Genomic DNA, 56,823 nt, shown 5'->3' with positions numbered 1-56,823 from the left:
GTCCCAGTCGTCACCGACGGTGGTGAAGACCTCGTCACTGGCGTCGCCGCCGTCCAGTGCGTCCAGTGCCGCCAGCACCGGGGCGACGCCGAGAACCTCGGCCACCGTGAGTTCCGGGGTGTAGGGCAAGTCCTGGGAAAGATAAGCGGTCACGCCGCGCACCGACACCCTGCCGCGGTCCGGTAAATGGCGACCGGCGATCAGCTTGAGCAGCGTAGTCTTTCCCGCACCGTTGGGTGCGACGAGACCGGTGCGGCCGTGGTCGAAAGCGAACGAGACGTCCTGGAAAACGGTGGTGCCATCCGGCCACCAGAACGACAGATTCGAACACGAAACAGACATGGACGGGTCCTCAGGCGCGGAAGGAATGTGACGACAAAATGCGAGCCGAAGCTCACGCTGAGATGTCGTTGCTCCCGTCCATGCCTGCATTCCTAACGACTCTGGCCCACGGCATGCAAACGATTTTCTGGTCCGTGGCATCCCCGCTGCTCTTGTCGCTGACGCTGGTCGCGTGCACTGATCCACACCCCGGGTCCAGCCCCAAGGGGGGTTCCTCTACCACCACAACCTCGGTCGTCAAGGCCGGTAGCAGCCAGAACGTGCTGGACACCGCCGTCAAAGCCGACGGGCCGGGTTGCTCGGCCGCGGTCGGCGTCGAGGGAAAGGTTGCCTGGACCGGAGTGGCGGGACTGTCCGACATCAACAACGGCGCGAAGATCACCGCGGAAACGGTGTTCGACATCGCCTCGGTATCCAAGCAATTCACGGCTACCGCCGTCCTGTTGCTGGCTGCCGCGGGAAAGCTGACGGTCGAGGATTCACTCGCCCAGTACCTGCCGGAGATGCCCCCGTGGGCCGCCAATGTCACTCTCGCGCAGCTGATGCACCACACCAGCGGAATCCCCGACTACGTCGGCCTGCTGCAGGAGCAGGGTTTCAGCTACGCCGACCGCACCACCGAGGCCCAGGCCCTGCAGGCCCTGGCGGGCGCGCCGGAGTTGGTGTTCAAGCCCGGCGCCCGCTTCGAGTACTCCAACTCCAACTACCTGCTCCTTGGAGAGATCGTGCACCGGCTGTCCGGCAAACCACTCCCGGACTACCTGAGCTCGGAAATCTTTACGCCGCTGAGCCTGACCATGGTGATGGACCCGAACGCGAAGATCCCCGCCAAAGCCTTGTCCTACACCGAAACTCAGGGCAGCGGGTACCAGGCCGCCGACTCCAAGTGGGAGCAGGTCGGCGACGGCGGCATCCAGACCACCCCGAGCCAGCTGGTCCGCTGGGCCGACAATTACCGCACCGGCAAGGTGGGCGGCCCGAGCCTCCTCGATGCGCAGCTCTCCGGAGCGGTACCGACCGAGCCCGGAAGCGGCGACCGCTACGGCGCGGGCATCTACTCGCTGGCCAACGGGATGCTCGACCACGACGGGGCGTGGGCCGGGTTCGTCACCGCATTCCGTGTCAGCAGCGACCGGCGCACGTCGGTGGCGATCAGCTGCAATGTCGACAAACAGGATCCCGAAGCCCTGGCCGACGCGCTGGACCGCATCTGGATGTAACGGCGCGGACAGAAAATTGTCGATCCTGTGCGCCGGGCGCCCCTGAGGCTGCAATCATGCACGGTATGGCGAAAGCGACCGTCCTCACCACCGACAATGGCCTGCCGTCCGGCGTGCAGGGAGCGTGCGATCCGCACTTCCTGAATGTCATTCGCGCGTTCGCCGGGCTCTACCCCGGGAAGATGTTCGGGGGCGGCGGTCTGTCGGTGTACATCGACGGTAAACCGGTCGTCGACGTATGGACCGGCTACTCGGATCGCAAAGGGAAGGTGCCCTGGACCGAGGACACCGGCGCTATGGTGTTCTCCGCGACAAAAGGCCTGGCGGCCACCATCATTCACATGCTCGTCGACCGCGGTCTGCTGGCCTACGATGTCCCGGTCGCCGAGTACTGGCCCGAGTTCGGCGCCAACGGCAAGTCCGAGATCACGGTGAGCGACGTGCTGCGGCATCGCGCCGGCCTGTCCCACCTCAAGGGTGTCGACAAGCACACCATCATGGATCACCTCCAGATGGAGGAGCGACTGGCGGCGGCCCCGGTCGATCACGCCCACGGCAAGACGGCGTACCACGCGATCACCTACGGGTGGTTGCTCTCGGGTCTGGCCCGCGCCGTCACCGGAAAGGGCATGCGCGAACTGTTCCGCGAAGACCTGGCCCGCCCGCTGAACACCGACGGACTGCACCTGGGCCGGCCGCCCGCCGATTCGCCGACCAAGGCCGCGCAGACATTGCTGCCGCAAGCCAAGATCCCCACCCCGCTGCTGGACTTCATTGCGCCGAAGGTGGCCGGGTTATCGTTCTCCGGGTTGCTCGGCTCGATCTACTTCCCCGGCATCATGGGGATGCTCCAGGACGACATGCCGTTCCTGGACGGCGAACTGCCGGCAGTCAACGGCGTGGTCACGGCGCGGGCCTTGGCCAAGACCTACGCGGTGCTGGCGAACGACGGTGTCATCGACGACACGCGGCTGCTGTCGTCGGAGGCCGTGGCCGGCATGAGGGGCAAGGCCGAGCTATGGCCGGATCTCAATCTGGGACTGCCCTTCACATATCACCAGGGCTACCAATCATCACCGGTGCCAGGGTTTTTGGAGGGATACGGACACATCGGCCTGGGCGGGACGGTCGGTTGGGCGGATCCCGAGTCCGGCAGTTCGTTCGGCTACGTGCACAACCGCTTGTTGACGCTGCTGTTGTTCGACGTCGGCTCGTTCGCCGGGCTGGCCCCGCTGCTGACCAGTGCGGTCAACGCCGCGAAAAAGGACGGCCCGCTCGAGGTGCCGCATTTCGGTGCGGCGTACCAGGACACAGGCGACTACGAGCCGGCGGCCGGCGAGTAATACTCCCGCGCGAGTCCTAGAAGGCCCCGCGGGCCAGGAAACGCCGCAGGGCCCCGACGTCTCCGTCGACGCGCAGCCGCTCGACCGGGCAGCGCCCCCAGAGCAGTAACACCAAATCGGACGCCGTGGCGCGCACGGTGGCATCTACGCGACCGTCGGGCACCAGCCGGCATGCGCCGGCGCCGGTGCGAACAGTCCAGTCACCATCAATGTCGTCGCACTGCAGTCGGATCGACTGGACCGGGCCGTCGAGATCGGGGGACATGCCAGGCAGCACCTCCTCAAGGAACTCCGCGACACCGTCGGCGGCCAGCCGCGGTTCCACCGCCTCGTCCCGACCCAGCGCACCGACGGCATCCCAGCAGTGGATCGCGGTCTCATGCGCGAGGCGACGTTGGACGAATCCCACGTTCTGACGATGCCCCCAGGTCCACGCGGGGGCTTCGGGGTGGATGCGGCTGAGCGTGGTGACGGTCTCCCGCAGACCGTCACCAAACCATTGCACGAGGGCCTGTTCGTCGGGTCGCGCAGGCTCGCGGTAACTCTCGGGCCCGGTGACAGAGCCGGCTGCGACCTGTCGCCAGAAAGTGTGGACATTGCCGACATGCCAGACCAATTCGGCGACCGTCCATCCGGTGCAGCTCGGCACGCCGCGGTGCAGCCCCTCCCCGGCCACCGCGACGATCCGATCGCCGTCGCGCCGCACCGCGTGGAGATAGTCGGCAGACTGCATCGGCTTATGAGATCACGAGCGTAGGGCTGAGGCCATGATTGTCCATCGGATGAGCCGCGACCGACCCTGAAACCAGTGGCGCAGTTGCACAAAGCGCCGGCCGGTACGCTCTCGCGGCCCAGTCCGCTTCGACCGCCACCAGGCGTAACGCAATGAGCGGATCGACGAAAGAATGCCCAGTCGGCGGGTCTAAGCCTCGAGGCGGGCGCGGACCGTGTCGAGCCGTTGACGCAGTTCGTATTCGCTGATGATGCCGCGGGCGAGCAGCGAGTAGGCCAAGGCGACCAGCTGATTCTCCGGAAACGGCAGACCGGCGTACCGGTTGGCCGACAGCTCGTCTTCTTCATCACGGCGTTCTTTGAAGGTCAGGGCAGACCGTCCGTCGCCGTAACACGAGCGGTCCAGCACGTCACACAGCCCGTCCAGGCTGGTCTTCCACGGCGGCAGCGGGTTATCGACGCCATATCTGGCCGCCAGCACCGGCCAGGTCTGCCGATGCTCCACGATCTCGTCCAGGACTGCGAATTCTCCTGCAGCGGATGAGATTTCGTCCGACATGGGTCAGGCTTCGACGGGGCGGACGGCGCGGCGCACCAGGGGAGTCACGTTGGTCGTCACCCCGGGTTTGGGTAATGCGACCCCGATCAAGCAGTCGCGGGTGATGATCTCGGCGAGCTGGTCTTCGCTCCATCCCTCGGTTCCCGCCGGGCGCATCGGCATCACCATGAACCGGTGCTTCTGGTTCGAGTCCTCCACCCGCACCTCGACGTTGTCGGGTAGTTGCAGGCCGAACTCGGAGAGCACCTGCCGTGGCCAGCGCACGATGCGCCGCCGGTAGTTGGGGGTGCGGTACCACTCGGGGGAGTTGCCCAGTATCGGACGTGGGTAGCAGGAGCACAGTGCGCAGACGATGACATGGTGCACCGTCGGGGTGTCTTCCAGGATCTTGAACGCCACGAAGTCACTGGGGGTGCCGAAACCGGTCGGGTCCAGCCATTCGACGCCGACCTCTCTGGCGGCCGCGACCGCGTCGGTCACCGCCAGTTCCTTGAACGCCGGGTCCAGCCACGCCTTCGCCACCAACCGGGCCGCGGGCGTGGGGCCGATCTGCTCGGCGTACTCCGTGAAGACCCGATGGTCTTCGGCGGTGAATAATCCTTTCTCGATGCACAATTCGCGTAGCGCGATTTCGAGCACTTCGAAGTCGGTGATCTCGTCGACCATGGGTTTGACGGTGCGTTCGTGGTCGTGGTCGGTCATGATCGGATCGCGCTCCTCTCAACCCACGGCTTGCAGCCAGCGCTCGGGGATCTCGGTCTGCAACGTGTCGTTCGGGTGCCCGGTGTAGTTGTCCCACAGCTGCGCCTGGTTGAACCGCACGATGTAGAACCACTCAGGCTTGGCGTCCTCGCGGTCCCACGCCTCGTCCTCGGGCGCCGGGCTCTCGTAGCTGACCTCAGCGATCACCCCTTCCGCACCGCGTACGTACTCCGGAGTGCGGGTGTAGAACATCGCCGGCAGCTCCCGCACCCGAACACGTTGTCCGACTTCGAACTTCGCCTCACCCGCCTGACCGGAGAAGCGCTGCGGATCGCCGATGCCGGCGGCCTCGATGTGATGCTTATTGCGGGGGACACTCGCACCGTCGCCTTCGAACTTGGGCCGGGCCTCCGGGCGGCGCCCCTGCAACCCGCCCGCGTACCTCCCCTGGACTTCCGCGAGCCGGTCGGTCAATTCACCCCAGCTGATGTGCTTCTTCTCGATCAGCAGCCGGCCGACCGACCACAGCCAGCGGCTGTAGTAGGGCAGGCCCAGGTAGATGGCGCGGCCGACATCGACGTTGCCCAGCCGCCGCCGCTCCTCGGAGACCCAGATGCCGCGCATGCCGAGAACCTCGCAGAGCACGTAGGTCATCAACTCCCACTGCTCTTCTTCTTTGTTCTCGTACAGGTGCGGGTAGTCAAGCTCACCGCCGACGTCGTGGCTGGTCTTCATGTACGCCAGCCAGTGATCGTGAGTGATCTCGTCCGGGGCCGGCCACTCCGAAACCTCGGGATAGATCGTTTTGAGCCGGGAAACCAGCGCCAGTTGCGCCGCGCGCTCCGCTGCTGTGCTCAATTGGACGCCTCCCGTATGGAGATTTCCACCTGGTCCGACGTCAAAACTACCACTGTCCGGCGAAATCGGTTAGCCGAAAAAGCCGCATCGCTCAAGCGATTTCGCGTTCATGCACGAACAGGCGGCACATCCGGAACACGACGCCATGCGGACCAGGTGGCCAGGACCACACTGCAGCTTGCCAGGACCGCCGCAGGCCGGTTTATAGAATGCGCGCATGAATCGCGGTACCGGGTCGACGCCCGCGGCACCTGACGGGCTGCTGCAGATCGAGGATTGCCTGGACGCTGACGGCAACATCGTCCTACCGCCGGACACCACGCTGATCTCGCTGATCGACCGCAACATCAAGTACGTCGGCAACACCGTCGCCTACCGCTTCCTGAACTACGGCGGCTCCGGTGAGGGGCACGCCGATGAAATCACCTGGTCCGACTTTGGGGTCCGTTTACGAGCCGTCGCCGCCCACGTCCAGCGGTTCGCCGGCCCCGGTGACCGGGTCGCGATCCTGGCGCCCCAGAGCATCGACTGGGTCGTCGGCTACTACGCGGCGATCAAGGCCGGAACCATTGCGGTGCCGTTGTTCGCACCGGAACTGCCCGGCCACGCCGAGCGTCTCGACACGGCGCTGCGCGATTCGCAGCCGACGGTCATCCTCACCACGGCAGCGGCCAGGGAGGCGATCGAAAAGTTCCTGGCTGCCCATCCACAACTGCACGCACCGCGGCTGCTCGTGATCGACCAGATTCCGGACGAGGCGGAGCGGCTGTTCACGCCCGTCCATCTGGACATGGACGCCGTGTCCTATCTGCAGTACACCTCCGGAGCCACCCGGCCCCCGATCGGGGTGGAGATCACCCACCGGGCGGTGGCCACCAACTTGACGCAGATGATCCTGTCGATCGACCTGCTGAACCGGAACACCCACGGCGTCAGCTGGCTGCCCCTCTACCACGACATGGGTTTGTCAATGATCGGCTTCCCGACCGTGTACGGCGGCCACACCACCCTCCTGTCGCCGACGGCGTTCGTGCGCCGCCCGCTGCGCTGGATCCAGGCCTTGTCGGACAGCTCGCGAATCGGCCAGGTGGTCACCGCCGCGCCGAACTTCGCCTACGAATGGGCGGCGCAGCGCGGACTACCGGCGGCCGGCGACGACATCGACCTCTCCAACGTGGTGCTGATCATCGGTTCGGAGCCGGTCAGCATCGACGCGGTGGCGAACTTCAACAAAGCGTTCGCGCCCTACGCATTACCGCGCACGGCCTTCAAACCGTCGTACGGCATCGCCGAGGCGACCCTGATGATCGCCACCATCGACCACGCCGCCGAGACGTCGGTGATCTACCTCGATCGCGAGCAGTTGGGCGCGGGCCGGGCAGTGCCGGTTGCCGCCGATGCGCCCAACGCCGTCGGCCAGGTGTCATGTGGTCAGGTCGCACGCAGCTTGTGGGCGGTGATCGTGGACCCCGAAACCGGCGCCGAGCTGCCCGACGGTCACATCGGCGAACCGTGGCTGCAGGGCGACAACGTCGGGCGAGGGTACTGGCAGCGGCCCGAGGAGACACGGCTGACGTTCCGCGCCAAGTTGAGCGCAACTCTCGGCGAGGGCAGCCACGCCACCGGCGCGAAGATCGACGGCGACTGGTTGCGAACCGGCGACCTCGCCGTGTACCTCGACGGCGAGTTGTATGTGACCGGGCGGATGGCGGACCTGGTGACCATCGACGGCCGGAACCACTATCCCCAGGACATCGAGGCCACCGTCGCCGAAGCGTCGCCGTTGGTGCGACGGGGATATGTGACGGCCTTTGCGGTGCCTGCTGGGTTGGTCGTCATCGCCGAGCGTGCCACGGGAACCAGCCGCGCCGACCCCCAACCCGCGATCGAGGCCATCCGGGCGGCGGTGCTGGCGCGGCACGGTTTGTCCGTCACGGACGTGCGGTTCCTGCCCGCCGGCGCCATTCCCCGCACCACCAGTGGCAAGTTGGCGCGGGTGGCCTGCCGCGCGGAGTATCTCGACGGCACCCTCGGCGTTCATTGACGGTCCGGTAGATCGCAGCAACTCTGGCCCAGATCTGCGCGCGGGCAACGGTATTGGTCACCCGCGCGGCGTCGATGTCGCGGTAGGGCGCGTTGGCTCCGTCAAAGAACCGGCCGGCATTGCCGAATTCTCTCCGGCCGCCGCCTCTCGCGTGAGACTATCCACGCCATCGGGCAATAAGGAGGCACAGTGGTTGACCTGCCGCGCGCAGCCGAACCTTTCGCCGGGGTGATCCGGCCGTCGGCCGCTGAATCCACCCCGGTCAAACCGACGATCACCTACCCACCCGAGGGTGCTCCCAACGTCGTCGTGGTCCTGCTCGACGATGTCGGGTTCGGGGCGGCGGCCACGTTCGGCGGGCCGGTGCCGACGCCCGCCCTCGACCGGGTGGCCCGAAACGGTCTGCGCTACAACCAGTTTCACACCACCGCGCTGTGTTCGCCGACCCGCGCCGCGTTGCTGACCGGACGCAATCATCACAGCGCGCACATGGGCACCATCTGTGAAATCGCCTACGGCTTCCCGGGTTACGACAGCGTGCTGCCGCAGAGCACCGCCACGGTCGCGGAGATCCTGCGGCGCAACGGGTACAACACCGCGTTGTTCGGCAAGGCACATTTCACCCCGACCTGGGAACTGGGGCCGACCGGGCCATTTGACCGCTGGCCCACCGGGCTGGGCTTCGAACGCTTCTACGGTTTCCTGGGCGGCGACACGTCGCAGTACGAGCCGGCACTGTTCGACCAGACCACACCCGTCGAGCCGTATCTCGGCCGCGACGACTATCACCTCACCGAAGATCTCGCCGACCGCGCGATCGACTGGATGCAACGTCAACAAACCTCGGCGCCCGGTAAGCCCTTTTTTCTCTACTTCGCTCCCGGTGCCACGCACAGTCCGCACCAGGTATGGGCGGAGTGGTCGGACAGGTTCGCGGGTCAGTTCGACGGCGGCTGGGATGCGTTGCGCGAGAGCATCTATGAGCGCCAGATTGAGCTGGGCATCATTCCTGCCGGTACCCGGCTGACGCCCCGGCCAGAACAGATACCGGCGTGGACGGACTACGACGATCGCTACAAACCGGTGGCCCGCCGCCTGATGGAGGTCTATGCCGGCTTCCTGGCCCATACAGATGCGCAGATCGGACGGGTCATCGACGCCATCGACGATCTGGGGCAATGGGACAACACGCTGTTCATCTACATCTGCGGCGACAACGGCGCCTCGGCCGAAGGCACCATCCACGGCGCCTGGAGCTCGCCTGCGTTCCAGAACGGTCTGCCCGAGGATCCCGAATGGCTGCTCGCCCATCTGGACGACTTCGGGACAGCGCGCTGCGAAAACCACTACAACGTGGGCTGGGCCTGGGCTCTGGACGCACCGTTTCAATGGATGAAACAGGTGGCCTCCCACTTCGGCGGCACCCGCAACGGGTTCGCCGTGTCATGGCCACGCGGAATCAAGGCCAGGGGCGAGCAGCGCAGTCAGTTTCATCACGTCATCGACGTCATGCCGACCATCTTGGAGGCGGCCGGTGTCGAGATGCCGGTGCGTGTCAACGGCGTCGAACAGAAACCGGTCGAAGGAGTGAGCATGCAGTACTCCTTCGATGACCCTTATGCCGAAAGTCGAAGAACTACACAGTATTTCGAAATATTCGGAAACCGCGCGATATACCACCGGGGCTGGATCGCGTCGTGTTTCCACGGCCGGCTGCCCTGGGTGCGTACCGGCGGTCATCCGTTCGGCGAGACCGAACGCTGGGAGCTCTACCACCTGGCCGACGACTTCAGCCAGGGTGTCGATCTCGCCGGCCGGTACCCGGAGAAACTGACGGAATTGCAGGCGGTGTTCGACTCCGAGGCCCGCAAATACGACGTTTACCCGCTCAGCGACGCCACCCTGGCCCGGGCGCTGCCGGTCAACCGGCCGAGCCTGCTGGGCGACCGCACTTCGGTCACGTATCACCCCAGTCACGTGCGGATCCCGGAGACGGCGACACTGAGCTACACCAGCACCTCGTTTCGGTTGCGGGCCTACGTGGTGATCCCGGCGGGTGGTGCGCAGGGGGTGGTGATCTGTATCGGTGGCGCGATGGCCGGATGGAGCCTGTATCTGCAGTACGGCGTACCGATGTTCACCTACAACTATCTCGGCCATGAACTCACCACGGTGTCTGGGCTGGAACCACTGCCGGAAGGCCCTGCCACCGTGAGCCTTTCGTTCGATTACGACGGCGGGGGACTGGGCAGCGGGGCGACGGCCTCGCTACTGGTCGACGAGCGCACCGTGGCCAGTGGCCGCATCGAGCGCACCGTCCCGTTCCGCTTCTCGATGAGTGGTGAAACGCTGGACGTCGGAGTCGACACCGGTTCACCGGTGGCGCCGTACGGGCAGGCCTTCCGGTTCACCGGGCGTATCGACCGGATCGAAGCGACCATCGACCCCCGGCCCGGCGATCTGGCGGCGGCGCTGGCCGAGGCGGAGATGCGCTCGGCGATGGGTTCGCAGTAGCGATGTGGGAAAGTCTGGTCCCGCTGATTCTCGGCGGCGCATTGGAACCGATCGAGATCATGATCACGATCATGCTGCTGGGCACGCCCGCTCGCCTGCGGGCGGCAGGGGCCTGGATTTCCGGGCATGTCGGCACCAGGCTGCTGCAGGGCCTCGTCTTCGGCACCATCCTGCACTGGGGAGCCCGCGGCGGCGACTCGAAGCACGCCTATCACTGGGTGGTGTCGACGGTTCTGCTCGTCGTCGCCGTGCTGTTCCTGGTGACCGCCGCACGGGAGTTGCTGAGCGACGACGACCCGAATGCGCCGCCACCGAAATGGATGGCGGTGCTGATGTCGGCGACGCCGACAAAGGCCTTCTTCATCGGGGCGGGTGTCGTCACGGTGTCGGTGAAGGCGTGGGTCTTCACCTTCGCGGCGATCGGAGTGATCGGTAGTGCGGAGATGGGCCGCGTCGGACATATGACCTCGTACATCGCCTTCGTGTTGCTCGCGACAAGCGTGAACCTGATCATCATCGGTGCCGCCGCACTCTTAGGCGACCGGTCACGTTCCGTGCTGGACCGGATGCTGCGCTGGCTGCAGGACAAGAACCGGCCCATCGTCGTCCTGGTCGGGTTGATCTTCGGGATCTGGTTCGGGCTGAAAGCGTTGCGCGGCTTCGGGATCCTTTAAGTGCTTTGGAATCCTGTAAGTGTCAGCCCGCTCGCGGATGGCCACCGACCCGGATCGCGGATTCGATTTGGTCGGCACTGATCTCTTTGGTGCAGAAGAACCAGTCCTCGCACTCGATGCCCTCGGCGTGGCCGTCCATCCGCTCCTTGGCGGTGCCGCAGGAACCCGCGGGTGGCACGATCACCCGGTCTCCTGGGTGCCAATCGGCCGGCGTCGCGACGTGGAAGTGATCGGCGGTCTGCAACGCCTTGACCACCCGTAGCAACTCGTCGAAGTTGCGGCCCAGGCTCAGCGGGTAGTAGATGACGGCACGGATCTTGCCATCCGGGTCGATGACGAAGACCGCGCGCACCGCCTTGGCGGAGTCCTCACCTGGCATGATCATCCCGTACTTTCGCGCGACCTCCATCGAGACGTCCTCGATCAGCGGGAAGGTGACCTCCACGTCGTGCATACCGCGGAAGGAGATCTTCTCCTTGATCGTGCGTAGCCATGCGATATGGCTGTAGAGCCCGTCGACCGACAACCCCACCAGCATCGTGTTGTAGGCCGCGAACTGCTGTTGCATCGAGGCAAAGGTGATGAATTCGCTGGTGCACACCGGGGTGAAGTCAGCCGGATGAGAGAAGAAGATGACCCACTTGCCGGCATAGTCGGCCGGAAAGTTGATCGACCCCTGGGTGGTGACGGCGGTGAACGGCGGCGCCGGGTCCCCGATACGGGGCATTCCGACAATCGCGGGGGAGCTCTCGGTGGTGGTCATGGACGGTCCCTTCACGTGGTCTGGCACCATTCCACAACCCGCCTTGTCCGCGGGATAGGGACTAACGCCCTTTGACGTGGGGCCGCTTGTCGTCTGACACCGTCAGGGACTGGTTCCCTGGTTGATGATCAGCGGTGGTGGCCCAACCCCTTCGTGAGGGTCGGCCTGCGTCTTGTAGAACGGGGGCAGGGTCCCCGCGCCGGCCTCGAACCGGGTGAGATATTCGGCGTCGAATGTCACCTGATACCACTGAATTCCGAGCGACGCCGACACATCCGGGTCGTTGGTCGGGGCGCTTGCGATCGCGGTGACGCGCACGCACTTCACGTGCTGACGCATGATCGAGGAGAAGCTGGCCAGCCCGTCCGCATCCTGTTCCGGTGCCCCCGCGCCATACACGGCACGCACCTGCCGGCCCAGATAGCCCCACGCTGTGAGGTAATCCTTGCTGTTGACCGCGCTGAAGTAGTCGACCAGAACCTGCTGACCCTTACCGACGGGCCGGGCGTCGGGTTGCCCGTTGGCGCATCCCGAGTCGGCGGCAGCATGGCCGGCCGGTGCGAAAATGCACCCGGCCAGAGTCAGCGCTGCGAACAGGTGCCGTCGCCAGTCCCGAGACAAACGAATATCCACCAGCATATGGATGACTTTGGCCTCTTATCCGCCGGTGTCAAGGGCGCGACCATTACCGAAGCCCATCATCAAGGAGCGCACCATGATCACCTACGAATTGGACGCGGCTCAATCCGTGCTGTTGGTAAAACCGGAGTCTGCTCTGGACAAGAGCGATTTCGCCGCACTTGCCAAGGTCGTCGACCCGCACATCGAGGCGAACGGCGACCTCAACGGTCTGATCATCAGCGCGGCGAAATTCCCGGGGTGGGACAGCTTCGGAGCGCTGGTCACTCATTTCCGCTTCGTTCGGGATCATCAGAAGCACATCAAGAAAGTCGCGGTGGTGACCGACTCGCACCTCGGTGATGTGGCCGAACATCTGGCGTCGCACTTCGTGTCAGCCGAGATTCGCCACTTTCCCGCCGATGAGCAGGACCAGGCGCGGCAGTGGGTTGTCGATGGCGCGTAATCAACTGCGCGTGCCACCATGGTCCGGTGACCGCCCTGCCTGACCTGCCGGGTACCGGCGCCGAGAGGGACCCGGCGCTGGCCGGCTACCCGGTGACACCGCCGCTGCTGCCGCGTCCCGTCACGTTCGACCAGTACTGGAGGGACGTGACCTTCGCGCACTGGCCGGTGGCACCGGAGACTGTCGCGCATCTGTACCCGCCCGGCACCCGTCCCGATGTGTTCGCCGACGGAACCACCTATGTGGGGTTGATCCCGTTCGCGATGTCCTACACCAAAATCGGTACGGCACTTCCGCTTCCGTACTTCGGCCGTTTCCTGGAGACCAATGTCCGGCTGTATTCGGTCGACGACGCCGGACGCCACGGCGTGCTGTTCCGGTCGCTGGAAACGGCGCGGTTGGCCGTGGTGCCCGTGACCCGGATCGGGCTTGGCGTCCCGTACACCTGGGCGAGGATGCGGATGACCCGGTCCGGCCGTCAGATCACCTACCAGAGCGTGCGGCGCTGGCCGCGGCGCGGATTGCGCAGCCTGATGACGGTCACGGTCGGCGACGTCATCGAGCCGACCCCACTGGAGATCTGGCTCACCGCTCGCTGGGGTGCACACACCCGCAAGGCGGGCCGAACCTGGTGGGTCCCCAACGAACACGACGTATGGCCGTTGCACGAGGCCGAAATCTCGGAGCTGCATGACGAACTGGTGGACGCGGCGGGGGTACAGCCGGCCGGTCACCGATTGCGGGCACTGTATTCGCCGGGTGTGCAAACCTATTTCGGTCGGCCCTGCCTAATTCAGTGATCCGTGCCGAGCGTGAAGTCCTCGACGCGACACGCCGCGGCGGTGTCGCGTCATTCACTCTCGCGCCGGATCAGTAGGCCAGCACGTGGAAGTGACCGCGGGGACAGTCACCTTCGATGCCGGTGTAGGGGTCGTCTTCGAAGGTCCGCCAATTCCAGTGCGCGCCACAGTAAGTCAGCGTGCAGTCCGGGCAGTGAAACGGCGCATAGCTGTAGCCGAGGCGATACAACGCAGACGCGTCGGCGTCGGCGATCGCGCGACTCACCGGTTCGATCCACTCCGGCCACACGGGCACGCTGGCAGTTCCGAAGAAGGTTTGCACCGCCACGGCGGCCTGATCGGCCGGACGCTCCAGAACGTCCAGCTCGGCCAGTGCCTGCAGGGCGGGGTCGGACGTTTCGGCGACGGCGTCGGCAGGCGTCACCCACCGCACGTGACCGGCCACCTCGCCGCAGATCGCGCAGCGGAATTCAGGGCAGGCAGTAGCCACCGTCGATCACCAGGTCCGAACCGGTCATGTAGCTCGACGCTGCGCTGGCCAGGTACAGGTACAGCCCGTTGAGCTCTTCCGGGCGGCCGATGCGGCCCATCGGGATCTTCGGCTCCCACAGCCGGTGGTATTCGGCGAGTGGTTCGACGAGCTCGGTCATGATGTAGCCGGGACTGATGCTGTTCACCCGGATGTTGTGCGGGGCAAATTCGACCGCCATTGCCTTGGTCAGGTGGATCACTGCCGCCTTGGACGTGCAGTAGTGACCCACCTGCTGCGGGATGTTGATGATGTGGCCCGACATCGACGCGGTGGTGATGATGGACCCGCCCCGGCCCTGAGCGACCATCGCCCTGGCCGCCGCTTGCGCGGTGAGGAAGACCCCCGTCACGTTGGTGCTCTGGATTCGCTCGAACTCCTCCACCGACATGTCCAGCATCGGTGTCACCGAGACGATGCCGGCGTTGCACACCGCGATGTCGATCCCGCCCAACTCGGCGGTCATCCGGTCGACCATGGCAGACACCTGGTCTTCGCGGGTCACGTCGCACGCTATCGGTACGGCCTTGCCGCCGGTCGCCGCAATCTCCTCGGCGAGCGCGCCAAGGGCATCCGAATTCCTTGCGGCAAGACCTAATTCGGCACCGGCTTCCGCGTAGGCCAGGGCCACCTTCCTGCCGATGCCGCTGGACGCCCCGGTCACCAGGGCCTTCTTGCCGCGCAAATCGAAGAGATCCAACACGCTCATGCCTCTAGTGTGTCCGGTATGGGCAAGTTCGCGAAAGCAGAGATCGAAGACGCCGTCCGGCACTACACCACCGTCGTCGAGGGCTGCAGCGCCTCAGGCGACTGGCGCCCGTTCGCCGACCTGTTCACCGAGGACGTCGTCTACACCGAGCACCACTACGGTGTCTTCCACGGTCGCGAGGAGGTGCGGCAGTGGATCGTCGACGTCATGGCCCCGTTTCCGCACATGCGGTTTCCGTCGGACTGGACCGCTTACGACGAAGCCAACGACGCGGTCGTCATCATGATCAAGAACCTGCTCGACCACCCGACCGACCCGCACGGGGAGCCGTTCTGGTTCCCCAACTGGACCCGCCTGGTGTACGCCGGCGACGGCCTGTTCTCCAGCGAGGAGGACATCTACAACCCCAACCGCGACGCACCTCGGGTGGTCGGGGCCTGGATTCAGGCCGGCGGCAAGCTGGCCACCGACGCGATTCCCGCGCCTAAACGCTGACGGGCTGCCGCTTGCGCCGCCGGGAGCGCGCCGCCGACAGCGCCTGCTTCCACGCCAGCAGCGTGGTGGCCTTCACGGTGGCCGGTTTGAGGCTGTCCTTGGATAACAATGCGGTGGCGGCGGCTTTCGTAGTCGCCGATGCCTTCGACATGTGACCCGAGTCGAACGGCGGCTGCGGGTCATACTCGATGGCCAGCTGGATCGCCTTCGCCCGGCCTTCGCCGCCGAGCTGTGCGGCCAGCCACAGCGCGAGGTCGAGTCCGGCGGAGACGCCGGCGCTGGTGATGATGTTGTCCTCGTGCACGATCCGCTGATCACCGACCGGAGTGACGCCGAACGCCTTGAGCGCCGGAAGGGCGATCCAGTGCGAGGTGGCGCGCTTGTCCCGCAGCAGGCCGGCGGCCGCCAGTATGACCGACCCGGAGCACACGGAGGCGGTCCACTGGGCCGTTCCGTGGGCCTGCCGGAGCCAGTCGAGCAATGTCTCGTCCCGCGCATGCACCGGGGTCGCGGGCCCGCCCGGCACGAGAATCACATCAGGAGAAGGGGTTTCGGCGAACGAGTGGGTCGCGCCCAGCACGAGCACGCCGGAATCGGCGGTGACCGGTCCGACCTCATGCCAGACGAACCGCACATCAGCGTCGGGCAGCTGACGCAACACCTCGTAGGGGCCGATCATGTCCAACGCGGTGAAACCCGGGTAGGCCACGAAGGCGATCTGGGGCATGGTGGTTTTCCTTTCTAAGCGAAGGCTTTTCGGTACTGGTCAGGCGGAATGCCCACACGGCGAATGAAGTTGCGCCGCATGGTTTCCGCGGTACCGAAGCCGCACCGCGAGGCGATGGCCACGACGGTGTCGTCGGTTTCCTCCAGCTGGCGGCGGGCCGCTTCGGTACGCACGCGCTCGACGTATTGCCCGGGCGCCTCACCGACCTCCTCGGTGAAGATCCGGGTGAAGTGGCGCGGGCTCATGGCCGCCCGCCGGGCCAGTTCGTCGATGCTGTGCACGCCGCCCGGTTCGGCTTCGATGGCTTCCTGCACGTCGCGGATCGACGGACGTTTCGCGCGCGGCATCCACACCGGGGCCGCGAACTGGGTCTGCCCGCCGGGGCGGCGCAGGTAGAGCACCAGCCACCGCGCGACAGTCTGGGCAACCTCGGTGCCGTGGTCGTCCTCGACAAGCGAAAGCGCGAGGTCGATACCGGAGGCGACGCCGGCGGCCGTCCAGATCCGCTCGGAGCTGCGGATGAAGATGGGGTCCGGATCGACTTCGACGCTCGGAAACTCCGCGGCGAGCTGCTCGGCGAAGGCCCAATGCGTGGTAGCGCGATGTCCGTCGAGCAACCCCGCTTCGGCAGCCAGAAACGCACCCGTACAAACGGTGACGACGCGACGGGCCCTGCGGGCGACCGCTCTGATCCACTCCAGCAGTTGGGCGTCGGCCCGCGCGGCCTCGACACCGAAGCCGCCGGGGAGCACCACGGTGTCCACCTCGCCGCGCGGGTCGGGCAGCGGTACTGCGCCGAGCGCCAGGCCCCCCGCGGTGGCGATCGGTTGCCCGCCGTTGGCGGCCACGATCACGTCGTATCCACCCTCGGTGAGCAACGATGCACCGGTGAAGACTTCGTAGGGCCCTACCAGGTCGAGCGCCTGGACACCGGGGAAGCCGGCGATCACGACTGTGCGAGCCATGAACACAGTGTTGGCCACATCGCCTCGTGTCGTCTAGGCCATGTACCCCACGAATCAGGACATCGGACCTGGGCGCAAGTCGTTGCAGGGGCTTTTGGCAGACTGTGCCTATGGCACAGATAACCTTGCGCGGAAATGCGATCAACACCGTCGGCGAGCTTCCCGCCGTCGGATCTCCGGCCCCCGCCTTCAGCATGACCGGCGGCGATCTGAGCCCCTTCAGCAGCGATCAGTTCGACGGAAAGCCGGTGCTGCTGAACATCTTCCCGTCCATCGACACCCCGGTGTGCGCCGCCAGCGTGCGGACCTTCAACGAACGCGTGGCGGACAGCGGCGCGTCGGTGGTGTGCGTGTCCAACGACCTGCCGTTCGCGCAGAAGCGGTTCTGCGGTGCCGAAGGCATTGAGAACGTCAGTGTGGCGTCGGCGTTCCGGGACAGCTTCGGCAAGGACTACGGCGTCACGATCGTCGACGGTCCGATGGCCGGCCTGCTGGCCCGTGCGGTCGTCGTGATCGGAGCCGACGGCAAGGTTGCCCACACCGAGCTGGTGCCGGAGATCGCGCAGGAGCCCGACTACGACGCCGCGCTCGCCGCGTTGGGGTAGCTAGCTGCCGGGGACGCTGCCGGGCACAATCACCGTGTCCGCCGCGCGCGGCGCCAGGGGAGGCTGAGCGCTGACCGGGCACCCGGCCAGCATCATCCCGCCCATCACGGTCATCAAAAGCGCCAGCACCGCGCGGACCGTGCGCACTCTGTTCCTGTCACTCATGGCTTGCTCCAAGGCCGGCGAATATCGCAATGGCGACGAGATTAGCGTCGAAATGCGGTGACGGGAAGTACTTCATAGCGAAAACTATTGTTGTACAGACATTTTCGCGACGTTGTCTAACAGTTGGACACTGCCTTTTCCAGGCCCAGTAGCCGGGCCGCGTGTACACGCAGTTCGACTTTGCGTACTTTTCCGGTCGCCGTCATCGGGTATTCGTCAACGATCTGGACGTAGCGCGGAATTTTGTAGTGTGCGATCCGCCCCGCACAGAACCGTCGCACCGCGTCGGCGTCCAATGCGGTCCGCCCGGGACGCATCAGGATGCACGCGCAGACCTCCTCGCCGTACTTGTCGTCGGGCACGCCGATCACCTGCACGTCCTGGACGTCAGGGTGGGTGTGCAGGAAGTCCTCGATCTCCTTCGGCGACAAATTCTCGCCACCTCGAATGATCAGGTCCTTGAGGCGGCCGGTCACTACGCAGTAGCCGTCGTCACGCATCACCGCCAGATCGCCGGTGTGCATCCAGCCGTCGTCGTCGAGCACCTCACGGGTCCGCTCATGGTCGCGCCAGTAACCCAGCATCACCGAGTAGGCGCGCGTGCACAGTTCGCCGGGCTCTCCCCGCGGTACGACGCGGCCGGTGGCCGGGTCGATGACCTTGACCTCGACATGTGGATGCGCCCGGCCCACCGTCTCGGTACGGCGCTCCAGGTCATCGTCGACCCTGGTCTGGCAGGACACCGGCGATGTTTCGGTCATGCCGTAGGCGATCGACACCTGCGCCATGTGGAGTTCGTCGATGCAGCGCTTCATCACCTGCACCGGGCAGGACGCACCGGCCATGATTCCCGTTCGCAGTGACGACACGTCGCGATCGGCACGGTCGGGGTGCCCGAGCAGGGCGATGAACATGGTCGGTACGCCGTACACGGCGGTGCAACGTTCCTGTTCGATCGCCCACAGGGTCGCCGCGGGGTCGAAGCCTGGCGCCGGGATCACCATGGTGGCACCGTGGCTGGTGCAGCCGAGGTTGCCCATCACCATGCCGAAGCAGTGGTAGAAGGGCACCGGGATACACAACCGGTCACCGGGACCGAGGCCGATCTGCTCGGTGACGAAGAACCCGTTGTTCAGGATGTTGCGGTGCGACAGCGTCACGCCTTTGGGCGAACCCGTTGTGCCCGAGGTGTATTGGATGTTGATCGGGTCCGACGGACGTAGGGTCGCCATCCGGTCCCGCAAAACCGTGCGCCGCACGCCGGCCGCCCGCCGGCGCAGTCGATCCCAGTCGCCGCCGCCCAGGAACACAACGTCGTCCAGATCCGTTGCTTCCGAACGAACTTCGTCCAGGATCCGCCGATAATCCGAGGTCTTGAACGCGGCCGCCGAGACCAACAGCCGCGTACCCGAGTGCCGCAACACATGAGACAACTCATGGCTGCGGTATGCCGGGTTGATGGTAACCAGGATGGCGCCGACCTTGGCGGTTGCGTACTGCAGGATCGTCCACTCCGGGCAGTTGGGTGACCAGATGCCCACCCGGTCACCGCGCTCGATTCCGGTGGCCAGCAGGGCCATTGCCAGGCGATCGACCTCGGCGTTGAATTCGGCGTAGGTCCAACGCCGGCCGCTCGGGAGGTCAACCAGCGCCTCGGTGCCGGCGTGGTCGTGGGCGGTGCACTCCAGATTTGCGCCGATGGTCTGCTCGAGCAGTGGCGCATCGACCGGCCCGGCGGCGTAGGAACCCACGCCTAGATACCCGCACGGTCGGCGAGCAGGGCGCGGTGGTGCGCACTGCTGCCGAACAGTGCCGCAGCGGTGGTGGCCCGCCGGAAATAGAGGTGCAGGTCGTGCTCCCAGGTGAACGCAATACCGCCGTGGACCTGGATGGCGGTGCCGGCGCACTGCACGAACGTGTCGGCGGCCTGTGCCTTCACCAGTGGCGCGGCGAGATGCAAGTCTTCCCCGGTGGTTGCGCTCATCGCGGCATACATCACCGCCGCGCGGGTCGCGTCGATTTCGATCATCATCTCGGCGCAGGCGTGTTTGACGGCCTGGAAAGATCCGATCGGATGATCGAATTGCGTTCGGCGACAGGCATAGTCGACCGCCATGTCGAGGCATGACTCGGCCCCGCCCAACATCTCCGCGGCCAGCAACACCCGCGCCACGTCGGTGACGCGGTCGAAGGCACCGGGAGCACCCGCGCCGAGCGCTTCGGCGGGGGCGTCGGAAAGCTGTAACGCGGCGACGGGTCGGGTGAGATCGAACGAGGGCAGGCGCTCGACGCGGACTCCCGGCGCGTCGGCCCGCACGACGTGCGGCGTGACGCGGCCGTTGCGACCGGCCGGCACGACGAACAGGTCGGCGACATGACCATGCAGAACAGGGCTGCATTCGCCGGTCAGTTTGCCGTTGCCGGCGGCGTCGGCCGCTGACGGGCCGAAAGCAGCGAATGCCGCCACCTGCTCACCCGACAACAACCCGGGCAACAGCGTTTTACGCTGTTCCTCGTCGCCCATTCGCAGTATCGCTTCCATGGCGAATGCGTTGGCCACGAAGGGGACCGGGGCCAGGCTGCGGCCCAGTTCGGTGCAGGCGATGGCGGTCTCCACGAGGGTGGCGCCCGCGCCGCCGTACTCCGCGGGGATGTGCAGGCCCGGCAATTCCAGTTCTGCGCACAGGCGCCGCCACAGCCTGCTGTCGTGACCGTCGGCCGCGCGCAGGTCCGGCACGTGGTCCCGCAGAAAACCGCGCAGCGCGGCCCGGAAGTCGTCGTGTTCGGTGCTGTATTGAAAATCCATCTCAGCGCACCGCCTCCCGGCGTGGCTCCCGCGGCAGCCCCAGCAGGCGCTCGCCGATCACCGTGCGCTGAATCTGAGAGCTGCCGGCGTAAATCGTTGCGGCGCGGGAGTAGAGCAGCTCGTCCATCCAGCACGAGGGGGAGTTGGGCGTGCCCGCCTCCGGCACCACGCGCGCGCCGCCATTGCCCGGTCCCGACGGGCTTAGCGCGTCGAGTCCCAGGATCTCGACGGCCAGATCGGTGTAGCGACGAAAGTATTCACTCCAGATGACTTTGCTGATCGCGGCGTCGGCGCCGGGTAGCTGCCCACCGAGCGTCATGGTGAGGCCCCGATACCCCCGATAGCGCATGATCTGGACACGGGAATAGCACCACGCCAATGCATCTCGGATGCGCGGCTCGGTATTCACACCGCGTTGTCGGGCCAGGGCACACAGTCGGTCCAGGTCCCGACCGAACTCGATCGCCACGGTAGTGACCGCCGATCCGCGCTCGAAACCGAGCAGGGTCATGGCGGTCGGCCACCCGTGACCGACGCCGCCCAGCACATTGCCACCCGCCGTACGGGCGTCGGTCAGGAAAACCTCGCTGAAGGACGAGTCACCGGCGGCGTTGACGATCGGCCGGACCGTGACACCGGGCTGATCCATCGGCACCAGCAGCAGCGACAGGCCCTGATGTTTGGGCGCGCGGGGGTCCGTGCGCGCCAACAGGAATATCCAGTTCGCCGTGGTGCCGGCAGAGGTCCAGATCTTCTGGCCGTTGATCACCCACCCGTCTTCATCGAGCACGGCGCGGGTTCGTACCGCCGCCAGGTCTGAGCCGGCCTCCGGCTCCGAAAAGCCCTGACACCAACGGTCTTCACCCGAGAGGATGCGCGGCAGGAAGCGAGCCTTCTGCTCGTCGGTACCGACCGCGATCAGCGTGTTGCCCAGCAGATCGATGCCCAGCAGATCGTTCTCCGCGCGCTCGGGGGCGCCGGCGCGGGCGAACTCCTCGGCCAGCACCACCTGTTCGAGTGGGGACAGGACACCGCGACCAGGCCGGCCGCGGCCAGGGCCCGCCGCCACTCGGCCGCGAACTCTTCCCGTTCCCGCGGGGGGAGTGCACCGGGCCCGCGCCAGTCCGGAGGCAGCCGTTCGGCCAGGAAGGCAAGGATTCGGCTGCGAAACGATTCCGCCTCGGGCGGGTAGGTGACATCCACGCCGGACCTCGCGTCAGGGTCGCCGCTTGTCGGCGGGTCGGATCTCCGGGGCCCCGCGCCAGTCTTCGAGTCCGTACTCGACGGTTCCGTAGGAGAGCTTTCCGCCGGTGACCTCACCCCAGTGCGCATGGTTGAGTTGGTGGATCTTGAAGCATCCGTCCAGCGCGGTGGTGAATCCCATGGCGTCGACGGTTTGGTTCACCGACTCCTTGATCAGTAGCGCGGCCATGGTCGGCACCTTCGCGATCCGCCGCGCGAATGCGATGGTGCTGTCGGCCAGTTCGTCGGCCGGGAACACCTTGCTGACCATGCCGAGCACGTGTGCCTCGTCGGCTCCGATCGAGTCGCCGGTGAGCAGCAGCTCCTTGGCCCGGCGCGGCCCGAACTCCCACGGATGGCCGAAGTACTCGACACCGCACATGCCCAGCCGCGTGCCCACCACGTCGGCGAACACGGTGTCCTGCGCGGCGACGATGAGGTCGCAGCACCATGCCAGCATCAGGCCCGCCGACAAGACGGTGCCGTGTACCTGGGCGACCGTGATCTTGCGGAGGTTTCGCCACCTTTTGGTGTTCTCGAAGTAGTAGTGCCATTCCTGGCGGTTGCGCGACTCGACCCCGCCGAAGGTCCCGCCGTTGCATTGATAGGTGGGGTGCTGCCCGGGACCCGGCGTGCGCTCGCGGACGTCGTCGGACGAGCCGAGGTCGTGACCGGCCGAGAAAGCCGGCCCGGCCCCGCGCAGGATGACCACTCGAACCCTGTCGTCGGTTTCCGCGAGTTCGAAGGCGCTGCCCAGTTCCACCAGCAGTCCGCGGGTCTGCGCGTTGCGCTGCTTCGGGCGGTCGAGGGTGATGATCGCGATCAGCCCGTCATCGAGCGTCTCGTAGCGGATGAACTGGAAGTCTCCCGCGGGACGCTCCCCATTGGACCGGTGATCGACCGGACCGACCCCGGTGACACTCATGGCTACTCCTTGCTGCCGACTGCCGCGCAGAACGGGTGACGTGTGCGAGGTTACGCGGAAGTTCGTCATTATGTCCATAGCCGATACGCCACATTGGCCAGACAGACCTGGCGAATCACCAAGAAATAAGCATCTTGTGTACAACGAAGTATCTTGCTAGTACTGTGTATACCTAGAGACGAGCCAACCGCAGCGCGCCGGAATCCCGGCTCGGGGCACCTACGACGAAGAAGGGTTAACGATGGAGATCGGAATCTTCCTCATGCCGGCCCATCCACCGGAGCGCACTCTGTTCGACGCGACCCAGTGGGACCTCGACATCATCGAGTTGGCCGACCAGCTCGGGTATGTCGAAGCCTGGGTGGGTGAACATTTCACCGTGCCGTGGGAGCCGATCTGCGCCCCCGATCTGTTGCTGGCCCAGGCGTTGTTGCGCACCAAGCACATCAAGCTCGCACCCGGGGCTCACCTGCTGCCTTATCACCACCCGGTCGAATTGGCGCACCGGGTGGCGTATTTCGACCATCTCGCTCAGGGCCGCTTCATGTTGGGGGTCGGCGCCAGCGGCATCCCCGGCGACTGGGCCCTGTACGACGTCGACGGCAAGAACGGCGAGCACCGCGAGATGACCCGTGAGGCGCTGGAAATCATGTTGCGCATCTGGACCGAGGACCAGCCGTGGGAGCACCGCGGAAAGTACTGGAACGCCAACGGAATTGCGCCGATGTTCGAAGGGTTGATGAAACGCCACATCAAGCCGTTCCAGAGTCCGCACCCGCCGATCGGCGTCACCGGTTTCAGCGCCGGCTCCGAAACGCTGAAGCTGGCGGGCGAACGGGGCTATCTGCCAATGAGTCTGGATCTCAACACCGAATACGTCGCCACCCACTGGGACGCGGTGCTGGAGGGAGCCGAGCGCAGCGGTCGCACCCCCGACCGCCGCGACTGGCGGCTGGTCCGCGAGGTGCTGGTGGCCGAAACCGATGAGCAGGCATTCCGTTACGCCGTGGACGGCGCCATGGGCCGGGCCATGCGCGAGTACACGTTGCCCACCTTCCGGATGTTCGGCATGACCAAGTTCTACAAACACCACCCATCGGTGGCCGACGACGACGTCACCGCGGAATACCTGGCCGAGAACACCTTTGTCGTCGGTTCGGTGGAGACGGTGGTGGACAAACTCGAAGCCACCTACGACCAGGTCGGCGGGTTCGGTCACCTGCTCGTGCTCGGGTTCGACTACCGGGAGGACCCGGGGCCGTGGAAGGAGTCGCTGCGCCTGCTCGCCGAGGAGGTCATGCCAAGACTCAATGCCCGCATCGCCAAGAAACCGGTCGCCCTGGTCGTCTAGCGCACTCGAGGAAGGGCAACAAATGTCGGTTCGCCAAGTCACTGTAGGCTATTCGGACGGAACAGCCAGGACGATGCCGGTTCGGCCGGACCAGTCGATGCTGGATGCCGCCGAAGAACACGGCGTCGCCATCGTCAACGAATGCCAGAGCGGCATCTGCGGCACCTGCGTGGCCACCTGCGCCTCGGGCAGGTACGAGATGGGCCGCACCGAGGGCCTGTCCGACGTCGAGCGCGAGGCCCGGAAAATCCTCACCTGCCAGACCTTCCCCACTACGGATTGCCGCATCGAGCTGCAGTACCCGGCCGACGACAACGCCGCTCTCCTCGTCACCGGCGACGGTGTGGTCACCGAGGTCGACCTGGTGTCGCCCAGCACCGCCATCCTGAAGCTCGACGTCTCGGGCCTGGGCACCGCTCTGCGCTTCAAGGCCGGCCAATTCGCACAGCTGCAGGTCCCTGGCACCGAGACCTGGCGCAATTACTCCTACGCGCATCCCGACGGTCGCACCGAACTGGAGTTCATCATCCGGTTGCTGCCCGACGGCGTCATGTCGAACTATCTTCGCGACCGCGCGAAGCCCGGCGACCGAGTTGCCATGCGCTGCAGTAAAGGCAGCTTCTACCTTCGTCCGGTCGTGCGGCCGGTCATCCTGGTCGCCGGCGGCACGGGTTTGTCGGCGATCTTGGCCATGGCGGCGAGCCTGACTGCCGACACCAGCCAGCCGGTCTATCTGCTCTACGGGGTCACCGCGGCCGAAGACCTGTGCAAGCTCGACGAACTGACGGCACTGCGGCGCCGCGTCGCCGCCCTGGAGGTGCACGTCATCGTGGCAAACCCGGACGCCGGGTGGGATGGGCGCACCGGCCTGGTCACCGATCTGCTCGACGGGCGGATGCTCGCCGGTGGCGACGCCGACGTCTACCTGTGTGGTCCGGCGGCGATGGTCGAGGCGACCCGAACATGGCTGGACAACAACGGCTTCCAGCGTGTGGGCCTGTACTACGAGAAGTTCGTCCCCAGTGGCGCCGCACGCCCGCGCACTCCGTCGCGCGTCGACTACTCGGCGGTGGACATCGGTGACGTGCGCCGGCGCGGTCGCGGCACCGCCGTCGTGATCGGCGGCAGCATCGCCGGCATCGCCGCGGCCAAGGTGTGCAGCGAGACCTTTGAACGCGTCATCGTTCTCGAGAAGGACGACCCGCACCGACGCCGGGAGGGCAGGCCCGGTGCCGCGCAGGGCTGGCATCTGCATCACCTTCTCACCGCCGGGCAGATCGAGCTCGAGCGCTTCTTCCCGGGGATCGTCGACGACATGGTGCGCGAGGGCGCCTTCAAGGTCGACATGGCGGCCCAGTACCGGATCCGGTTGGGGGGGTCCTGGAAAAAGCCCGGCACCAGCGGCATCGAAATCGTGTGCGCCGGCAGGCCGCTACTGGAATGGTGTGTGCGACGCCGGTTGGACGACGAGCCACGCATCGACTTCCGCTACGAGTCGGAGGTCACCGACCTGGTGTTCGACCGCGAGAACAACTCCGTCGTCGGGGTCGCCGTGGGTGACGAATCCGAGGTGATCCCGGCAGAATTCGTCGTCGACGCGTCCGGCAAGAACACCCGTGTCCCAGAGTTCCTGGACCGCATCGGCATTGGCGCGCCGGAGGTCGAGCAGGACATCATCAACTGTTTCTATTCCACGATGCAGCACCATGTTCCGCCCGAACGGCAGTGGCAGGACAAGGTCATGGTGATCTGTTATGCCTACCGCCCGTTCGAGGACACCTACGCGGCGCAGTATTACACCGACAGCTCCCGCACCCTGCTGTCCACCTCGCTGGTGGCCTACAACTGTTATTCGCCGCCCCGCACCGCCAAAGAGTTCCGCGAGTTCGCCGACCTGATGCCATCGCCGGTGGTGGGGGAGAACATCGACGGCCTGGAGCCGGCGTCCGCGATCTACAACTTCCGCTATCCGAACATGCTGCGCCTGCACTACGAGAAGAAGCGTAATCTGCCGCGCGCCCTGCTGGCCGTCGGTGACGCCTACACCAGCGCCGACCCGGTGTCGGGTCTGGGAATGAGTCTGGCGCTCAAGGAAGTTCGGGAAATGCAGGTGCTGCTGGCCAAGTACGGTCCCGGGCACCGCGAGCTGCCCCGCCGCTACTACCGGTCGATCGCCAAGATGGCCGACACCGCCTGGTTCGTGATCCGCGAACAGAACCTGCGGTTCGACTGGATGAAAGACGTGGACAAGAAGCGCCCGTTCTACTTCGGTGTGCTCACCTGGTACATGGACCGCCTGCTGGAGTTGGTGCACGACGACCTCGACGCCTATCGCGAGTTCCTCGCGGTGGTACACCTGGTCAAACCACCCTCCGCGTTGATGAAACCCGGCATCGCCGGGCGCGTCATCGGCAAGTGGGCGCGCACCCGCTTGTCGGGGGAGAAGACGCTGATCGCCCGCAACTACGAGAATCGTTCGATACCAACGCAACCCGCCGACGAACTGGTGGGTGCGGCCGCCGGTGACGGACGCTGAGGAGAGGGAACATGGTTCATCGGATCTTGAACTGCGGCGGCACCCGGATCCACGCTGTCGAAGAGGGTGACGGGCCGTTGGTGATCCTCATCCACGGCTTTCCGGAGTCGTGGTACTCCTGGCGCCACCAGATTCCGGCGCTTGCCGCCGCCGGCTACCGGGTGGTCGCCATCGATCAGCGCGGTTACGGGCGGTCGTCGAAGTATTTCCTAAACTCCGCCTACCGCATCAAGGAACTCGTCGGCGACATCGTGGGTGTGGTCGACGCGTACGGCGAGGACCAGGCGTTCGTCATCGGGCACGACTGGGGTGCGCCAGTGGCCTGGACCTTCGCCTGGTTGCACCCGCAGCGGTGCGCCGGTGTGGTCGGCGTCAGCGTTCCATTTGCCGGCCGTGGCGTTATCGGACTGCCGGGCAGTCCTTTCGGTGAACACCGCCCGAACGATTACCACCTGGAACTGGCCGGCGAGGGCCGGGTCTGGTACCAGGACTACTTTTCCGCACAGGACGGCATCATCGCCGAGATCGAAGAGGACGTGCGGTCCTGGCTGGTGGGTCTGACCTACACGGTGTCGGGTGAAGGGATGCTCGCGGCAACCAAGGCCGCCGTCGATGCCGGCGTGGACCTGGCCGCGATGGACCCCATCGACGTGATCCGGGCCGGCCCGCTCTGCATGGCACAGGGCGCGAAATTGAAGGACGCGTTCGTATATCCCGAAACCATGCCGTCCTGGTTCACCGACGCCGACGCCGATTTCTACGCGGCGGAATTCGAGCGCTCCGGGTTCGGCGGACCGCTGAGCTTTTACCACAACATCGACAACGACTGGCACGACCTGGCGGACCAGGAAGGGAAACCGCTCACGCCGCCCGCACTGTTCATCGGTGGTCAGTACGACGTGGGCACCACGTGGGGAGCAGAAGCCGTCGAGCGTGCCGGCGAGGTGATGTCGAATTACCGGGGCACGCACATGATTGCCGACGTGGGCCACTGGATCCAGCAGGAAGCACCCGAGGAAACCAACCGGCTGCTGCTGAATTTCCTTGACGGGGTCCGCTAGTCATGGTCGAGCTGGCGACCGATCGTCTCGACGAGACCGCGCTTCGGCGGGCATTCGGATGTTTCCCGTCCGGGGTGGTCGCGGTCTGCGCCGTGCTGGACGGGGTCCCGGTCGGCATGGCCGCAAGTTCCTTCACGGCGGTCTCCCTCGACCCGCCGCTGGTGTCGGTGTGCATCCAGCACAGTTCGACGACGTGGCCACGGTTACGGGAGCGGCCCTATCTGGGCGTCAGCGTGCTCGCCGAGAGACACGACGCAGCGTGTATCAGCCTGTCGCGCAAGTCCGGAGACCGGTTCGCCGGAGTCACCTGGAGCGAGCGGCCGGGCGGCGCGGTGGTCGTGCACGGATCGACGGCCCAGCTGGACTGCCGCCTGCGCGAGGAGATCCCGGCCGGTGACCACCTCATCGCCCTGCTCGAAATATGCTCGCTGCAGGCCGATCCCGACGCCTCGCCACTGGTCTTCCACGGGAGCCGTTTCCACCGACTCACTCCCTGGGAGCGCGCGTGAAGACCACCGATGTCCGGGTGCGGCGCGCCCTCACCGCGATCGGCGCCGGGCAGGCCGTCGTTCTCACCGACGGTCCCGACGGCGACGGTTTCCTGGTATTCGCGGCCGACGCCGCCACCCCCAGCCTGCTTCACTTCACCGTCCGCCATACTTCCGGTTACGTGCGGGTGGCGTTGCCGGGCAGCGAGTGTGCGCGACTGCAGCTACCGCCGATGTGCCACGGCGACAACACCGACTGCGTCTCGGTCGACGTGCACGGAACAGGAACCGGCATCTCGGCGGCGGATCGCGCGAAAACCATTGCGGCACTGGGGTCGGCCACCACCGTCGCATCTGACCTGCAGCGCCCGGGCCACGTCGTCCCGGTGCAGGCCCGCGCCGGAGGGGTGCTGGAACGACGCGGGGTGGCCGAAGCCGCCACCGACCTCGCACGGCTGGCCGGCCGGGGACGGGCCGCGGGATTGTGCGAGATCGTCTCGCGCCGCAACCCGGTGCTGGTCGCCCGCGGTGGCGAGTTGATCGAGTTCGCGGTCGAGTATGGGCTCGCAGTGGTCTCCATGTCCGAGCTGGTGGCCTATCGGCGCCGGACCGAACCCCAGGTGGTTCGACTGGCCGAATCGGTGCTGCCGACCTGGGCCGGGAATTCGCGCGTGATCGGCTTCCGCGACGTGCACGCCGGCGGCGAGCATTTGGCGGTGATCATCGGCGCCGCCGATGCGGGCGTGCCGGTGCCGCTGCATGTCCATGTCGAGTGTCTTACCGGAGATGTGTTCGGCTCCAAGGCTTGTCGCTGCAGCGGCGAACTCAACGGTGCATTGAACAGAATGTCCGCGCTGGGCAGCGGAGTCGTCTTGTACCTGCGCCCGGCCGGACCGCCACGCGCCTGCGGTTTGTTTGCGCGGGATGACGCTGGTGACCCCAACGCGGAAGCCGTCGCCTGGATGCTCCGCGATCTCGGGGTGTATGCCCTCAAACTCGCCGACGACATGCCAGGATTTGGCCTGGTGCTGTTCGGGGCGATCCGCGAGCACGGCATGGACGCTCAGCCGTGGGCAGTTGCCGGCTGAGAATCGGAGTGGGCATATGACGCATCAAGACCTGGCGGGCAAAGCCGCGATCGTCACCGGGGCCGGGGCCGGCATAGGCCTGGCGGTGGCGCAGCGACTTGCCAGTGAGGGATGCCAGGTGCTGTGTGCGGACATCGACTCCGCGGCGGCCGAAACGGCTGCGACCAAGATCGGTGGCGGTGCGGTCGGTCACCAGGCCGACGTCAGCGATGAAGAACAGGTCATCGCAATGGTGCAGGCGTGTGTCACGCTGTTCGGCGGCGTGGACAAATTGGTCGCCAATGCCGGGGTCGTTCACTTCGCTTCGCTCATCGACACTTCCGTCGAGGACTTCGACCGTGTCATGGGAATCAACCTGCGCGGCGCCTGGCTGTGCACCAAACATGTTGCGCCACAGATGATCAAGCGAGGCGGGGGAGCCATCGTGAACATGTCGTCGCTGGCGGGGCACATCGCGGTCGGCGGGTCCGGGGCGTACGGCATGTCCAAAGCCGCGATCAGCCATCTGAGCCGGATCACCGCGGCCGAGTTGCGTTCGTTCAACATCCGCGCCAACGCGCTGCTGCCGGCCTTCGTCGACACCCCGATGCAGCAGACGGCGATGACGATGTTCGACGAAGCTCTCGGCGAGGGTGGCGCCCGGACGATGTTCGCCCGTCTGCAGGGCCGGATGGCCGCGCCCGAGGAGATGGCGAGCATCGTGGCGTTCCTGCTCTCCGACGACGCGTCGATGATCACCGGAACCACTCAAATCGCGGACGGCGGAACCGTTGCCGCGCTGTGGTGAAGCTCCGTGGCGATCGCGAGCGCGGCGTAGCCGGGCGCTGCGGGTCGCCACCAAAGCTCAGGACCGGCTGGTCAGAATCGCCAGTGCGAGCGCGGTGATCTCGTCGGCAACCCCGGAATAACGGGTCAGATGCCAGGTGCGGGCAACGTCTTCGATGAGGGTGACCGCGGCGGCGATCAGCAGGCGCGCTTCGACGATCGTCGTCTTCGGATTCAGCGCGATGATCAGGTCCGTCCAGACCGACTCGCGGTCGGCCTTGTTCCGTAGGTAGCCGTCGCGAACTTCGCCGGAGGCGTGCGACAGTTCGGTCACGCAGACGGCCACCAAGTCAGGCGCATCCAGGCTGAGCCGGACGTGTCCCTCGACGAGACCGCGTAACCGTTGCGCCGCATCGTGATTCGCACGGATCGCCCGGACACATTCCAGGCTGCGCCATTCGTCGAGGCGGCGCAGCAGCGCGTCCAGGATGGCCTGCTTGGAGGAGAACGAACGGTACAACCCGGGACCTGCGATGCCCGCGCCCTTGCCGATCTCACTGGTGCTGACGGCCGGGTAGCCCTTCGCACGGAACAGGCGGGCACCGGTTGCCAGCAGTGTTTCGTAGCGCGAGAAGAGCACGTCGCCGTCGTCGTCGGTGGCGGGGTCGAGCGGCCGTAGCTCGCTCACCGGAGGGGTCCGCGCCGCGGCCAGCGACGCTTGGGAGAGGCACCTTTCGAGTTCGTCGGCTGGCAGGGTGAGATTGTGCCCACCTAACCCGGTCAGCGTGCTCGACACCGCCCACGCGCGCAGTTCCGCATGCTGCGGGCCAAGACCAGGCACCTCCAGGACAACATTGTCCCGGATGCCCGCGACGATCGCGTTGATGCGGCGCCGGACCTCCGCGCGATCGTTCTCGTTGAGATAGCGCGCCTCACGCTGCCACAGGACCATCAAGGAGCGGGACTCGACGGCCGCCGCGATGAGGTTGGGCAGTTCGACATGCAACGGCTGAGGTTCCGGCCCGGCCTGCCCATCGGTGAGGCGACGCGCACTCTGGTACTGATCCTGCCCGGTTCGGATCACCTCAGCGAGCAGTGCCTGCTTGTTGTCGTAGTGGCGATACAACGCACGGGCGGTGACCCCGGCGGCCTCGGCGATGTCCTCCAGCTTGACGGAGTGGAAGCCACGCTCGATGAAGAGCCCGACGGCCTGTTCGAGGATCTGCTGCTTTCGGTCCTTTGGTCTGCGCTTAACGGGTTGAAGCGATGTCTCCGTCAACTCGCCCCCCTTCATGCGATCCGGAGCCGAACATCCTGCCGAACACGGTCTAAAGCTTCATACCGCTCTGCCCCTCGAAGTCCGCGAGGTCAAAGTAATCGCTGAAGCGCGTGATTTTGCCATTCTTCACCTCGAACACGCCGGTGACCGGTAACACCACTTTGCGGCCGTCGTTCATGGTGAAGTAGTCGACGCGCTCAACGAGCACTCGCCCGGGCTCAGCTGCCAGCGTGACGATATCGAGCTTGGCATCGGAGAACGCGGCCAGGAAAGCCTCGAAGATCCCGCGAATCCCGGCAATGCCCTCGATCGGCGCGACCGGCACATTGTGATAGACCGCGTCGTCGGCGAAACCACTGCAGATAGTGTCGAGGCTGCGCGCCTCCCAGGATCCGAGGAAATCGCGGACGACTTGCTCGCTGGCTTCTTTGGTGTCGGTCATCCGAATCGCCCCTCCTCGGGTTGCGCAGCGTACACCATGATCAAACATGATCGAATTGTTAAAATACATCATTGAGGGAAAATCGGCTATTAGATGCTGTTTGGCTGCCAGCAAGGGCTTCGTGTTACATATCGTTCATGGACATACTGATGGGTGCAGGTCGCGGATGAGTTCGGTCGAGGTGCACGCTATCGACAGCGGACGCCGCGACGGTCCCGTCGTGGTGCTGTCGAACTCGTTGGGATCGACACACCGCATGTGGGACGCCCAGATCGGCACCCTCGAACGCCACTTTCGGGTGTTGCGGTACGACACCCGCGGCCACGGTGCCTCGCCGGTGCCCGACGGCCCCTATGACATCGAAGCCCTGACCGACGACGTCGTCGCGCTGCTCGATCGCTTCCGCATCGAACGCGCCCATGTCGTCGGCTTGTCGCTCGGCGGCATGACCGCGCTGAATCTGGCGGCGCGAAACCCTGATCGGGTCAACCGAATCGTCGTGCTGTGCACCGCGGTGCAGCTTGCGCCCGCCGGCGCATGGACGCAGCGAGCGGCCCTGGTGCGCGCGCGGGGGACTGCCGCGGTGGCGCCCTCGGTGGTGGCGCGGTGGTTCACCGGCGACTATCTGCGAGCCCACCCCGAGGTCGCTGCCGCGCACGAAAGTATGGTCGCGGCAACGCCTGCCGAAGGGTATGCGGCCTGCTGCGAGGCGATCGCCGCGGTCGACCTGCGGGCGACATTGTCGAGCGTCGTTGCACCGACGCTGGCCGTCGCCGGCGCCGACGACCCGGCCACCCCGCCCGCCAGGCTCCAAGAGATCGTCGCCGGTGTCAGGGACTCGGAACTACTGGTCGTCGATCACGCCGCACATCTGGCCAACGCCGAACGACCCGCTGAGGTCACCACAGCGATCGTCGCCCACCTCCAACGCCCGTGACCCTCAGCGGCGCAGCGCCGCCAACTCCGCCCTCGACCGCACGCCGAGCTTCGCGTAGACACGGCTCAGGTGGTACTGGACGGTCTTGGGGGACACGTATAACTCGGCAGCCACTTCACGATTCGACAATCCCTTGGCCACGAGCACTGCCACCGCCTCCTCCTGCGGAGTCAGTTCGGCGCTGTCTCGCATGTCACGAGATTGATGAAGTCCGCCGGCCTTCAGTTCGCGATCGCACCGAGCGACGTCGATGACGGCGCCCAGCGCGGCATAGAGCTCACGCGCGGTGCCGATCACAGCGTCCGCGGCGCGGCGCTTACCGGCTCGCCGAAGCGTCTGACCATAGGCCATATTCAGCCGCGCGGCGTCGTAGCGCAACCCCAACCCGTCGAGCAGTGTCAGAGATTCCTCGAAAACCGCTCGGGCTCCGGCGATGTCGCCGAGCGCACCGAGCAACCGGCCCCGCGCACAACCCAGGCGGGCCTGCGCGCTGCGATGCTTGCGCGCCCGCGCGCGCTGTTCATGGGGCCGCAAGAAAGCGTCGGCGGCCTCGAGTTCACCGTTGAGCACCAAGGCGTTTCCCATCGCGTCGGCCCACGGCCAGTAACCCGGCTCCAGGAGTGACGTACCCGCAGCGATCTGATTCAGCGGCTCGAGCACCCGACGGGCAGTGGCGTAATCGGTCTGCACCTCCGCGATCTGAGCGCGCAGCAGCAACGTCGGGATACGCATCATCTCGTACTCGCCGCTGTTCGCTGAGGCGGCACACGCCGCAGACTCGGCCGCCACCCAATCCCCGCGCAAGGCGGCGATCTGGCCGGCCGTCCACTCCAACAGCGGTGTCGTCAACACGATCCCGCTCGACCGGGCCAGCGTGCGGCCCTGCTCGACGCTGCCGAGGGCGTTGTCCCATTCGCCCATCACAAACTGCACCCGAGCCAACCATGCGCACGCCCACAAGGTGATTCGCGTCGAGCCGCCGAGGGGGGCGGACGCCACAGCGCTCTCCAGGCTCGACCGAGCCCCCTCGATGTCATCGCACATCAACTGCACCCATCCGCGGCCCATCACCACCCGTTGCGCTTGGGCCCCGTGGCGAACCCGTGTCCGCAGGTCCTCGTAGGCGGCCACCGCGCGCTCGGGGTGGCCGGCGGCGAGGAGACCGAGACCGCGGATGGCCGCAGCCTCGATTCCCGCGGAAGAATCACGACCGGCCAATTGCACGGCCCGGTCGGCCCACTGCACCACCTGCTCACCCTGACAGTGCACGAGGGCGTGCAGCACGTGTCGCTGGGCGATGAACGCGGCCGTCTCGGGCTCGCGATCGATGTCGACGATGTCCCATGCGCGCCGCAGTCTCAGCTCGGCCTCGGTCGCCCTGCCCCGTAGGATCGCCAGATAAGCCAAAACCAGGTTACGCAGCGGGGTTTCGCGCAGGCTCTGCACCGCCGGCACGAGTGTGCCGGCGCCGACGCAATCCCCGGCGGCCACCAGTGCGTCGACCGAATGAGTCAGGCGCCGATCACGTAGCAGCGGGTCGGCGGTCAGCCGGCTCGCATCGCGGAACAGGATGGCGGCCAGCGACCAGGCGCCGTCCGCGCCGCATTCGCGGGCAAGCGCATCGACCTCATCGGCCAGCACCGGATCGGGCAGCGGTGTGGCCGCAACGCGATGTCGCAACCGTGCCGCTGCGTCAGTGACAATGCCGGCAGCGCGCTGGTGGGCATCGGCGACCGCTTGCGGTCCGGCCAGATCGAGCACCGCTGCCCGGGTGAGACCGTCGCGCAACCGGGGCAGCAGGGGGTCGCCGGTCGCGAGAAGTCCTGCGCGGGTTGCCGCTTCCACCGCGGCGAAAGGCCGACCGAGGTCGGCCAGCCGTGCGGCATCGGCCAGGGTGGCCTGCCCGTCAAGCACGGCCAGCGCGAGAGCCAGTGTCCTCCCCTCGGATTCGGCCTCGTTCAACTGCTCGACGACCCGCCTCGTCACCTGCCTCGGTGCGGGGAGGTCCGAGTCCAGCTTCGCCCACGTCTCCGGAGGTAGCTCGTCGAGCAGGGCACGGACGTGTCCAGGGTTCCCGTCGGTGTGGCGGGTCAGCCGGTCGACCATCGAGGGATGCAGGCTCCGGCCGTAAGCGGACGCCAGTTCGGCGACATCAGCTGGGGGTAGCCCCGCCAGCCGGAGCTCGCCGGAAATCAGGTCCTGAGCCGCCGACGCGCGGCCGTCGCTGATCATCACGATGAGCAGGGGGAGATCGCGGTAGTGTCGTGTCAGAGTCGAAAGTGCTTGCAGGGAAAGCGTGTCGGCGTGCTGGGCATCATCGATGACGAGCAGCGTCGGTCCTCGGCCGGCCAGCTCGCGCGCCAATCGGGCGGCCGCGGCCACGGGATCAGGAGGCGCAGGGGTCTGCGAAAGCTGGGCCAGCACACCCCCGACCAGTGATTTCTCCCAGGAGGTCGCGGCGGCCCACCGGCTGGCCGGGTGGCATTCGGCGAACCGGCGCAGCAGTGCGGTCTTGCCGACGCCCGGCTGACCCGTCACCGCGATGACCTCGAGGCCGTCGGTTCCGCGGGCCGTCAGGCGCCGGGACAGATCGTCGAACTCACTTGCGCGGCCGACGAACGCGACGGGCGCGATGGTCACGTCCATCATCGTAAGTGCTGCCGGTCTGCCCAGCTCGGCTGCGGCGTCATGGCGGTCAGCCGATGTCCCCACCGGCGACGGGCAGGATTGTGCCGGTGATGTAGGAAGCTTCGTCGGAAGCCACGAAGCAGATTGCGGCGGCTTGTTCGTCCAGAGTGGCGTACCGCTTCATCAGTGACGAGGCGATCGTCTGCTCGATGTGGGCATCGAACCAGGCTTGCTCGGCGGCGTTCGCCGGCACCGGCGTACCCCGCGGGATCCGCCGCGGCGGCGCCGTCGTGCCACCGGGCGCGGTGGCCACCACCCGGATACCCGCGTCGGCGTACTCCATAGCCAATGATGCGGTGAGCGCGTTGACTCCGCCCTTGGCGGCCGAATACGGAATCCGATGGATACCCCGGGTGGCGGCGGACGAGACGTTGACGATGACGCCGCGCCCGCGCTCGACCATCCTGGGCAGCACGGCGCGGCATGCATGCAACGTCGTCATCAGCGATCGGTCGATCTCGGCACGGATCTCGGCGGCGCTGAACTCGGTGAACGGTTTGAAGTTGATCGCCCCGCCCACGTTGTTGATCAAGACGTCAATCCGGCCGAAGGCCCGAATAGCCTGGCACACCAGCGCTTCCGCGCCGTCGTAGTGCTCGAGGTCCACCGTCGCCGATGCCACCCGGCCGGTGTCTGCAGTCAACTCGTCGGCAAATTCGCTGACCGATTCGGACCGATCGGCCAGCAGGAGTGCGCCGCCCTCGGCATGAATGCGCCGGGCCGTGCGCTCGCCGATGCCTTGCGCCGCGCCGGTGACGACGACGACCTTGCCGGCAAAGCGGCCAGGGGTGATGAACGACTGGTGGCTCACGGCTGCCTCGGCTGGAACACCAATTGACCGACGATGCACCGGGCACCCGACTCGTACAGGTGCGGATCGTCGCGGTCGAGTGCACTGGACGGTGGCAGCGCAGGCGTGAACTTCTCGTAATAGAAGTCCGGTGGTGCGCCGTGCGCGCTCGTGACATATGCGCGCACCGCATCCACCATCGGCGGGGGACCACAGAGGTAGATGTCGACGTCGCCGCGGTTGAGGTGTTGGGGCGCAATCAGACTGGTTACGACGCCGCGGTCGGGTCCTCTGTTCGGTGCGGTGCTGGCCGGATCGTAGACGCAGTAGTCCCACGTGAACGTCGTTAACGCCGAGACGATTTCGCCGATCTCGTCCAGGCAGACGAGGTCGTCGTCGGTGCTGACGCCGTAGATGAGATGTGTTCTGCGCGCGTCGCCGGTGGCGCCCATGGTGCGCAACATCGCCAGGATCGGCGCCAGGCCGGTGCCGCCGGCGAGCAGCAGCAACGGGCGGTCGTCCTCCCGCAGAAAGAAGCAGCCGTGTGGGCCGGTGAAGCAGATGCGGTCACCGACAGCGGCGCGGTGCGTCAGGTACTGCGACATCGCTCCGCCCGGGGTCAGCTTGATCAGGAACGTGAGTCGAGTTGCCCGGAGGGAGTTGCTGAAAGAATACGACCGCACCTGATCGGTTCCCGGTACGGCGATGTTCACGTACTGACCCGGCAGGAACTCCAGTTCGTTGCGGTTGGGTAGGTCGATGCCGAGTTTGACCGTGGTGGCGGACAGCGGTTCCAGCCGGCTCAGGGTGCCGGCGTAGGTGGCGGCCTTCGTCCTCGCGGACTCGGAGGTGCCCGCAATCAGCATGACGAGGTCGGAGCGGGGCCGCGTCTGGCACGGCAGGACGTAGCCCGCGGCGGCCTCAGCGCGGGACAGCGCGTCGTCGAGGTAGTTGCCGCCGTCATAGCTGCCGTTGGTGCACAACGCTTTACAGGTCCCGCAGGCACCGTCGCGGCAGTCGAGTGGAATGTTTATCCGCTGCTGGTAGGACGCGTCAGCCACCGTCTGATCGGTTCGGCAGGTAATGAACCGGGTGACACCGTCCTCGAATGAGAGCGCCACCGAAAAGGCGGGTGCTGACACGGCAGTCACCTCACACGTGGTAGATGTCCACCACGTGGTGGATGTAGTCGTTTTTCAGCACCACCGTCTTGCGCCGAATGACCGGGTTCGCTCCGGAGAAGTCGATAGAGCAGAAGGATGTGCCGTAGTAGGCGTCCACTGTCTGGTAGCGGAAATACATGGTGTGCCAATTGAATCGGACATCGACCAGCTGTCCCCGACGCTCGATGACTTCCACGTTGGTGATGTTGTGACTGGTTCGTGGTTCAGGTATCGACGTGGCCGACGACCGCTCGGTGCGGATGCGGAACACCCGGTCGGCCAGCCCCCCCTTGTTCGGGTAGTAGATCAGCGAGATGTCCCGTTGCGGATCGTCCACCAGTTGATCGTCGTCCGTCCAGGCGGGCATCCAGTACACGACGTCCTCGGCGTAGCAGTCCAGCCAATTCTCGAATTCGCGGTCATCGAGATAGCGAGCCTCGCGGTAGAGGAACTGCTCGATGGCATTCTGCGTGATCAGCGTGGACGCCGCCGCTGTGGGACTCGCTGTAGTCATGGAGACCGCTCCAGTTCCTTGTCCAGGGCTCTGCGCATCGATTCCAGCCAGAAACCATGCTGTACTGGGTAGAGGCCTTCATCTTCGTTCTTGATCCCGGCTGAGATGACGCCGTGCATGGCGAGGGACGCGGCTACCTCGTCCGGACCCGGTAGCCGGTGCGCCGCACCACGACTCAAGTCGTTCCACTTGGCGGCCCGCGCCCGGAACGTCACCTGGCAGGAACGAAACTCCTCCAGGTCATCGGGCGTGGCCATGCCCGACGCGTTGAAGAAGTCCTCGTATTGACGGATGCGTTTCGCCCGCGCGGCCGCGGCCTCTCCTTTGGGCGCGATGCAGTAGATGGTCACCTCGGTCCGATCCGGCGCGATCGGGCGGAAATGCCGAATCTGGGTTGAAAACTGGTCCATCACATACACGTTCGGATACAGGCAGAGGTTACGTGAGCCCTTGACCATGAACTCGCCCTTGGCGTCGCCGAACGTGGACTTGAGCGTGTCGAGTCTGTCCCACAGTGGCCGGTCTTCGGGGTTGGCTGCCCAGGTCCACAGACACAGGTGGCCGTGCGGAAACGACCAGTAGCCGCCGCCGGACTTGCCCCAGCTGCCCGCGTCGAGCGTCTTCGTGTCGTTCGTGGACTGTCCGACGGTGCGCCGGGTGGTGGTAGCGGCATAGTTCCAATGCGTGGCGGTCACGTGGTAGCCGTCGGCTCCGTTCTCGGCCTGCACCTTCCAATTTCCGTCGTAGACATAGGTCGACGAGCCGCGCAGCACCTCCACTCCGTCGGGGGACTGGTCGACCAGCATGTCGAGCACCTTGGCGGCGTCACCCAGATGCTCGGCAAGGCCGATAACGTCGGGATTCAGGCTGGCGAACAGGAATCCGCGGTAATCGTCGAAACGGGCGACTCTGGTCATGTCGTGCGAACCGCCGACGTTGAACGTCTGCGGATACCCGGCCTCGTCGGGGTCCTTGACCTTGAGCAGCTTCCCGTCGTTGCGAAACGTCCATCCGTGGAACGGGCAGGTCAGCGTCATCCGGTTGTCGGTCTTGCGGCGACAGATCATCGCGCCACGATGTGCGCAGGCGTTGATCAGGCAGTGCAGCCGGCCGTCCTTGTCGCGGGTGATGACGACCGGCTGGCGACCGATGTGGGTGGTGAAGTAGTCGCCGGGATTGGGAATCTGACTGTCGTGGGCCAGATAAACCCAGTTGCCTTCGAAGATGTGCTTCATCTCCAGTTCGAAAACGTCATCATCGGTGAAGATTCGGCGATTGACGCGGAACACTCCGGCCTCGGAATCATCGATGACCGCATCGGCCAGGACGGAGGCCACCTGCGTCAGGGAGCAGCTCGCGGACATGGTCTGCACCATCGCATCGGGGCAGCCGCGGTCACACTGGGCGTTTGGCTAGTGCTGATTAGGCCATTGATCGACAGATATTGACGATGAATATCCGGCTGCCTATGTCTTTGTCATGGACAAATCCGGCGCCTACCGTCGGCAGACCGGGAATGAACGGTGAAAATCGCTGCCGTTGAGGCGATCCCGTTCACGATCCCCTACGTCAAGCCGGTGAAGTTCGCCTCGGGACAGGTACGGGCAGCCGAGCACGTGCTGGTACGGATACACACCGACGAAGGCGTCGTAGGCGTGGCAGAGGCACCACCGCGCCCGTACACCTACGGCGAGACGCGAGACGGAATCCTCGCGGTAATCCGGGGTGTTTTCGCACCCCAGATCGTCGGACTGACGCTGACCGAACGCGAGGTTATCACCGACAGGCTCGCACGTACCGTGGGCAACCCGACGGCGAAAGCGGCGATCGACATGGCGGCCTGGGATGCACTGGGGCGTAGCCTCGGCCTACCGGTGAGCGCGATGCTGGGCGGATTCACCGACCGCATGCGGGTCAGCCACATGCTCGGCTTCGACACGCCGTCCGCGGTGGTGGCCGAGGCCGAGCGCATGGTCGGCGAATACGGCATCACCACCTTCAAGGTGAAGGTCGGACGCAGGCCGGTCGCCGTGGATACCGCTGTGGTGCGAGCGCTGCGCGAACGCTTCGGCGCCACCATCGAACTCTACGTCGACGGCAACCGGGGATGGACGGCGTCGGAGTCGCTGCGCGCGATGAAGGAGATGGCCGACCTGGACCTGCTCTTCGCCGAAGAACTGTGCCCGGCCGACGATGTGCTGGGCCGGCGATGGCTGCTGCAGCACATCGACATACCCTTCATCGCCGACGAATCGGTTCCCACTCCGGCCGACGTTACCCGCGAGGTACTCGGCGGGTCGGCCACCGCTATCAGCATCAAGACGGCCCGCACCGGATTCACCGGCTCGCAACGCGTCCACCACCTGGCCGAAGGACTGGGCCTCGAGGTGGTGATCGGCAACCAGTTCGACGGTCAGCTCGGCACGGCATGCGCCGTGAGCTTCGGCGCCGCGTTCGAGCTGACGTCACGACGAGCCGGTGAACTGTCCAACTTCTTGGACATGTCCGACGATCTGCTCGCCGCACCCCTGTGCATACGAGACGGCGAACTGCATGTGCCACCCGGTCCCGGGCTGGGCGTCCAGATCGATCCGGACAAGCTGCACCGTTACCGCACGGATCGGTAAGAGAGAAAGGCAGGGCCAGATGATCACTATCGACGAACCGAGCGCCGCCGCGTCGGGCGCAGCGGCGACCGCGCGGTTTCGCACCGACAAGTCGCCGTTCCAGGCAGTCCGGGACAGCCCGAAGGCCCGTGTGAGTGAGCTTGCGCGCGAGGTCCTTTCGGCGGTGCACGACACCATACGACGGCACCGGGTGACCTATCACGAGTACAACGCGCTCAAAGCGTGGCTGATCGCCGTGGGGGCCGACGGCGAATGGCCGCTGTTCCTCGATGTCTGGGTCGAGCATGCCGTCGAGGAAGTTGCCACGGACCATCGCAACGGCAGCAAGGGCACCATCGAGGGCCCGTATTACGTGCCGGGGTCTCCCGAATGCGGTGCGTTCGCGACCATTCCGATGCGTGCCGACGAGCGCGGCGTCCCACTGCGCTGGGCGGGAAGGATCACCTCCGTCGACGGCACCCCGTTGCAGGGCAGCATCGAACTGTGGCACGCCGATGCCGACGGCCGCTACTCCCAGTTCGCGCCGAACCTGCCCGAGTGGAACCTGCGGGGCACCTTCACCGCCGATCCCGACGGGACATTCGAGATCACCACGATCCGGCCCGCCCCGTATCAGATCCCGACCGACGGATCGTGCGGGCGGCTGATCGCCGCCGCAGGCTGGCACGCCTGGCGCCCGGCGCATCTGCACGTCAAGGTTTCGGCCGCCGGCCATCAGCAGCTGACGACGCAGTTGTACTTTCCCGATGATCCGCACAACGACGATGACATCGCCTCCGCCGTCAAGCCCGAACTGCTGCTCGAGCCCCGGACCCAGTCCGACGGTTCGCAGAGAGTCGTCTACGACTTCGTCCTGGACCCCGAGAAGGACTAAGGGTCAATGCTTTTCCACGTACGCATGGACGTGCACCTGCCGCATGACCTCGACCCGCAGCGGCGGGCAGCCCTGGTGGCTCAGGAGAAGGACTACTCACAAGAGCTGCAGCGGTCCGGCAAGTGGCCACACCTCTGGCGCATCGTGGGCGAGTACGCCAACTTCTCCGTCTTCGATGTCGAATCGACTGATGAACTGCATCAACTGCTTTCCGGGTTGCCGCTCTTTCCCTTCCTGACCATTCACGTGACGCCGCTGGCGGCACATCCGTCGGCGATCTCCGGGACAGTTTGAAAGTCAACCCAATTCGGATACCGTGGCCAATCGCACGTAGGCCGAGGCCGCCTCGGCACGGTTCGTCGCATGCAGCTTTCGCAACACCCGCTTGACATGTGACTTGACCGTTCCCGACGAGATCACCAGCTCGTCGGCGATCTGCTGGTTGGTACGGCCCGCCGCCATCAGCCGCAGCACTTCGACCTCACGGCGGGTCAGCACGGCCATCACCTTCGTCTCGACCTCGGCCAGTGACCTCGCGGCAGGACCACGTTCAACAGGCTCGATCTTGCGCAGGTCCAAATCGGCGTCCTGCAGCGCGCGGGCGGCCTCGTCTGCGGACGCCAGCGCACGCCGCACCTCCGTGTGCTGGCGACGCATCCGCTCCAGCAGCACCGTGCGTTCGTAGGCGTAACCGAAGCCTTCAGCGAACGCCCACACCGTGTCGCGATCGATCTCGTCAACGACCCGGCCGGAATACAGCCGGTCGGCATGCAGAAAGCCGATCACCTTCCCGGTAGGCATGACCGGCGCGGCCACGTAGGAATGGGTCAGCGAGAAATCGATGATCGGCCGGTTGACGCGCGGGTCGGTGCGGGCGTCCCGCACGATCGCGGGTGCGTGCCGGCGAATCATCTCCGTTTCCAACAACATATGGTCAAGCGGCGGTGCCACCGACTGGGCAAAGGCGACCATCTTCTCCGCACCGGCACGGTCGTCACCGAAATATGCGGACTCCATCACCATCCGGCCCTCGTGGACGCGGAACAGCACAGCGCGGTCGAACCCGCACGACTCGACCAGTTCCCGCGGTGCCCGGTCGACGATCGCCGCGACGTCCTCGACGGCGCGCAGCTTGCTCAGGCCTTCCTGGACCTGCAACAGCGCAACGGTGCGCCGCCTGGCACCATCTTCGAGCAGGTCTCGTTCCAGCGAGGACAGGTCCAGCACCGCCTCGAGCGCATTGAGCGCGCGCACGTCGCCGAGCGACTCCAGGGCGGCCCGCACGACGGCCGCCTTGGCATCAATCGCCTCGGCGACCACCGCCATCGGGTCGTCGGTCGGATCCACGGCGCATCCCCGGAAGGCTTCCCGGTACTGGCGTGCGGCCTCGGTCTCTCGCGCCGGACGGGACGCCCAACCCGGGTGGTCTCCGTCGGCCAGGGTCGCGAACGAGGCGGGATCGGGCGTGCCGCTGACAACCATCACGTGCTCACTGTCCTCCCAGGGCTGCCGTAGTGCGGCGAAAAATGCAAATTCCTCTCGTCTGGGGGCAGGAGTCCTCCCCAACGGGGGATCGCTTTGCCACCGCCGCGGGCCCAGGCTGGTCGGCATGTCATCTGCGACCGTTCCCGACACCGCACGCACCGCCGAAGCCCGCGAAGCCCTGCAGTTGCTCACAACGCCCGAAGGCATCGCCGACCCCTATCCGCTCTATGACCGGCTCAGGTCGTTCTCACCCGTTGCGGGATACCGGGATTGGCCGCCCGGGACGGTGCCCGGCGCCGATGAACCCGTCACCGCGTGGGCGCTGTTCAGTTACGACCAGGTGTTCCAAGCCGCGCGGGACAGCGCGACCTTCTCGTCCCGGGATCCGCTGCAGGAGGCCTCGTCCGCACCGAGCCTGATGCTGGTCAATACCGATCCACCCCAGCACGAAGTGGAACGAAAGCTGGTCAGCCAGGCGTTTTCTCCGCGCCGCGTCAAGCGGCTGGAGGCCTGGCTCACCGAGCTGGTCCCGCGCCTGCTCGCCGACCTTGACGAGGCTTCCCGCGGCGGCGCTGCCGAGGTCATGGAGTTCGCCGCCGAGATCCCCACCCGAGCCATGGTGCGACTGCTGGGGTTACCGGACGGCGACCACGTGCGCTTCCGGCGCTGGGCCAACGCATTCATGCTGTCCTCGTCGCTGACCCCGCAAGAACGCATCGCCAGCAACGAGGAGATGGTGGCGGCCTTCGCGGCGCGGTTGGCCGAGCGCACCGAACATCTGGCCGAAGAAGGAGCCGGATGCCCGAGCAGTCAGGACGTCGAGGACGCGGAGGACCTGATCGCCGCGCTGCTGCGCGCCGAAGTGGACGGGCAGCGGCTCACCCCGGCGGAGATCGTACGTTTCTGCGTCACACTCGTGGTCGCCGGCAGCGAAACAACGACGTTCCTGATCGGCAATCTGCTGCACGCGCTGGCGCGCGAACCCGAGCTCACCGCGCGGATTCGCACCGACCGCACGCTACTGAATCTGTTCGTGGAAGAAGAGCTTCGGCTCGACGGGCCGCCGCAGCGGCTGTTCCGCATCGCGACCCGCGAGGTCGAGGTGGCGGGCAAGCTGATTCGCAAAGGCGACTGGGTGGCGCTGTTCTTCGGCTCGGCGAATCGCGATCCCGCGGTGTTTCCTGACCCCGGACGCCTCGACATCGACCGTCCCAACATCCGCCAGCAACTCTCCCTCGGTCACGGCGTGCACTTCTGCCTCGGCGCGTCGTTGGCGCGTCTGGAGGTCTTGACGGTGCTCAACGCCGTCTTGGACCGCTATCAGCGGATCGCGCTCACCGACGATCCGGGCACCAAGCAGACCGCGAGCCTGTTGACCCACGCCTATGTCCGCCTGCCCCTTCACCTTTCATGAGCGCGTCACGCAATATCGCCGCGACCGAGGCGATCTACCGGGCGGTGCCGATCGGTGACCTACCCACCGTGCTCGCACACCTGGACCCTGACGTGCGTATCACCTATTACGGCACCGAGAGGATTCCGTACGCCGGCGATTTCCAGGGCATCAAGCAAGCGGTCTCCTTCCTCGAGAAGGTCGGGCAGGTGATCGACATCATCGAGATGGAGCCGTGGAAGTTCATCGCGCAGGGTGACGATCTGGCTACCTGGGGCCGGCAACGTTTCCGCCGGCGCACCACCGGCCACGAGTGGGAGTCGGAATTCGCGCACATCATCACGCTGCGGGAGGGTCGCTGGCTGTACTTTCGCGATTTCGCGAATTCCGCTCTCGCCCTCGAGGCTTTCAGCGCATGAGAGTCACGGCCAACCGCGAGATCTGCATATCCGCCGGCATCTGCGTGATGACGGCCGATGCCGTGTTCAGCCAGGATTCCGACGGCATCGTCCTGGTGGTCTCGCAGGAGGTGCGCGCGGGGGAGGAGCGCCGGGCGCGAAACGCCGTCACACTATGCCCCTCGGGGGCACTACAGCTGGTGCCGTGACGCGGCTACCCACCATGCCGCAGCTAGGGGCGTACCGTCGCATCATGCCGATACTAGCTAGATACATCATCACACATAAGTGTGGGTTTGCATCGTTATTTACGCAATCGAAGCGTGTAATTTTGCGTATCGTCTATGGACATGATGGTGTCGCCCCGCGTACCCTCGCGAATGTCAAACATCCACTTCGACTTGTCCGGGGACCAGCGTGACCTACCGCAAGCGACGACGGAGAGTCGGCGTCAGGGGGTACGCGGCGACATGGTGATCGCGGTCGGCCAGGCGGCTAAACCGGTCCGCGCGATCGGCGACTTCTTCGCAATGTCGCTGGACACCTTCCTGGCCATGTTCCGGCCTCCGTTCGCCTGGCGGGAGTACCTGCTGCAGTGTTGGTTCGTCGCCCGGGTGTCAACGCTCCCAGGCATTTTGATGACCATCCCGTGGGCGGTGATTTCGGGTTTTCTCTTCAATGTCCTGCTGACCGACATCGGCGCCGCGGATTTCTCGGGAACGGGCTGCGCGATCTTCACCGTGGATCAGAGCGCCCCCATCGTGACGGTGCTCGTGGTCGCCGGCGCCGGATCCACCGCGATGTGCGCCGACCTCGGCGCGCGAACCATCCGCGAGGAGCTGGATGCGCTGCGCGTAATGGGCATCAATCCGATTCAGGCACTTGCGGTTCCCCGCGTCCTGGCCGCCACCACCATCTCGCTGGCCCTCAGTTCGATCGTGACCGCGACCGGTTTGATCGGCGCCTTCTTCTGCTCGGTCTTCCTCATGCACGTCTCAGCGGGCGCCTGGGTCAGCGGGCTCACCACACTGACCCACACCATCGACGTCATCATCTCGATGATCAAGGCGACATTGTTCGGCCTGATGGCGGGATTGATCGCCTGCTACAAGGGCATGTCGGTGGGCGGTGGCCCCGCCGGCGTCGGCCGGGCGGTCAACGAGACGGTGGTGTTCGCCTTCATCGTCCTGTTCGTGATCAACATCATCGTCACCGCGGTCGGCATGCCGTTCATGGTGTCGTGAGGTGATGCCATGACGATGACCCAAAGCGTTGCGGCCGAATGGAATCGGCTGGGATCCCAGATGCGGTTCTATGTCAGCACGCTGACCGGCATCCCGGATGCGGTACTGCACTATCGCGGCGAGTTGCTCCGGGTTATCGCCCAGATGGGTTTGGGCGTAGGAACTCTCGCGGTGATCGGGGGCACGGTCGTCATCGTCGGGTTCCTGGCCATGACCACCGGCGCGATCGTCGCGGTGCAGGGCTACAACCAGTTCGCCTCGGTCGGTGTGGAGGCTCTCACCGGCTTTGCGTCCGCGTTCTTCAATACCCGCGAAATCCAGCCCGGAACGGTGATGGTCGCGCTGGCGGCCACCGTCGGCGCCGGTGCCACCGCGCAGTTGGGAGCAATGCGGATCAACGAGGAAATTGACGCACTCGAGGTGATCGGCATCCGCAGCGTCAGTTACCTTGCGAGCACGCGCGTACTGGCGGGCGTGGTTGTCTCCGTGCCACTGTTCTGCGTCGGCCTCATGACGGCTTATCTGGCCGCCCGAGTCGGCACCACGGCCGTCTACGGACAGGGTTCAGGCGTCTATGACCACTATTTCAATACCTTCCTGCGTCCGACCGACGTGCTCTGGTCGTCCTTTGAAGTGATCGTCGTGTCCCTGGTGATCATGTTGGTGTGCACCTACTACGGCTACACCGCGCACGGTGGACCGGCCGGAGTGGGTGAGGCCGTCGGCCGGGCGGTACGCGCGTCCATGGTCATCGCCTCGATCGCCATCGTCATCATGACGCTGGCCATCTACGGCCAGTCCCCGAACTTCCACCTGGCGAGCTAGTCGACATGAACCGTGGCCCGGGTCGGCACCGTCTGCACGACGGGTGGTGGACGCTGATCTTATTGGCCACCATCGGAATCGTCGTCCTCGTGACGGCGGTGTCCTTCGACGGGACCCTGCGCTCCTATGTACCGGTGACGCTGACCGCGGACCGCTCCGGGTTGGTGATGGACACCGACGCGAAGGTCATGATGCGCGGTGTGCAGATAGGCCGGGTCAGCCAGATCGCTGACGACAAGTCCGGCACCCGGCTCGTCCTGCAACTCGAGCCGGACCAAATGCGTTACATCCCGGCCAATGTCGAGGCGCAGATCAGCGCAACCACCGCATTCGGCGCCAAGTTCGTCGAATTGGTCGCGCCGCAGCATCCGAGTCGTGCGAGGCTGGCCGCCGGGGCGGTGCTGCACTCGAAGAACGTCAGCACGGAGATCAACACCGTCTTCGAGAACGTCGTCAGCCTCCTCAACGTGATCGACCCGCTCAAACTGAACGCGGTGCTGACCGCGGTAGCCGACGCCGTAGGCGGACAGGGTGAGCGGATCGGAAGGGCCGCCACAGATCTCAACGAAGTCCTGACGGCACTCAACGCCCGCAGCGAGACCATCCGGCGGGACTGGAGGTCGCTGAAGAACTTCTCCGACACCTACGACGCGGCGGCACAGGACATCCTGACCATCCTGGACTCCGCCAGCACCACCAGCACCACCGTCGTCAGCCACGCCAAGGAGCTGGATTCCCTGCTGCTCAATGTCATTGGATTGTCGAGCTCCGGAACCACCCTGCTCGGCAGGAGCAGGGACGACCTGGTCGCCTCGGTCAACCTGCTGGAGCCGACCACCCGGCTGCTCGGCAAATACAGCCCCGAATACACGTGCTTCCTGCAGGGGGTCACGTGGTACCTGAACAACGGCGGCTACGAGGCGTGGGGTGGCGCAGACGGCCGCACACTGCAACTCGATGTGGCCCTGTTACTGGGCAACGACCCGTACGTATTTCCCGACAACCTGCCACTGGTGGCCGCCAAAGGAGGTCCCGGCGGCCGACCCGGCTGCGGCTCACTGCCCGACGCCAGCAAGAACTTCCCGGTGCGCGAACTCGTCACCAACACCGGGTGGGGCACCGGCATCGACATCCGGCCCAATCCCGGCCTCGGACACCCGTGTTGGGCCGACTACTTCCCGGTGACCCGCGCCGTACCCGAGCCACCGTCCATCCGGCAATGCCTCCCTGGGCCGGCCGTCGGCCCGAACCCGGGCGGGCCGCCATACGGGGCGGCGTTATACGGGCCCGGGGGAGTGCCGCTGTGGCCCGGAGTTCCACCCGCGGAGGGCCCGCCGTGATCCAAGAAGCAACCACCAGAGCAGGAGAACATCCATGCGGGACAGTCTGAGGGGCGTGGTCCTGCGCCTCGGCGTCTTTCTGGCCGTTTGCCTGCTGACCGCGTTCGTACTGATCGCAGTCTTCGGAGAGGTGCGGTTCGCCGACGGCAAGTCCTACTACGCGGAGTTCACCAACGTCTCAAACCTGCGGCAGGGCAAGCTGGTTCGCATTGCCGGCGTGGAGGTCGGCAAGGTGACCAGGATTTCGATCAATCCGGACGCAACAGTGCGCGTCGAGTTCACCGCGGAGGACTCGGTCACGCTCACCGAAGGCACCCGGGCCGTTATCCGCTACGACAACCTGTTCGGCGACCGCTATCTGGCGCTCGAGGAGGGCGCCGGGAGCCCCGCCGTTCTTCGCCCCGGCCAGACGATCCCGCTGGCGCGCACCAAACCCGCGCTGGATCTGGACGCACTGATCGGTGGCTTCAAACCACTTTTCCGGGCCCTGAACCCCGACCAGGTCAACGCGCTGAGTGAGCAGCTGCTGCAAGCGTTCCAGGGCCAGGGACCCACCATCAGCTCGTTTCTGGATCAGGCCGCCGTGCTGACCAACACGCTGGCCGACCGCGATCAGCTGATTGGACAGGTGGTGGACAACCTCAACGTCGTCCTGGGTTCGCTTGGCGGCCAGAGCGATCGGCTCGACCAGGCGGTCGTGGCCCTCTCCCAACTGGTGCACGGCCTGGCCGAAAGAAAGACGGACATCTCCAATGCGGTGGCCTACACCAACGCCGCGTCGGGATCCATCGCCGATCTGTTGTCACAGGCTCGGGCACCCTTCACCAAGGTGCTGCACGAAACCGACCGGGTCGCCGGCATAGCGCAGGCCGACCACGACTATCTCGACAACCTGCTCAACACGCTGCCGGACAGATACCAGGCGCTGGTGCGTCAAGGCATGTACGGCGATTTCTTCGCTTTCTATCTGTGCGACGTGGTGCTCAAGGTCAACGGTAAAGGCGGCCAACCGGTGTACGTCAAGGTCGCCGGGCAGCCGACGGGACGGTGCGCGCCGAAATGAAAAGCTTCGCCGAACGCAACCGGCTGGTCATCGGGACGGCGGGCATCGCACTGGTTACCGCGGCGGTGGTGGGCGCCCTGCAGTATCAGCATTTACCGTTCTTCGACCACGGCAAGACCGTGTCCGCCTACTTCGCCGATGCGGGTGGTCTGCGGACCGACAACACCGTCGAGGTGTCCGGCTACCCGGTGGGCAAGGTGTCCAGCATCGAACTCGACGGACCGGGCGTGCTGGTCACGTTCAACATCGACACCGAAGTTCGGCTCGGCGACCGCACCGAGGCGGCGATCAAAACCAAGGGTCTGTTGGGCAGCAAGTTCCTCGACGTCCTACCGCGAGGCGACGGCCGGCTCACCGGCCCGATCCCGATCGAGCGCACCATGTCGCCCTACCAATTGCCGGACGCCCTGGGCGATCTGGCCACCACCATCAGCGGATTGAACACCAGCCAGCTGTCCGCGTCGCTGGACATGCTGTCGCAAACCTTCGCCGACACACCGGCAGACTTCCGGAACGCGGTCAAGGGGGTGGCCAGGCTCGCGCAGACACTCGACGAGCGCGACGCTCAGCTGCGCAGCCTGCTCGACAATGCGGCAAAGGCGACCGGCGTGCTGGCCAAGCGCACCGACCAGATCGTCGACCTGGTGCGTGACACCAACGCGGTGCTCGCCCAACTGCGCACGCAGAGCGCGGCGCTGGATCAGCTCTGGACCAACATCTCGGCGGTGTCCAAGCAGTTGCAAGGCTTCATCGCCGAGAATCGCCAGCAGCTGCGCCCGGCACTGGACAAGGTCAACGGCGTGCTGGCCATCGTCGAGAATCGCAAAGAGCGCGTGCAGCAAGCCCTTCCGCTGCTCAACTCCTACGTGATGTCGCTCGGCGAGTCGCTGTCATCGGGTCCGTTCTTCAAGGCCTATGTGGTCAACCTGTTGCCCGGCCAGTTCGTCCAGCCGTTCATCAGCGCCGCCTTCTCCGATCTCGGACTGGATCCGGCCACCCTGCTGCCGTCGCAACTGACGGACCCCCCGACCGGCCAGCCGGGCACGCCGGCGTTGCCGGTTCCGTACCCGCGCACGGGGCAGGGCGGCGAACCGCGGTTGAATCTGCCCGACGCGATCACGGGAAACCCTGGGGATCCGCGCTATCCGTACCGTCCGGAGCCGCCGGCCCCGCCGCCCGGCGGGCCGCCGCCCGGGCCGCCGGCCCGGCAACCGGGAGGCACTCCATGACGGCCAGGTTGCGCCGTGCCCGCTCGGTGCTGGCGACCACCCTCGCGCTGGTGTTCGTCGCCGGGGTGATCGTCGCGATGCGTACCGCCGGTGAAACCGGTCGGAACGTGGTGGTCGCCTACTTCGACAACAGCAGTGGCCTGTTCGCGGGTGACGACATCCGCATCCGTGGTGTGCCGGTGGGCAAGATCATCAAGATCGAACCGCAACCACTGCGGTCCAAGATCACGTTCTGGTTCGACCCCCGGCACAAGGTTCCCGCCGATGCCAAGGCGGCGATCCTGTCACCGCAACTGGTGACCGGCCGGGCGATCCAGCTGACGCCGCCGTATTCCGGCGGACCAGCCATGGCCGACGGCGCGGTCATCCCGCAGGACCGCACCGCCGTGCCGGTCGAATGGGACGACCTGCGCAACCAGCTGCAGCGGCTCACCGAATTGCTGAAACCCACTCGTCCCGGTGGCGTCAGCACACTGGGTGCTCTCATCAACACCGCGGCGGACAACCTGCGCGGTCAGGGCACGACCATCCGCGACACCATCATCAAACTGTCCCAGGCGGTTTCCGCGCTGGGCGACCACAGCAACGACATCTTCGCCACCCTGAAAAATCTGTCGACCCTGGTGACCGCACTGCACGACAGCGCGGATCTGCTCGAGCACCTCAACCAGAACCTGGCCTCGGTTTCGTCGCTACTGGCCGACGATCCGCACAAGGTTGCCGCGGCGGCCGAGGACCTCAACGCCGTCGTCGCCGACGTCCAGAGCTTCGCCGCGGACAACCGCGAGGCCATCGGCACCGCCTCGGACAAACTCTCGTCGATCACCCAGACGCTCGTCGCGAGCCTCGACGACATCAAGCAGACCCTGCACATCAGCCCGACCGTGTTGCAGAACTTCAACAACATCTTCGAGCCGGCCAACGGATCGCTCACCGGAGCGCTGGCGGGCACCAACATGGCCAATCCAATTGCGTTCCTGTGTGGGGCAATTCAGGCGGCATCGCGGCTGGGCGGCGAACAGGCCGCGAAGCTGTGTGCGCAGTACATGGCTCCGATCGTCAAGAACCGCCAGTACAACTTCCCGCCGCTGGGAGAGAACCTGTTCGTCGGCGCGCAGGCCAGACCCAATGAGATCACCTACAGCGAGGACTGGATGCGCCCTGACTTCGTCCCGCCGGGGCCGGCGGTCCACCCCGACCCCGCGGCGGGCCTGCCCGGTCTGATGCTGCCACCCGGAGCCGGCTCATGAACAGGCTCGTGGTGCTCGTGCTGGCGCTCTCCCTCGCAGTCTCCGGTTGCGCCTGGCACGGACTGAACTCGCTGCCACTGCCCGGCACGGAAGGCAATGGGTCCGATTCCTACCTGGTCTCGGCACAGATGCCCGACGTCAACAACATTCAGGCCAACTCGCGGGTCCGCGTCGCGGACGTCACGGTCGGCCACGTGACCAGGATCGAGCGCCAGGGCTGGCATGCCCTGGTGACCATGCGACTCAACGGCGACGTCGATCTGCCGGCGAACGCCACGGCCAAGATCGGCACCACCAGCCTGCTCGGTTCGTATCACATCGAGCTGTCGGCACCGAAAGCCGAACCATCGCAAGGGAAGCTGCGCGCCGGATCGGTGATCCCGCTGTCTCGCGGCGGCGCCTATCCGAGCACCGAGCAGACGTTGGCCGCGCTGTCGCTGGTACTCAACGGCGGCGGTCTGGGCCAGATCCAGGACATCACAGAGGCATTGAGTACCGCCCTCCGCGGGCGCGAGCACGACGTCCGGAGCTTGATCGGTCAGCTGGACCAGTTCTCCGCCTACCTCAACGATCAATCCGGCGACATCATCGCCGCCACCGAGAGTTTGAACCGACTCGTCGGCAAGTTCGCCGCTCAGCAACCCGTCCTGGACCGCGCGCTGGCGACCATCCCCGACGCGCTCGCGGTGCTCAATGAGGAGCGCGGCAAACTCGTCGAGGCCGCCGATCAATTGAGCAAGTTCAGCGCTTTGACAGCGGACTCGGTCAACAAGACCAAATCCAGCGTCCTCAGTGAATTGGCGCAACTGGGACCGGTTTTGGAGTCGCTGGCCGATGCGGGTCCGAGCCTGACCCGATCGCTGTCCCTGCTGGGCACCTTCCCGTTCCCGAACGAGACGTTCCAGAATTTTCAGCGCGGCGACTACGCGAATCTAACGGCGATCGTCGACCTCACGCTCAGCCGGATCGACCAGGGGATCTTCACCGGCACCCGGTGGGAATGCCATCTGACCCAGCTGGAGCTGCAGTGGGGCCGTACCATCGGCCAGTTCCCGAGTCCGTGCACCGGAGGCTTCCGGGGCACCCCGGGCAATCCGCTGACGGCCCCGTACCACTTCGAGCAGGGGCCCTAGTGTTACACCTACCGCGGCGAATCATCATCCAGCTGGCCGTTTTCGGCGTGATCGCGCTGAGCGTGCTGGCCGTGACGTTCCTGCACTTCGTCAAGTTGCCGGCGATGTTGTTCGGCGTCGGCAGATACACGGTGACGATGCAACTGCCGGAATCCGGTGGTCTTTACGGCACCGGCAACGTCACATACCGCGGCTTCGAAGTGGGCCGGGTGGAATCCGTGCGGCTCACCGACGCCGGCGTCGAAGCGGTGTTGTCACTGAAATCGGGCATCGACATCCCGTCCGATCTCAAGGCGGAGGTGCACAGCCACACCGCGATCGGTGAGTCGTACGTAGAACTGCTGCCCCGCAACGCCACTTCGCCGCCGCTGAAAGACGGTGACGTCATCGCGCTGGCCAACACCTCGGTGCCACCTGATATCAACGGCTTGCTCAGCGCCGCGAACTCTGCGATAGCCGCGATACCACGCGACAACCTGCAGACCGTTGTCGACGAGTCTTACACGGCCGTAGGCGGATTGGGCCCCGAACTCTCCCGGCTGGTCACAGGTTCGACGACCCTGGCCATCGATGCCCGCAAGAACCTCGATCCACTGCTGACGCTGATCGACCGGGCGCCACCGGTGCTCGACTCCCAGACGCACACCTCCGATGCGATCGAGGGGTGGGCATCGCACCTGGCCACCGTCACCGCGGACCTGCAGGCACATGACGGCGCGGTCGGCGGCGTCATCGACCGCGGCGGTCCGGCCCTACAGGAAGTGCGTCAGCTGATCGAACGTGTGCAACCGACGCTGCCGATCCTGCTGGCCAACCTGGTCAGCATCGGCCAGGTGGCAGTCACCTATCAAAACGACATCGAACAACTGCTGGTCGTGTTCCCGAGATCTATCGAGGCCGAACAGGCAGGAATCCTGGCCAATCTGAACACCAAGCAGGGATATCGGGGGCAGTATCTGAGTTTCAACCTGAACCTCAACCTGCCGCCGCCGTGCACCACCGGATTCCTGCCGGCCCAGCAGCAGCGCGTCCCGACCTTCGAGGACTACCCGGGCCGCCCGGCCGGCGATCTCTACTGCCGGGTGCCCCAGGACTCGCCGCTCAATGTGCGTGGTGCACGGAACATCCCGTGTGAAACGGTGCCCGGCAAACGCGCGCCCACGGTGAAACTGTGCGAGAGCACTGAGCAGTACGTGCCGCTCAACGACGGCTTCAATTGGAAGGGCGACCCCAACGCGACGCTGTCCGGCCAGGGGATTCCACAGCTGCCACCCGCGGCCGCGCCGCTGCCTACGCCACTTCCGCTAGCCACCGCCGAATACGACCCCGCCACTGGCACTTACACCGGACCCGATGGGCGCCAGTACACCCGATCAGACCTGGCTCAACCCGCGCCGAAGGACAGAACATGGCAATCGATGCTGCTGCCGCCGGGCAACTGAAGATCCGGGCCGGGAGGTCTTTGTCTCCCCACGGATGGGCGACCGTGTTCGGCGTGGTGGCGGTCGTCGTCCTGGCAACGCTGACGTCCTGGCTCGGCTTCCGCGCTCACCAGTCGCAGCAGGCTCAGGCCCAGCGCAATCAGTTCCTCCTGGTGGCAAGGCAGGGTGCGCTGAACCTGACGACCATCGATTGGCAGCACGCCGACGTCGACGTGCGGCGAATCCTGGACGGCGCAACGGGAGAGTTCTACAACGACTTCGCCCGGCGGTCAGGGCCGTTCATCGAGGTGCTGACGCAAGCCAAGGCCAGCACGGTCGGCACCATCACCGAGGCCGGGCTGGAGTCGCAGGCCACCGATTCTGCGCAAGCACTGGTGGAGGTCTCGGTACGGACGTCAAATGCCGGTGAAGCCGAACCGGTTCCACGGATGTGGCGAATGCGGATCACAGTTGCGAAGATCGGCGATCAAGTCAAGGTTTCCAACGTAGGATTCGTGCCATGAGCGCGATCAAATGGTCGCGGGTGCTCAGCTATGGGCTGCTGCCGGCGCTGGCGTTGTCGCTGGCAGCCGCTGCCGGCTGGCTGAAATGGCAGGACACCTCCGTGCGCGACGCGGTTGTGGCACGTGCGGAATCCACGCGCGCCGCCAGCGAGGGAACCGTCGCGCTGTTGTCCTACAAGCCCGACACCGTCCAGCAGGATCTCGATGCCGCACGCGCCAGGTTGACCGGTAATTTCCTGGATGCTTACCGCCAATTGACCCGTGACGTGGTGATTCCTGGGGCCAAGCAAAAGCAGATCTCAGCGGTGGCGACCGTCGGGGGAGCCGCATCGGTTTCGGCCACCGACAGTCATGCCGTGGTGTTGCTGTTCGTGAGCCAGACGGTCACGGTGGGCCAGGACGCCCCGACAAGCACCGCATCCAACGTGCGGGTGACTCTCGATAAGCGGGACGGGCGTTGGCTGATCTCGCATTTCGACCCGGTCTGAGGTGATGTCGATGCGCCGGTCCGGTCTTCTCATACTCGTGGCAGCTCTGTTCCTCGCAGGCGCGACACCCCGTGCCAACGCGGATGCGGTGGCCTATCTGGTCAACGTCACCATGCGTCCCGGCTACGGCTTCGCCAATGCCGATGACGCACTGAGGTATGGAAACAGTTTGTGTGACAGGGTTTCCGAGGGACGCAGTTACGCTTCGCTGATCGGCGATATCAAGACCGACTTCAACACCACCGACGAATACCAGGCGTCTTATCTCCTGAGTCAGGCCGTCAACGAGTTGTGCCCCGCGCTGATTTGGCAGCTGCGAAACTCCGCGGCCAACTATCGGATTGGAGACTGACATGCGGCGCCTCATGCTCACACTCTCAGCGCTGCCTCTTGCCGCCGTGGCGGGGGTACCCTGCGCGCACGCGGACAATAAGCGCCTCAACGACAGCTTGGTCGCCAACGTTTTCACCGTCCAGCACCAGGCCGGCTGCACCAACGATGTCAGGATCAACCCGCAGCTGCAGCTGGCCGCACAATGGCACACGCTCGATGTGCTGAACAACCGAAACCTGAACGGCGATATCGGGACCGACGGATCCGCGCCCCAGGACCGGGCAGCCGCTGCTGGCTATCGCGGCAAGGTCGCCGAAACGGTGGCGATCAATCCCGCCGTGTCGATCAGCGGCGTCGAGTTGATCAACCAATGGTATTACGAGCCAGCGTATTTCGCGATCATGTCCAATTGCGCCAACAGTCAGATCGGAGTGTGGTCGGAGAACAGTCCGGATCGGACGGTCGTGGTCGCGGTCTACGGGCAACCGGATGGGGCAGCGGTCCCGCCGTCCAGGCCGTCGTCCGTTGTGCCCGTGCAGGAGAACGTTCCCCTTGATCCTCGACCGGATTACGACGCCACCGACGAGATCGAGTATGCCGTCGACTGGTTTCCGTGGATCCTGCGTGGCGTGAACCCCCCGCCGGGAATACCGCCGGAGTAAGTCGGCAGTTGACGGATCGGCTTTCGGTAGTCACAGTCCCTGGTGTCACAGGCGTACCAGGAAACGGCTGGCACTAGGCCGTGGAAAGTGATATCACCGGTGATATCAATAACTTTCGGGCCGCGAACGTGCATAGAATCCCGCCGACATACCGGTCCGAGTGGCACTTCTGCCGTGAGCGAAATACGCCGCTGCTGAGCGGGTTTGGCGGGAAAAGTTGTCAGTGCCCCTTCGTAAATCGGGGGTATGGCATCGAGTTCGCGCGAGGAGATCATCGAGGTCTTCGATGCACTCGACGCTGCGGTTGATCGCCTGTGTGACTTGACGTTCGATGCGTTGACCACCCCGGAGTTCCTGCGCGGCATGGAGCGCCTGGAAAAGGTGCACCGCCGGATGCGCACACCCCAGCACACGTTGATCAACCACCTCAAAACCCAGGCCACCGAGGAAGAACTCGGCGGCAAACTCCCCGCGGCGCTGGCCGAGCGCCTGCGGATCACCAAAGCCGACGCCAACCGGCGCATCGCCGAAGCCGACGACCTCGGCCAGCGCCGGGCGTTGACAGGCGAACCATTAGGGCCACTGTTGGGCGCGACCGCCGCCGCCCAACGCGAAGGTCTGATCGGTGA

The 56,823-nt window shown here is 65.7% G+C and carries 56 protein-coding genes and 2 pseudogenes (1 of these 58 only partly in view); 35 read left to right on the top strand and 23 right to left on the bottom strand.

From position 1 onward, the window contains the following. Positions 1–342, bottom strand: the beginning of a protein-coding gene (locus tag AO501_RS15650; protein ID WP_055578576.1) for an ABC-F family ATP-binding cassette domain-containing protein. It extends 1,284 nt beyond the left edge of the window; the window shows 342 of its 1,626 coding nt (coding positions 1–342); it begins with the start codon at positions 340–342; its stop codon lies off the left edge, out of view. A gap of 113 nt (positions 343–455) precedes the next feature. On the opposite strand from AO501_RS15650, the gene AO501_RS15645 reads away from it, so the two are divergent. Further along, positions 456–1,562: a serine hydrolase domain-containing protein gene (locus AO501_RS15645; RefSeq protein WP_156452589.1), complete on the top strand. Its 1,107-nt coding sequence runs from the start codon at positions 456–458 to the stop codon at positions 1,560–1,562. Positions 1,563–1,627: 65 nt separating this feature from the next. Next, the gene (gene lipD / locus AO501_RS15640) at positions 1,628–2,905 is read left to right on the top strand and encodes a lipase LipD (RefSeq protein WP_055578595.1); all 1,278 of its coding nucleotides are present in this window, start codon (positions 1,628–1,630) and stop codon (positions 2,903–2,905) included. A 16-nt stretch (positions 2,906–2,921) separates the two neighbouring features. Here lipD and AO501_RS15635 read toward each other — a convergent pair whose 3' ends face one another. From AO501_RS15635 to AO501_RS15620, 4 genes are all read right to left on the bottom strand, one after another. Next, complete coding sequence (locus tag AO501_RS15635) at positions 2,922–3,638, bottom strand: maleylpyruvate isomerase family mycothiol-dependent enzyme (RefSeq protein WP_055578575.1); 717 nt, start codon at positions 3,636–3,638, stop codon at positions 2,922–2,924. 189 nt (positions 3,639–3,827) lie between these two features. Next, positions 3,828–4,196 (bottom strand): hypothetical protein, encoded by a 369-nt coding sequence (locus AO501_RS15630; protein WP_055578574.1) that lies wholly within the window; start codon positions 4,194–4,196, stop codon positions 3,828–3,830. A 3-nt stretch (positions 4,197–4,199) separates the two neighbouring features. After that, positions 4,200–4,898: a thiocyanate hydrolase subunit gamma gene (scnC, locus tag AO501_RS15625; RefSeq protein WP_055578573.1), complete on the bottom strand. Its 699-nt coding sequence runs from the start codon at positions 4,896–4,898 to the stop codon at positions 4,200–4,202. 18 nt (positions 4,899–4,916) lie between these two features. Next, positions 4,917–5,756, bottom strand: a complete 840-nt coding sequence (locus AO501_RS15620) for an SH3-like domain-containing protein (RefSeq protein ID WP_055578572.1) — start codon at positions 5,754–5,756, stop codon at positions 4,917–4,919. Positions 5,757–5,973: 217 nt separating this feature from the next. Here AO501_RS15620 and AO501_RS15615 point away from each other — a divergent pair, with 217 nt between their 5' ends. From AO501_RS15615 to AO501_RS15605, 3 genes are all read left to right on the top strand, one after another. Continuing rightward, a complete protein-coding gene (locus AO501_RS15615) occupies positions 5,974–7,800 on the top strand; it encodes a fatty acyl-AMP ligase (protein WP_055578571.1) in 1,827 nt (608 codons plus the stop codon). A 189-nt stretch (positions 7,801–7,989) separates the two neighbouring features. Further along, positions 7,990–10,314, top strand: coding sequence for an arylsulfatase (locus AO501_RS15610; protein WP_055578570.1), 2,325 nt, complete (start codon positions 7,990–7,992; stop codon positions 10,312–10,314). A gap of 2 nt (positions 10,315–10,316) precedes the next feature. Beyond that, the gene (locus AO501_RS15605; RefSeq protein WP_082658648.1) at positions 10,317–10,988 is read left to right on the top strand and encodes a GAP family protein; all 672 of its coding nucleotides are present in this window, start codon (positions 10,317–10,319) and stop codon (positions 10,986–10,988) included. Positions 10,989–11,010: 22 nt separating this feature from the next. On the opposite strand, the gene AO501_RS15600 is transcribed toward AO501_RS15605, so the two are convergent. Next, positions 11,011–11,751, bottom strand: a complete 741-nt coding sequence (locus AO501_RS15600; protein WP_231752508.1) for a peroxiredoxin — start codon at positions 11,749–11,751, stop codon at positions 11,011–11,013. A 102-nt stretch (positions 11,752–11,853) separates the two neighbouring features. Next, positions 11,854–12,390 carry a hypothetical protein gene (locus AO501_RS15595; RefSeq protein WP_231752507.1) on the bottom strand — a complete coding sequence of 179 codons (537 nt, stop codon included), beginning with the start codon at positions 12,388–12,390 and terminating at the stop codon, positions 11,854–11,856. 76 nt (positions 12,391–12,466) lie between these two features. On the opposite strand from AO501_RS15595, the gene AO501_RS15590 reads away from it, so the two are divergent. Both AO501_RS15590 and AO501_RS15585 read left to right on the top strand, forming a co-directional pair. After that, complete coding sequence (locus AO501_RS15590) at positions 12,467–12,835, top strand: STAS/SEC14 domain-containing protein (RefSeq protein ID WP_055578569.1); 369 nt, start codon at positions 12,467–12,469, stop codon at positions 12,833–12,835. Positions 12,836–12,861: 26 nt separating this feature from the next. After that, positions 12,862–13,635, top strand: a complete 774-nt coding sequence (locus tag AO501_RS15585; RefSeq protein ID WP_231752506.1) for a YqjF family protein — start codon at positions 12,862–12,864, stop codon at positions 13,633–13,635. Between the two features lie 70 nt (positions 13,636–13,705). Here the strand turns inward: AO501_RS15585 and AO501_RS15580 are convergent, their stop codons facing one another. Together AO501_RS15580 and AO501_RS15575 are read right to left on the bottom strand one after the other, a co-directional pair. Then, positions 13,706–14,059: a hypothetical protein gene (locus AO501_RS15580; RefSeq protein ID WP_156452588.1), complete on the bottom strand. Its 354-nt coding sequence runs from the start codon at positions 14,057–14,059 to the stop codon at positions 13,706–13,708. 46 nt (positions 14,060–14,105) lie between these two features. Next, positions 14,106–14,873: an SDR family oxidoreductase gene (locus AO501_RS15575; RefSeq protein WP_055578567.1), complete on the bottom strand. Its 768-nt coding sequence runs from the start codon at positions 14,871–14,873 to the stop codon at positions 14,106–14,108. Between the two features lie 18 nt (positions 14,874–14,891). Between AO501_RS15575 and AO501_RS15570 the strand changes: the two genes are divergently transcribed. Next, entirely contained in the window at positions 14,892–15,368 is a 477-nt protein-coding gene (locus AO501_RS15570; protein ID WP_055578590.1) for a nuclear transport factor 2 family protein, read from the top strand. On the opposite strand, the gene AO501_RS15565 is transcribed toward AO501_RS15570, so the two are convergent. Beyond that, positions 15,358–16,095 carry a DJ-1/PfpI family protein gene (locus tag AO501_RS15565; protein ID WP_055578566.1) on the bottom strand — a complete coding sequence of 246 codons (738 nt, stop codon included), beginning with the start codon at positions 16,093–16,095 and terminating at the stop codon, positions 15,358–15,360. The two genes, AO501_RS15570 and AO501_RS15565, sit on opposite strands and share 11 nt — an antisense overlap. A 14-nt stretch (positions 16,096–16,109) precedes the next feature. Continuing rightward, a complete protein-coding gene (locus AO501_RS15560) occupies positions 16,110–17,060 on the bottom strand; it encodes a GlxA family transcriptional regulator (protein WP_055578589.1) in 951 nt (316 codons plus the stop codon). Positions 17,061–17,170: 110 nt separating this feature from the next. Here AO501_RS15560 and tpx point away from each other — a divergent pair, with 110 nt between their 5' ends. Continuing rightward, complete coding sequence (gene tpx, locus AO501_RS15555; RefSeq protein WP_055578565.1) at positions 17,171–17,665, top strand: thiol peroxidase; 495 nt, start codon at positions 17,171–17,173, stop codon at positions 17,663–17,665. On the opposite strand, the gene AO501_RS37245 is transcribed toward tpx, so the two are convergent. From AO501_RS37245 to AO501_RS15535, 5 genes and pseudogenes are all read right to left on the bottom strand, one after another. After that, a complete protein-coding gene (locus tag AO501_RS37245) occupies positions 17,666–17,830 on the bottom strand; it encodes a hypothetical protein (protein ID WP_156452587.1) in 165 nt (54 codons plus the stop codon). A 116-nt stretch (positions 17,831–17,946) separates the two neighbouring features. Then, on the bottom strand, positions 17,947–19,581 hold the full coding sequence (locus AO501_RS15550; protein ID WP_055578564.1) for an AMP-binding protein: 1,635 nt from the start codon (positions 19,579–19,581) through the stop codon (positions 17,947–17,949). A gap of 2 nt (positions 19,582–19,583) precedes the next feature. Continuing rightward, the gene (locus AO501_RS15545) at positions 19,584–20,636 is read right to left on the bottom strand and encodes an acyl-CoA dehydrogenase family protein (protein WP_055578563.1); all 1,053 of its coding nucleotides are present in this window, start codon (positions 20,634–20,636) and stop codon (positions 19,584–19,586) included. 1 nt (position 20,637) lies between these two features. After that, a pseudogene (locus tag AO501_RS15540) lies at positions 20,638–21,839 on the bottom strand (acyl-CoA dehydrogenase family protein). Positions 21,840–21,852: 13 nt separating this feature from the next. Next, positions 21,853–22,803, bottom strand: a complete 951-nt coding sequence (locus tag AO501_RS15535; RefSeq protein ID WP_055578562.1) for an enoyl-CoA hydratase — start codon at positions 22,801–22,803, stop codon at positions 21,853–21,855. Positions 22,804–23,044: 241 nt separating this feature from the next. On the opposite strand from AO501_RS15535, the gene AO501_RS15530 reads away from it, so the two are divergent. The 6 genes from AO501_RS15530 to AO501_RS15505 are packed head-to-tail and all read left to right on the top strand — an operon-like array spanning position 23,045 to position 30,114. Next, positions 23,045–24,154 (top strand): LLM class flavin-dependent oxidoreductase, encoded by a 1,110-nt coding sequence (locus tag AO501_RS15530; RefSeq protein ID WP_055578561.1) that lies wholly within the window; start codon positions 23,045–23,047, stop codon positions 24,152–24,154. Positions 24,155–24,176: 22 nt separating this feature from the next. Then, positions 24,177–26,690 carry an FAD-binding oxidoreductase gene (locus AO501_RS15525; RefSeq protein WP_055578560.1) on the top strand — a complete coding sequence of 838 codons (2,514 nt, stop codon included), beginning with the start codon at positions 24,177–24,179 and terminating at the stop codon, positions 26,688–26,690. 11 nt (positions 26,691–26,701) lie between these two features. Beyond that, the gene (locus AO501_RS15520) at positions 26,702–27,751 is read left to right on the top strand and encodes an alpha/beta fold hydrolase (RefSeq protein WP_055578559.1); all 1,050 of its coding nucleotides are present in this window, start codon (positions 26,702–26,704) and stop codon (positions 27,749–27,751) included. Positions 27,752–27,753: 2 nt separating this feature from the next. Then, entirely contained in the window at positions 27,754–28,260 is a 507-nt protein-coding gene (locus AO501_RS15515; protein WP_055578558.1) for a flavin reductase family protein, read from the top strand. Beyond that, positions 28,257–29,327 (top strand): 3,4-dihydroxy-2-butanone-4-phosphate synthase, encoded by a 1,071-nt coding sequence (locus tag AO501_RS15510; protein ID WP_055578557.1) that lies wholly within the window; start codon positions 28,257–28,259, stop codon positions 29,325–29,327. The genes AO501_RS15515 and AO501_RS15510 overlap by 4 nt, the downstream gene beginning before the upstream one ends. Positions 29,328–29,343: 16 nt before the next feature. Beyond that, positions 29,344–30,114: an SDR family oxidoreductase gene (locus tag AO501_RS15505; RefSeq protein WP_055578556.1), complete on the top strand. Its 771-nt coding sequence runs from the start codon at positions 29,344–29,346 to the stop codon at positions 30,112–30,114. Between the two features lie 57 nt (positions 30,115–30,171). Here the strand turns inward: AO501_RS15505 and AO501_RS15500 are convergent, their stop codons facing one another. Continuing rightward, positions 30,172–31,371, bottom strand: a complete 1,200-nt coding sequence (locus tag AO501_RS15500; protein ID WP_231752505.1) for a TetR/AcrR family transcriptional regulator — start codon at positions 31,369–31,371, stop codon at positions 30,172–30,174. A 49-nt stretch (positions 31,372–31,420) separates the two neighbouring features. Then, positions 31,421–31,813: a limonene-1,2-epoxide hydrolase family protein gene (locus tag AO501_RS15495; RefSeq protein WP_055578554.1), complete on the bottom strand. Its 393-nt coding sequence runs from the start codon at positions 31,811–31,813 to the stop codon at positions 31,421–31,423. A 166-nt stretch (positions 31,814–31,979) separates the two neighbouring features. On the opposite strand from AO501_RS15495, the gene pcaD reads away from it, so the two are divergent. Next, on the top strand, positions 31,980–32,750 hold the full coding sequence (gene pcaD / locus AO501_RS15490; protein ID WP_055578553.1) for a 3-oxoadipate enol-lactonase: 771 nt from the start codon (positions 31,980–31,982) through the stop codon (positions 32,748–32,750). A gap of 3 nt (positions 32,751–32,753) precedes the next feature. On the opposite strand, the gene AO501_RS15485 is transcribed toward pcaD, so the two are convergent. The 4 genes and pseudogenes from AO501_RS15485 to benA all read right to left on the bottom strand — a co-directional run bounded on the left by AO501_RS15485 (position 32,754) and on the right by benA (position 39,269). Further along, positions 32,754–35,396: a helix-turn-helix transcriptional regulator gene (locus tag AO501_RS15485; protein WP_055578588.1), complete on the bottom strand. Its 2,643-nt coding sequence runs from the start codon at positions 35,394–35,396 to the stop codon at positions 32,754–32,756. 49 nt (positions 35,397–35,445) lie between these two features. After that, positions 35,446–37,379 (bottom strand): annotated as a pseudogene (benC, locus tag AO501_RS40245) (benzoate 1,2-dioxygenase electron transfer component BenC). A 1-nt stretch (position 37,380) separates the two neighbouring features. Continuing rightward, a complete protein-coding gene (benB, locus tag AO501_RS15475) occupies positions 37,381–37,905 on the bottom strand; it encodes a benzoate 1,2-dioxygenase small subunit (protein ID WP_055578552.1) in 525 nt (174 codons plus the stop codon). Beyond that, entirely contained in the window at positions 37,902–39,269 is a 1,368-nt protein-coding gene (gene benA, locus AO501_RS15470; RefSeq protein ID WP_082658653.1) for a benzoate 1,2-dioxygenase large subunit, read from the bottom strand. The genes benB and benA overlap by 4 nt, the downstream gene beginning before the upstream one ends. A 159-nt stretch (positions 39,270–39,428) precedes the next feature. On the opposite strand from benA, the gene AO501_RS15465 reads away from it, so the two are divergent. Genes AO501_RS15465 through catC form a run of 3 tightly spaced genes read left to right on the top strand, consistent with a single transcriptional unit; the run spans position 39,429 to position 41,700 of the window. Further along, entirely contained in the window at positions 39,429–40,532 is a 1,104-nt protein-coding gene (locus tag AO501_RS15465) for a mandelate racemase/muconate lactonizing enzyme family protein (protein WP_055578550.1), read from the top strand. 19 nt (positions 40,533–40,551) lie between these two features. Further along, positions 40,552–41,406, top strand: coding sequence for a catechol 1,2-dioxygenase (gene catA, locus AO501_RS15460; RefSeq protein WP_055578549.1), 855 nt, complete (start codon positions 40,552–40,554; stop codon positions 41,404–41,406). Positions 41,407–41,412: 6 nt separating this feature from the next. Next, positions 41,413–41,700, top strand: a complete 288-nt coding sequence (gene catC / locus AO501_RS15455) for a muconolactone Delta-isomerase (protein WP_055578548.1) — start codon at positions 41,413–41,415, stop codon at positions 41,698–41,700. A gap of 3 nt (positions 41,701–41,703) precedes the next feature. Here the strand turns inward: catC and AO501_RS15450 are convergent, their stop codons facing one another. Beyond that, positions 41,704–42,888 carry a LuxR C-terminal-related transcriptional regulator gene (locus AO501_RS15450; protein WP_055578587.1) on the bottom strand — a complete coding sequence of 395 codons (1,185 nt, stop codon included), beginning with the start codon at positions 42,886–42,888 and terminating at the stop codon, positions 41,704–41,706. 127 nt (positions 42,889–43,015) lie between these two features. On the opposite strand from AO501_RS15450, the gene AO501_RS15445 reads away from it, so the two are divergent. The 16 genes from AO501_RS15445 to AO501_RS15370 all read left to right on the top strand — a co-directional run. Beyond that, positions 43,016–44,305 carry a cytochrome P450 gene (locus tag AO501_RS15445; protein ID WP_055578547.1) on the top strand — a complete coding sequence of 430 codons (1,290 nt, stop codon included), beginning with the start codon at positions 43,016–43,018 and terminating at the stop codon, positions 44,303–44,305. Next, positions 44,302–44,703 (top strand): nuclear transport factor 2 family protein, encoded by a 402-nt coding sequence (locus tag AO501_RS15440; RefSeq protein WP_082658647.1) that lies wholly within the window; start codon positions 44,302–44,304, stop codon positions 44,701–44,703. Before AO501_RS15445 ends, AO501_RS15440 begins: the two co-directional genes overlap by 4 nt. Further along, positions 44,700–44,891: a ferredoxin gene (locus tag AO501_RS15435; RefSeq protein WP_055578546.1), complete on the top strand. Its 192-nt coding sequence runs from the start codon at positions 44,700–44,702 to the stop codon at positions 44,889–44,891. The genes AO501_RS15440 and AO501_RS15435 overlap by 4 nt, the downstream gene beginning before the upstream one ends. A gap of 261 nt (positions 44,892–45,152) precedes the next feature. Beyond that, entirely contained in the window at positions 45,153–45,926 is a 774-nt protein-coding gene (locus AO501_RS15430) for an MlaE family ABC transporter permease (RefSeq protein ID WP_055578585.1), read from the top strand. 9 nt (positions 45,927–45,935) lie between these two features. Further along, positions 45,936–46,751: an ABC transporter permease gene (locus AO501_RS15425; protein ID WP_055578545.1), complete on the top strand. Its 816-nt coding sequence runs from the start codon at positions 45,936–45,938 to the stop codon at positions 46,749–46,751. A 5-nt stretch (positions 46,752–46,756) separates the two neighbouring features. Then, on the top strand, positions 46,757–48,091 hold the full coding sequence (locus tag AO501_RS15420; protein ID WP_055578544.1) for an MCE family protein: 1,335 nt from the start codon (positions 46,757–46,759) through the stop codon (positions 48,089–48,091). Between the two features lie 34 nt (positions 48,092–48,125). Next, positions 48,126–49,154, top strand: a complete 1,029-nt coding sequence (locus tag AO501_RS15415) for a virulence factor Mce family protein (protein WP_055578543.1) — start codon at positions 48,126–48,128, stop codon at positions 49,152–49,154. Beyond that, entirely contained in the window at positions 49,151–50,383 is a 1,233-nt protein-coding gene (locus AO501_RS15410; RefSeq protein ID WP_055578584.1) for a virulence factor Mce family protein, read from the top strand. The genes AO501_RS15415 and AO501_RS15410 overlap by 4 nt, the downstream gene beginning before the upstream one ends. After that, positions 50,380–51,633 (top strand): virulence factor Mce family protein, encoded by a 1,254-nt coding sequence (locus AO501_RS15405; protein WP_055578542.1) that lies wholly within the window; start codon positions 50,380–50,382, stop codon positions 51,631–51,633. The genes AO501_RS15410 and AO501_RS15405 overlap by 4 nt, the downstream gene beginning before the upstream one ends. Continuing rightward, a complete protein-coding gene (locus tag AO501_RS15400) occupies positions 51,630–52,766 on the top strand; it encodes a virulence factor Mce family protein (RefSeq protein ID WP_055578541.1) in 1,137 nt (378 codons plus the stop codon). The genes AO501_RS15405 and AO501_RS15400 overlap by 4 nt, the downstream gene beginning before the upstream one ends. After that, a complete protein-coding gene (locus AO501_RS15395) occupies positions 52,766–54,208 on the top strand; it encodes an MCE family protein (RefSeq protein ID WP_055578540.1) in 1,443 nt (480 codons plus the stop codon). Before AO501_RS15400 ends, AO501_RS15395 begins: the two co-directional genes overlap by 1 nt. After that, entirely contained in the window at positions 54,175–54,711 is a 537-nt protein-coding gene (locus AO501_RS15390; RefSeq protein WP_231752502.1) for a mammalian cell entry protein, read from the top strand. Before AO501_RS15395 ends, AO501_RS15390 begins: the two co-directional genes overlap by 34 nt. A 5-nt stretch (positions 54,712–54,716) precedes the next feature. Then, complete coding sequence (locus tag AO501_RS15385) at positions 54,717–55,199, top strand: hypothetical protein (RefSeq protein WP_055578582.1); 483 nt, start codon at positions 54,717–54,719, stop codon at positions 55,197–55,199. Positions 55,200–55,209: 10 nt separating this feature from the next. Next, entirely contained in the window at positions 55,210–55,551 is a 342-nt protein-coding gene (locus AO501_RS15380) for a DUF732 domain-containing protein (protein WP_055578581.1), read from the top strand. 1 nt (position 55,552) lies between these two features. Next, a complete protein-coding gene (locus AO501_RS15375) occupies positions 55,553–56,194 on the top strand; it encodes a CAP domain-containing protein (protein ID WP_055578539.1) in 642 nt (213 codons plus the stop codon). A 246-nt stretch (positions 56,195–56,440) separates the two neighbouring features. Continuing rightward, the coding region (locus AO501_RS15370) for a DUF222 domain-containing protein (RefSeq protein ID WP_156452586.1) at positions 56,441–56,823 on the top strand (383 nt) is incomplete at its 3' end.

The sequence above is a fragment of the Mycobacterium gordonae genome (assembly GCF_001417955.2).
Classification (GTDB): domain Bacteria; phylum Actinomycetota; class Actinomycetes; order Mycobacteriales; family Mycobacteriaceae; genus Mycobacterium; species Mycobacterium gordonae_B.
The sequence above is the reverse complement of the archived record's forward strand: the minus strand, read 5'-3'. Positions and strand labels throughout refer to the sequence as shown.

Bases quoted from the DNA above. Each gene is read 5' to 3' on its own strand.
- AO501_RS15645 (WP_156452589.1), top strand. From the start codon at position 456: ATGCAAACGATTTTCTGGTCCGTGGCATCCCCGCTGCTCTTGTCGCTG.
- lipD (WP_055578595.1), top strand. From the start codon at position 1,628: ATGGCGAAAGCGACCGTCCTCACCACCGACAATGGCCTGCCGTCCGGC.
- AO501_RS15635 (WP_055578575.1), bottom strand. From the start codon at position 3,638: ATGCAGTCTGCCGACTATCTCCACGCGGTGCGGCGCGACGGCGATCGG.
- AO501_RS15630 (WP_055578574.1), bottom strand. From the start codon at position 4,196: ATGTCGGACGAAATCTCATCCGCTGCAGGAGAATTCGCAGTCCTGGAC.
- scnC (WP_055578573.1), bottom strand. From the start codon at position 4,898: ATGACCGACCACGACCACGAACGCACCGTCAAACCCATGGTCGACGAG.
- AO501_RS15615 (WP_055578571.1), top strand. From the start codon at position 5,974: ATGAATCGCGGTACCGGGTCGACGCCCGCGGCACCTGACGGGCTGCTG.
- AO501_RS15605 (WP_082658648.1), top strand. From the start codon at position 10,317: ATGTGGGAAAGTCTGGTCCCGCTGATTCTCGGCGGCGCATTGGAACCG.
- AO501_RS15600 (WP_231752508.1), bottom strand. From the start codon at position 11,751: ATGACCACCACCGAGAGCTCCCCCGCGATTGTCGGAATGCCCCGTATC.
- AO501_RS15595 (WP_231752507.1), bottom strand. From the start codon at position 12,390: ATGCTGGTGGATATTCGTTTGTCTCGGGACTGGCGACGGCACCTGTTC.
- AO501_RS15590 (WP_055578569.1), top strand. From the start codon at position 12,467: ATGATCACCTACGAATTGGACGCGGCTCAATCCGTGCTGTTGGTAAAA.
- AO501_RS15575 (WP_055578567.1), bottom strand. From the start codon at position 14,873: ATGAGCGTGTTGGATCTCTTCGATTTGCGCGGCAAGAAGGCCCTGGTG.
- AO501_RS15570 (WP_055578590.1), top strand. From the start codon at position 14,892: ATGGGCAAGTTCGCGAAAGCAGAGATCGAAGACGCCGTCCGGCACTAC.
- AO501_RS15565 (WP_055578566.1), bottom strand. From the start codon at position 16,095: ATGCCCCAGATCGCCTTCGTGGCCTACCCGGGTTTCACCGCGTTGGAC.
- AO501_RS15560 (WP_055578589.1), bottom strand. From the start codon at position 17,060: ATGGCTCGCACAGTCGTGATCGCCGGCTTCCCCGGTGTCCAGGCGCTC.
- tpx (WP_055578565.1), top strand. From the start codon at position 17,171: ATGGCACAGATAACCTTGCGCGGAAATGCGATCAACACCGTCGGCGAG.
- AO501_RS37245 (WP_156452587.1), bottom strand. From the start codon at position 17,830: ATGAGTGACAGGAACAGAGTGCGCACGGTCCGCGCGGTGCTGGCGCTT.
- AO501_RS15545 (WP_055578563.1), bottom strand. From the start codon at position 20,636: ATGGATTTTCAATACAGCACCGAACACGACGACTTCCGGGCCGCGCTG.
- AO501_RS15535 (WP_055578562.1), bottom strand. From the start codon at position 22,803: ATGAGTGTCACCGGGGTCGGTCCGGTCGATCACCGGTCCAATGGGGAG.
- AO501_RS15530 (WP_055578561.1), top strand. From the start codon at position 23,045: ATGGAGATCGGAATCTTCCTCATGCCGGCCCATCCACCGGAGCGCACT.
- AO501_RS15525 (WP_055578560.1), top strand. From the start codon at position 24,177: ATGTCGGTTCGCCAAGTCACTGTAGGCTATTCGGACGGAACAGCCAGG.
- AO501_RS15520 (WP_055578559.1), top strand. From the start codon at position 26,702: ATGGTTCATCGGATCTTGAACTGCGGCGGCACCCGGATCCACGCTGTC.
- AO501_RS15515 (WP_055578558.1), top strand. From the start codon at position 27,754: ATGGTCGAGCTGGCGACCGATCGTCTCGACGAGACCGCGCTTCGGCGG.
- AO501_RS15505 (WP_055578556.1), top strand. From the start codon at position 29,344: ATGACGCATCAAGACCTGGCGGGCAAAGCCGCGATCGTCACCGGGGCC.
- AO501_RS15495 (WP_055578554.1), bottom strand. From the start codon at position 31,813: ATGACCGACACCAAAGAAGCCAGCGAGCAAGTCGTCCGCGATTTCCTC.
- pcaD (WP_055578553.1), top strand. From the start codon at position 31,980: ATGAGTTCGGTCGAGGTGCACGCTATCGACAGCGGACGCCGCGACGGT.
- AO501_RS15485 (WP_055578588.1), bottom strand. From the start codon at position 35,396: ATGGACGTGACCATCGCGCCCGTCGCGTTCGTCGGCCGCGCAAGTGAG.
- benB (WP_055578552.1), bottom strand. From the start codon at position 37,905: ATGACTACAGCGAGTCCCACAGCGGCGGCGTCCACGCTGATCACGCAG.
- benA (WP_082658653.1), bottom strand. From the start codon at position 39,269: ATGTCCGCGAGCTGCTCCCTGACGCAGGTGGCCTCCGTCCTGGCCGAT.
- catA (WP_055578549.1), top strand. From the start codon at position 40,552: ATGATCACTATCGACGAACCGAGCGCCGCCGCGTCGGGCGCAGCGGCG.
- catC (WP_055578548.1), top strand. From the start codon at position 41,413: ATGCTTTTCCACGTACGCATGGACGTGCACCTGCCGCATGACCTCGAC.
- AO501_RS15450 (WP_055578587.1), bottom strand. From the start codon at position 42,888: ATGGTTGTCAGCGGCACGCCCGATCCCGCCTCGTTCGCGACCCTGGCC.
- AO501_RS15445 (WP_055578547.1), top strand. From the start codon at position 43,016: ATGTCATCTGCGACCGTTCCCGACACCGCACGCACCGCCGAAGCCCGC.
- AO501_RS15440 (WP_082658647.1), top strand. From the start codon at position 44,302: ATGAGCGCGTCACGCAATATCGCCGCGACCGAGGCGATCTACCGGGCG.
- AO501_RS15435 (WP_055578546.1), top strand. From the start codon at position 44,700: ATGAGAGTCACGGCCAACCGCGAGATCTGCATATCCGCCGGCATCTGC.
- AO501_RS15430 (WP_055578585.1), top strand. From the start codon at position 45,153: ATGGTGATCGCGGTCGGCCAGGCGGCTAAACCGGTCCGCGCGATCGGC.
- AO501_RS15425 (WP_055578545.1), top strand. From the start codon at position 45,936: ATGACGATGACCCAAAGCGTTGCGGCCGAATGGAATCGGCTGGGATCC.
- AO501_RS15420 (WP_055578544.1), top strand. From the start codon at position 46,757: ATGAACCGTGGCCCGGGTCGGCACCGTCTGCACGACGGGTGGTGGACG.
- AO501_RS15415 (WP_055578543.1), top strand. From the start codon at position 48,126: ATGCGGGACAGTCTGAGGGGCGTGGTCCTGCGCCTCGGCGTCTTTCTG.
- AO501_RS15410 (WP_055578584.1), top strand. From the start codon at position 49,151: ATGAAAAGCTTCGCCGAACGCAACCGGCTGGTCATCGGGACGGCGGGC.
- AO501_RS15405 (WP_055578542.1), top strand. From the start codon at position 50,380: ATGACGGCCAGGTTGCGCCGTGCCCGCTCGGTGCTGGCGACCACCCTC.
- AO501_RS15400 (WP_055578541.1), top strand. From the start codon at position 51,630: ATGAACAGGCTCGTGGTGCTCGTGCTGGCGCTCTCCCTCGCAGTCTCC.
- AO501_RS15390 (WP_231752502.1), top strand. From the start codon at position 54,175: ATGGCAATCGATGCTGCTGCCGCCGGGCAACTGAAGATCCGGGCCGGG.
- AO501_RS15380 (WP_055578581.1), top strand. From the start codon at position 55,210: ATGCGCCGGTCCGGTCTTCTCATACTCGTGGCAGCTCTGTTCCTCGCA.
- AO501_RS15375 (WP_055578539.1), top strand. From the start codon at position 55,553: ATGCGGCGCCTCATGCTCACACTCTCAGCGCTGCCTCTTGCCGCCGTG.